The sequence below is a fragment of the Wolbachia endosymbiont (group A) of Ischnus inquisitorius genome (genome assembly GCF_964026985.1).
Lineage (GTDB): Bacteria > Pseudomonadota > Alphaproteobacteria > Rickettsiales > Anaplasmataceae > Wolbachia > Wolbachia pipientis.
The window spans coordinates 1,324,649-1,369,153 of the sequence record NZ_OZ034715.1 but is presented as its reverse complement, the minus strand read 5'-3'; the positions used below and the strand labels follow the sequence as shown (position 1 = coordinate 1,369,153).

At 35.7% G+C, this 44,505-nt stretch carries 40 protein-coding genes, 2 tRNA genes and 2 pseudogenes (1 of these 44 running past the window's edge); 29 read left to right on the top strand and 15 right to left on the bottom strand.

The features are described from left to right. Positions 1-403 precede the first annotated feature (403 nt). Entirely contained in the window at positions 404-1,222 is an 819-nt protein-coding gene (locus tag AAGD90_RS07115; RefSeq protein WP_341821921.1) for a transporter associated domain-containing protein, read from the top strand. A 66-nt stretch (positions 1,223-1,288) separates the two neighbouring features. On the opposite strand, the gene AAGD90_RS07110 is transcribed toward AAGD90_RS07115, so the two are convergent. Beyond that, a complete protein-coding gene (locus AAGD90_RS07110) occupies positions 1,289-1,543 on the bottom strand; it encodes a hypothetical protein (RefSeq protein WP_410529980.1) in 255 nt (84 codons plus the stop codon). A gap of 104 nt (positions 1,544-1,647) precedes the next feature. Further along, a complete protein-coding gene (locus AAGD90_RS07105; RefSeq protein ID WP_341821920.1) occupies positions 1,648-1,947 on the bottom strand; it encodes a hypothetical protein in 300 nt (99 codons plus the stop codon). A 133-nt stretch (positions 1,948-2,080) separates the two neighbouring features. Between AAGD90_RS07105 and purM the strand changes: the two genes are divergently transcribed. After that, on the top strand, positions 2,081-3,118 hold the full coding sequence (gene purM / locus AAGD90_RS07100) for a phosphoribosylformylglycinamidine cyclo-ligase (RefSeq protein WP_007549277.1): 1,038 nt from the start codon (positions 2,081-2,083) through the stop codon (positions 3,116-3,118). Here the strand turns inward: purM and purC are convergent. Then, positions 3,115-3,837 (bottom strand): phosphoribosylaminoimidazolesuccinocarboxamide synthase, encoded by a 723-nt coding sequence (gene purC, locus AAGD90_RS07095; RefSeq protein ID WP_010081959.1) that lies wholly within the window; start codon positions 3,835-3,837, stop codon positions 3,115-3,117. The genes purM and purC overlap by 4 nt on opposite strands. A 74-nt stretch (positions 3,838-3,911) precedes the next feature. Here purC and trmD point away from each other — a divergent pair, with 74 nt between their 5' ends. Together trmD and rplS are read left to right on the top strand one after the other, a co-directional pair. After that, positions 3,912-4,622: a tRNA (guanosine(37)-N1)-methyltransferase TrmD gene (gene trmD / locus AAGD90_RS07090; protein WP_007549279.1), complete on the top strand. Its 711-nt coding sequence runs from the start codon at positions 3,912-3,914 to the stop codon at positions 4,620-4,622. Continuing rightward, positions 4,606-4,983 (top strand): 50S ribosomal protein L19, encoded by a 378-nt coding sequence (rplS, locus tag AAGD90_RS07085; protein ID WP_006279489.1) that lies wholly within the window; start codon positions 4,606-4,608, stop codon positions 4,981-4,983. Before trmD ends, rplS begins: the two co-directional genes overlap by 17 nt. A 48-nt stretch (positions 4,984-5,031) precedes the next feature. On the opposite strand, the gene AAGD90_RS07080 is transcribed toward rplS, so the two are convergent. After that, a complete protein-coding gene (locus tag AAGD90_RS07080) occupies positions 5,032-5,214 on the bottom strand; it encodes a hypothetical protein (RefSeq protein ID WP_341821919.1) in 183 nt (60 codons plus the stop codon). Between the two features lie 48 nt (positions 5,215-5,262). Between AAGD90_RS07080 and pstA the strand changes: the two genes are divergently transcribed. The 3 genes and pseudogenes from pstA to AAGD90_RS07065 all read left to right on the top strand — a co-directional run. Beyond that, positions 5,263-6,513 (top strand): phosphate ABC transporter permease PstA, encoded by a 1,251-nt coding sequence (gene pstA / locus AAGD90_RS07075; RefSeq protein WP_341821918.1) that lies wholly within the window; start codon positions 5,263-5,265, stop codon positions 6,511-6,513. A gap of 6 nt (positions 6,514-6,519) precedes the next feature. Then, complete coding sequence (locus tag AAGD90_RS07070) at positions 6,520-7,317, top strand: phosphoribosylformylglycinamidine synthase subunit PurQ (protein ID WP_264373734.1); 798 nt, start codon at positions 6,520-6,522, stop codon at positions 7,315-7,317. A 758-nt stretch (positions 7,318-8,075) separates the two neighbouring features. Next, a pseudogene (locus AAGD90_RS07065) lies at positions 8,076-8,303 on the top strand (hypothetical protein); the annotation flags it as partial. 28 nt (positions 8,304-8,331) lie between these two features. On the opposite strand, the gene AAGD90_RS07060 reads toward AAGD90_RS07065, so the two are convergent. Further along, a protein-coding gene (locus tag AAGD90_RS07060; RefSeq protein WP_341821861.1) for an IS630 family transposase occupies positions 8,332-9,191 on the bottom strand; the annotation gives its coding sequence in 2 pieces (ribosomal slippage) (positions 8,332-8,867 and positions 8,867-9,191; 861 coding nt in all). A gap of 56 nt (positions 9,192-9,247) precedes the next feature. On the opposite strand from AAGD90_RS07060, the pseudogene terL (AAGD90_RS07055) reads away from it, so the two are divergent. After that, positions 9,248-10,480: pseudogene (terL, locus tag AAGD90_RS07055) on the top strand (phage terminase large subunit); the annotation flags it as partial. Positions 10,481-10,872: 392 nt separating this feature from the next. Here terL (AAGD90_RS07055) and AAGD90_RS07050 read toward each other — a convergent pair. Beyond that, positions 10,873-11,850, bottom strand: a complete 978-nt coding sequence (locus AAGD90_RS07050; RefSeq protein ID WP_341821916.1) for an LD-carboxypeptidase — start codon at positions 11,848-11,850, stop codon at positions 10,873-10,875. Next, positions 11,850-12,467, bottom strand: a complete 618-nt coding sequence (lipB, locus tag AAGD90_RS07045) for a lipoyl(octanoyl) transferase LipB (protein WP_341821915.1) — start codon at positions 12,465-12,467, stop codon at positions 11,850-11,852. The genes AAGD90_RS07050 and lipB overlap by 1 nt, the downstream gene beginning before the upstream one ends. Positions 12,468-12,625: 158 nt before the next feature. Between lipB and AAGD90_RS07040 the strand changes: the two genes are divergently transcribed. Beyond that, positions 12,626-13,819, top strand: a complete 1,194-nt coding sequence (locus AAGD90_RS07040; RefSeq protein WP_341821914.1) for a phage portal protein — start codon at positions 12,626-12,628, stop codon at positions 13,817-13,819. Positions 13,820-13,873: 54 nt separating this feature from the next. On the opposite strand, the gene AAGD90_RS07035 is transcribed toward AAGD90_RS07040, so the two are convergent. Then, positions 13,874-16,417, bottom strand: coding sequence for an AsmA-like C-terminal region-containing protein (locus AAGD90_RS07035; protein WP_341821912.1), 2,544 nt, complete (start codon positions 16,415-16,417; stop codon positions 13,874-13,876). A gap of 3 nt (positions 16,418-16,420) precedes the next feature. After that, positions 16,421-17,908 (bottom strand): murein biosynthesis integral membrane protein MurJ, encoded by a 1,488-nt coding sequence (murJ, locus tag AAGD90_RS07030; RefSeq protein ID WP_341821911.1) that lies wholly within the window; start codon positions 17,906-17,908, stop codon positions 16,421-16,423. A gap of 150 nt (positions 17,909-18,058) precedes the next feature. Between murJ and AAGD90_RS07025 the strand changes: the two genes are divergently transcribed. The 4 genes from AAGD90_RS07025 (at position 18,059) to AAGD90_RS07010 (ending at position 22,407) form a co-directional block, all read left to right on the top strand. Then, positions 18,059-18,134: transfer RNA gene (locus AAGD90_RS07025), tRNA-His, on the top strand. A 187-nt stretch (positions 18,135-18,321) separates the two neighbouring features. Continuing rightward, entirely contained in the window at positions 18,322-20,244 is a 1,923-nt protein-coding gene (gene mnmG, locus AAGD90_RS07020) for a tRNA uridine-5-carboxymethylaminomethyl(34) synthesis enzyme MnmG (RefSeq protein ID WP_264339611.1), read from the top strand. 8 nt (positions 20,245-20,252) lie between these two features. After that, on the top strand, positions 20,253-21,920 hold the full coding sequence (locus AAGD90_RS07015; RefSeq protein ID WP_341821910.1) for an aminopeptidase P family protein: 1,668 nt from the start codon (positions 20,253-20,255) through the stop codon (positions 21,918-21,920). A gap of 121 nt (positions 21,921-22,041) precedes the next feature. Further along, positions 22,042-22,407, top strand: coding sequence for a hypothetical protein (locus AAGD90_RS07010; protein WP_341821909.1), 366 nt, complete (start codon positions 22,042-22,044; stop codon positions 22,405-22,407). A gap of 59 nt (positions 22,408-22,466) precedes the next feature. Here AAGD90_RS07010 and AAGD90_RS07005 read toward each other — a convergent pair whose 3' ends face one another. Then, positions 22,467-22,652: a hypothetical protein gene (locus AAGD90_RS07005; RefSeq protein ID WP_264711441.1), complete on the bottom strand. Its 186-nt coding sequence runs from the start codon at positions 22,650-22,652 to the stop codon at positions 22,467-22,469. A gap of 92 nt (positions 22,653-22,744) precedes the next feature. Between AAGD90_RS07005 and AAGD90_RS07000 the strand changes: the two genes are divergently transcribed. From AAGD90_RS07000 to AAGD90_RS06990, 3 genes are all read left to right on the top strand, one after another. Beyond that, a complete protein-coding gene (locus tag AAGD90_RS07000; RefSeq protein WP_015589325.1) occupies positions 22,745-23,389 on the top strand; it encodes an alpha/beta hydrolase in 645 nt (214 codons plus the stop codon). A gap of 5 nt (positions 23,390-23,394) precedes the next feature. Further along, on the top strand, positions 23,395-24,201 hold the full coding sequence (locus tag AAGD90_RS06995; RefSeq protein ID WP_341821908.1) for an SDR family oxidoreductase: 807 nt from the start codon (positions 23,395-23,397) through the stop codon (positions 24,199-24,201). Positions 24,202-24,407: 206 nt separating this feature from the next. Next, positions 24,408-25,240, top strand: a protein-coding gene (locus AAGD90_RS06990) for an IS5-like element ISWpi1 family transposase (RefSeq protein WP_341821644.1) whose coding sequence is annotated in 2 segments (ribosomal slippage) — positions 24,408-24,777 and positions 24,777-25,240 — 834 coding nt in all. Because the reading frame shifts where the segments join, the coding sequence is not laid out codon by codon here. A gap of 54 nt (positions 25,241-25,294) precedes the next feature. On the opposite strand, the gene AAGD90_RS06985 is transcribed toward AAGD90_RS06990, so the two are convergent. Continuing rightward, a protein-coding gene (locus AAGD90_RS06985; RefSeq protein ID WP_156518142.1) for an IS630 family transposase occupies positions 25,295-26,154 on the bottom strand; the annotation gives its coding sequence in 2 pieces (ribosomal slippage) (positions 25,295-25,830 and positions 25,830-26,154; 861 coding nt in all). Positions 26,155-26,475: 321 nt separating this feature from the next. Here AAGD90_RS06985 and recA point away from each other — a divergent pair. From recA to plsY, 6 genes are all read left to right on the top strand, one after another. Further along, entirely contained in the window at positions 26,476-27,543 is a 1,068-nt protein-coding gene (recA, locus tag AAGD90_RS06980) for a recombinase RecA (protein WP_010963008.1), read from the top strand. Positions 27,544-27,730: 187 nt separating this feature from the next. Then, positions 27,731-28,423 (top strand): phosphatidylserine decarboxylase, encoded by a 693-nt coding sequence (locus AAGD90_RS06975; RefSeq protein WP_007548750.1) that lies wholly within the window; start codon positions 27,731-27,733, stop codon positions 28,421-28,423. Next, positions 28,420-29,190 carry a CDP-alcohol phosphatidyltransferase family protein gene (locus AAGD90_RS06970; RefSeq protein ID WP_015589351.1) on the top strand — a complete coding sequence of 257 codons (771 nt, stop codon included), beginning with the start codon at positions 28,420-28,422 and terminating at the stop codon, positions 29,188-29,190. The genes AAGD90_RS06975 and AAGD90_RS06970 overlap by 4 nt, the downstream gene beginning before the upstream one ends. Before the next feature lie 22 nt (positions 29,191-29,212). Then, complete coding sequence (locus AAGD90_RS06965; RefSeq protein ID WP_341821907.1) at positions 29,213-30,556, top strand: amino acid carrier protein; 1,344 nt, start codon at positions 29,213-29,215, stop codon at positions 30,554-30,556. 1 nt (position 30,557) lies between these two features. Further along, a complete protein-coding gene (locus AAGD90_RS06960) occupies positions 30,558-32,024 on the top strand; it encodes an amino acid carrier protein (protein WP_341821906.1) in 1,467 nt (488 codons plus the stop codon). 12 nt (positions 32,025-32,036) lie between these two features. Beyond that, entirely contained in the window at positions 32,037-32,615 is a 579-nt protein-coding gene (plsY, locus tag AAGD90_RS06955) for a glycerol-3-phosphate 1-O-acyltransferase PlsY (protein ID WP_341821905.1), read from the top strand. Here plsY and AAGD90_RS06950 read toward each other — a convergent pair. From AAGD90_RS06950 to AAGD90_RS06940, 3 genes are all read right to left on the bottom strand, one after another. Next, positions 32,606-34,483 (bottom strand): hypothetical protein, encoded by a 1,878-nt coding sequence (locus tag AAGD90_RS06950; RefSeq protein WP_341821904.1) that lies wholly within the window; start codon positions 34,481-34,483, stop codon positions 32,606-32,608. The genes plsY and AAGD90_RS06950 overlap by 10 nt on opposite strands. A gap of 52 nt (positions 34,484-34,535) precedes the next feature. After that, positions 34,536-35,432, bottom strand: coding sequence for a cation diffusion facilitator family transporter (locus AAGD90_RS06945; protein WP_341821903.1), 897 nt, complete (start codon positions 35,430-35,432; stop codon positions 34,536-34,538). A gap of 26 nt (positions 35,433-35,458) precedes the next feature. Then, positions 35,459-35,531: transfer RNA gene (locus tag AAGD90_RS06940), tRNA-Val, on the bottom strand. 250 nt (positions 35,532-35,781) lie between these two features. On the opposite strand from AAGD90_RS06940, the gene AAGD90_RS06935 reads away from it, so the two are divergent. The 7 genes from AAGD90_RS06935 to AAGD90_RS06905 all read left to right on the top strand — a co-directional run bounded on the left by AAGD90_RS06935 (position 35,782) and on the right by AAGD90_RS06905 (position 44,114). Next, entirely contained in the window at positions 35,782-36,828 is a 1,047-nt protein-coding gene (locus tag AAGD90_RS06935; RefSeq protein WP_341821902.1) for a collagenase, read from the top strand. 60 nt (positions 36,829-36,888) lie between these two features. After that, positions 36,889-37,748 (top strand): IS630 family transposase gene (locus tag AAGD90_RS06930; protein ID WP_341821861.1). Its coding sequence is split into 2 segments (ribosomal slippage): positions 36,889-37,213 and positions 37,213-37,748, totalling 861 coding nucleotides; the frame shifts between segments, so codons are not numbered across the junction. A gap of 90 nt (positions 37,749-37,838) precedes the next feature. Next, positions 37,839-38,671, top strand: a protein-coding gene (locus AAGD90_RS06925; RefSeq protein ID WP_341821642.1) for an IS5-like element ISWpi1 family transposase whose coding sequence is annotated in 2 segments (ribosomal slippage) — positions 37,839-38,208 and positions 38,208-38,671 — 834 coding nt in all. Because the reading frame shifts where the segments join, the coding sequence is not laid out codon by codon here. Positions 38,672-38,757: 86 nt separating this feature from the next. Continuing rightward, positions 38,758-39,590 (top strand): IS5-like element ISWpi1 family transposase gene (locus AAGD90_RS06920; RefSeq protein WP_341821638.1). Its coding sequence is split into 2 segments (ribosomal slippage): positions 38,758-39,127 and positions 39,127-39,590, totalling 834 coding nucleotides; the frame shifts between segments, so codons are not numbered across the junction. A gap of 168 nt (positions 39,591-39,758) precedes the next feature. Next, a complete protein-coding gene (terL, locus tag AAGD90_RS06915; RefSeq protein WP_341821789.1) occupies positions 39,759-41,210 on the top strand; it encodes a phage terminase large subunit in 1,452 nt (483 codons plus the stop codon). A 276-nt stretch (positions 41,211-41,486) separates the two neighbouring features. After that, complete coding sequence (topA, locus tag AAGD90_RS06910; protein ID WP_341821901.1) at positions 41,487-43,937, top strand: type I DNA topoisomerase; 2,451 nt, start codon at positions 41,487-41,489, stop codon at positions 43,935-43,937. 42 nt (positions 43,938-43,979) lie between these two features. Further along, the gene (locus AAGD90_RS06905; RefSeq protein ID WP_255407365.1) at positions 43,980-44,114 is read left to right on the top strand and encodes a hypothetical protein; all 135 of its coding nucleotides are present in this window, start codon (positions 43,980-43,982) and stop codon (positions 44,112-44,114) included. On the opposite strand, the gene AAGD90_RS06900 is transcribed toward AAGD90_RS06905, so the two are convergent. Next, on the bottom strand, positions 44,102-44,505 hold the 3' portion of the coding sequence (locus AAGD90_RS06900; protein WP_341821900.1) for a rhodanese-related sulfurtransferase. 424 nt of this gene lie beyond the right edge of the window; the window shows 404 of its 828 coding nt (coding positions 425-828); the start codon falls outside the window, past its right edge; its stop codon occupies positions 44,102-44,104. The genes AAGD90_RS06905 and AAGD90_RS06900 overlap by 13 nt on opposite strands.

The window sequence follows — 44,505 nt, the reverse complement described above, 5'->3', positions numbered from 1 at the left end:
ATCTATTCTATTTATTCTTTTGTATATTAAAGTATAGTAATAATAATAGTTCTATCAATAACTTGTTACTAACTTAAAGTTCAGTAAAAATTGGCGTTGTTCAACTTGTGGATAAATATGTGAGTAACTTTCGTATATTATTGATTTTCTGTTATGATTTATGTGTATAAGTAAGGTGTTTAGAGTGTTAGTAATTTTCTTTTATGGAAAATACTTTACCATCATGCATTGTTACACAACTATGTATATGTTGTTGAAAAAGTTGTTGATCAATTGTTGGTATTTTATATCAACAAATAATTCACAAATTAATTTGACATTATTCACATGCTTATTAAACATTTAATAACAGTTTTCTTGATAAATCTAATCTGAAAACGTTTTTGCCATTACAGGGAATAAATTGAGTAAAAAAAGAACCTTAGTAGAAAAAATAGCATATAGAATTTTTCTCTTCCTTTTCAAAAAAGCTTCTGTGTTGAAAAAGTGTGCGACTGAGGCATTAATGAAAGATCTGCCAGAACTTAATATATTTAATGGTCTATTAAAATTCCGCGATTGTGGTATAATGGATATAATGACTCCACGTACAGAGATATGCGCAGTAGACATTGAGTCAAGCGAGCGTGAAATAATAAAGAAGATAAAAAACACTTGCCACACTAAAATACCAATTTATAAAAATAACTTTGATAACGTAATAGGCTTTTTTTATGTAAAAGATGTTATTTTTAATAGGGATAAAAATTTTAATCTGAAACATATTATACAAAGCGTAATATTTGTTCCACCCTCGATGAAGACAACTAATCTTTTTGTTAGGATGAACTCTTCTAAATCATGCTTAGCTATCGTATTGGATGAATATGGTGGAACTGATGGTTTAATTTCAATGACTGATCTTATAGAGGAACTAATACCAAACATTGATAGTGAAAACGAAATAAATTCAGAATATACCATTACTGAATTGTCTCAAAATAAGTTTGAAGTATCAGCAAGGGCTCTTATAAAAGATATAGAAGAGGATCTAAAAATAGAATTACGTGACCCTGAAGAAGACTATGTTACACTTGGTGGTTTGATTCTTTCGATTGCTGGTAAAGTGCCTTCTGTAGATGAAGTCATTAAATATAAAAATGGTATGAAGTTTATCATCAAAGATGCAAATGAGCGCTACATTAATAAAATAGTACTAGACTTAAGTGATTACAAAAATTAGATTTGGTACCCCTTGTCGGGGAATGCCTTGACACGAAGAAAAAGTTGTAATAACCAAATATGCAACTCAAGTTATAGTTAAACCTATTTCCAGCAAATTATTTTCGCAAGTATAATGCATTTCAGTGTTATAGTACTCTAATAATAAAGAGGTCATATAGATATTAATATCTTTTGTATTTAAATTAGTGTCATTTTTTTTGATTAATTTGTCTACTAATGATTTGCTTATTGGTTTGTGTTCATTTAGAATTTTTATAGTTAATAGCATTTTATCTTCTGTTTGACTCAGTAAAACAGATACTAGTTCAACTTCCGCCACTGCACTGGCTATAGTTAGCACCATATTAGAAATTATCTTATTTATCTTTTCAATTAAATCTTCCTTATTTTTTGCAGAGTATGCGTCTATTTTCCACGTAAGCTTTACTTTTTTTTTTTTTTTAATAAATAATTTTCGATATTAGATTTGGTCTTATCAAAGCTATAATTATCCATTGAAGAAGAATATGCCTGCTTCATAACTTTATGTTTATATATTAAATCATCGGAGCTTTCTTTAAGAAACAACAACGCTTCCTTCTGCGCATCAGCATCATTCTTATCTATTACTTCAAGCTCTTCTACGCCAAACGTTATTCCATTCATAGAGTTAGCAAAGTCATGAAGCAGCCGTCCTGATAGCAGTTCCGTTATTAACAGTATGTTTTTGGTATTTTCGTTCATTGGATAATTATAAATGATTTAAGTTACCCTATATTGGTAAGTATATAATAGTCAATTAAGAGAAAGTTTCGTTGCACTTTTTATATCAAGGCATTAATATAGTATTAACAATTTTAAAATTTATAAAAGGATTATGAATACTTATACCAGATCAGGAATAGATATTGAACTATATAATAAGTTAATAAAAGAAGTCAAGCCTATTGCTCAAGAAACTACTAGAGAAGAAGTAATCAGCGAAATAGGTTCATTTTCTGCGTTATTTGATTTTGCTGCACTAAGTAAGAAGTATGACCATCCAGTACTCGTTTCCTCAACTGATGGAGTAGGTACGAAACTGTTGATAGCTCAAGAAGTGAATAAACATGATACTATAGGTATAGATTTAGTTGCAATGTGTGTAAATGACTTACTTGCACAAGGAGCAACGCCTTTGTTTTTCCTTGATTACTTTGCAACAGGCGTTTTGACCAAAGATGTTTTATTATCTGTGGTTAAGGGCATTGCAGAGGGGTGCAAGCAAGCTAAAATAGCATTGGTTGGTGGGGAAACTGCAGAAATGCCTGGAATGTATGGTAATAATCACTATGACCTTGCAGGGTTTGTGGTTGGTGTAGTTGATCGAAAGCAAATTCTTCCAAACTGTAGTATGATGAAAGCAGGTGATTATATAGTTGGCTTAGAGTCAAGTGGAATTCACTCAAATGGGTTTTCTTTAGTGCGCCATGTTTTCAAAAGCTTAGGTATAAATTATAACGATACATCTCTATGGAATAATAAATCTTGGAGTGAAATACTACTTGAACCAACAAAAATATATGTTGATTCTTTGCTGCCTATCATGTCACAAGTAAAAGGTATTGCGCACATCACGGGTGGTGGTTTGGTAGACAATATTCCGCGAATTCTTCCAAAAAACTTATTTGCAAACATAGACATTAATTCCTGGAAATGGCCAGATATATTTTTATGGCTAACAAAGGAGGGTAAAATAGAGAAGAAAGAAATGCTAAAAACATTTAATTGTGGTATTGGTATGGTATTGATCGTAAGTTCTGAGAATATGCAAAACGTGAAAAATCATTTCCAAAAACGTGGAGAAAAAATTGAAATTATTGGAAAACTTGATGAGGCATGTAACCCTCCACTTGATAGAGTAGTATTTAGTTAACCTAACTTTACTGACAGTCTTTTTGCAACTTCTAGGTATGCTTCCTTTAAATCTCCTAAATTCAAACGAAAGACATCTTTATCTAGCTTTTTATAAGTATTTTTATCCCATAATCTGCAGTTATCAGGGCTAATTTCATCAGCTAAAACGATTTTAGTACTGTCATTTATTAATCTGCCAAATTCTAACTTGAGATCAACTAAATATATACTTGCATTTGAAAATAGGTGAACTAATATTTCGTTGATTTTTAAAGTTGTAGTTTTAACTTCATCCATTTCTTTGCTAGATAGCCAATCAAAATACAGTATGTGATTTTCACTTACCATTGGGTCGGCTAGGTCATCATTTTTGTAAAAAAAATCGATTATAGGAGATGCAAGCCTCTCACCTTCTTTGATATTAAAACGTTTGCAAAAGCTGCCAGCTGCGACATTTCTAACTACTACCTCAAGAGGTATTATCTTGAGTTTTTTGACTAGCTGTTCTCTTTCGTTTAGAGTTTTTATAAAGTGTGTGCTAATTTCTGCTTTCTCAAGCTTTTCCATGATAAAAGCACTAATATGATTATTAATTATTCCTTTACCATCGATTATTTCATATTTTTCCTTATTGAATGCTGTAACATCATCTTTAAAGTGCTGTATGACAATTGATAAGTCTTCAGTTTCAATAATGGCTTTCGCTTTACCTTCGTATATCGTTTTATTCAGTGACATGTTTAATTTAACTATATATTATATCAATTTACTATTCTTAGAGTATAGCCCCAAATAACTTAAAATAAACCTTAATGGCATTCAATGTTACAATATTAACCATATTCCCAGAAATGTTCCCGGGGTTTTTGAACTATTCTCTTGCCGGAAAAGCGTTAGAAAAAAAAATATGGAACCTTGAAGTAATAAATATTCGTTCTTTTGCGAAAGATAAACATTCAACTGTGGATGATGTTCCATATGGAGGTGGAGCAGGAATGGTTATGCGTTCTGATGTAGTTGGTGATGCAGTAGATAGTATGCTCTCTGTTCATAAAAACACTAAGTTTATTTACATGACTCCATCTGGAACTAAGTTTAATCAGAATATTGCCAGAGAATTATTAGAGTTTCCTCATATAACAATATTGTGTGGTCGATTTGAAGGTATTGACCAAAGGATAATTGATGCGTATACTCCTTATGAGTTAAGTATTGGAGATTATATACTTTCAGGAGGTGAGCCAGCTGCAATGGTGGTTCTTGATGCATGCATTAGACTTCTTCCAGGTGTAGTAAATAATACCGATAGTATTACTGAAGAAAGTTTTAATTATGGTGGTGGTGTACTTGAATATCCTCAATATACTAGACCTGAGCAGTGGAAGGGATATAAAGTACCTGAGGTTTTGTTATCTGGCAATCACAAAAAAATAAGTGATTGGAGGCAGAAGCAGTCTCATGTTATAACAAAAAAGCGTAGGCCTGAATTATTGAGTGGAGAGATAAATGACAAATTTACTTAAAAAATTTAACGAACAGCAAATGCAAGTGTTAGCTAAAGAAATACCAGAATTTCGTCCTGGCGATGATTTGAAGGTCACTTTTAAAGTAGTTGACGGTACAAGTGAACGTATACAGATATTTGAAGGTGTATGTATATCAAAAAGGAACCGCGGGTTACATTCTTCTTTTGCAGTCAGAAAAGTGAGCCATGGAGAAAGTATAGTGTCTCAGTTTTTTGTTTATTCTCCTGCACTGGTTTCAGTGCAAGTGACAAGAAAAGGAAAGGTTCGTAGAGCAAAACTGTATTATCTGTGCAAACTATTTGGAAAAGCTGCAAGGATCAAAGAGCGTACTACTTATGTTAAAAAGAAATCTAAGTAGATACAATAGGGAGTGATGTCAATTGTGTCATCTCAGAACTCTCTCTTGTCATCCCAGTGTGTGACACACAACTGTACGAACATTGTGTTTGCCTCCCGCTGTGGTGTCATCCCAGTGCTCCGACACTGGGATCCAGCATTCATTATTCTCCTTTTGGTTTGTGCTTTCATGGAAAATGTAAAAATTATTTGCAGGCAAAGCCTGCTGGATCCCAGTGTCAGCTACTTGCATGACAAAAAAGGGGAAAGTTTTTTCAAATCCTCGTGTAAAGAAAAGTAAATGAGTATAAAGAAAAAATTCCTTAAATTACTTCAGTCAAGGCGTGTACATGCTCGTATAAAAAGGAAAAATAAAAAGAACAGAGCGCTACGCTTTTGTTCTTTCACGGCACTAGTTATCTCACTTGGCTGTCCTGTGTGTATATTGTTGAGTATATTAGTTAACTCTTACAGTGCCTTAACAGTAACGAAAATTTTATTGCCAGTTGAAATAAATGCTGATCTTGCTTTGGCGAGTAATCCTAGTGATTTGCGGTATAAGTCCATTGGCTTACTCAACGATTCTTTACGTAAGGTGTTTGGAGGAACTGATTTTAAAGACGGTGACGAAATTTTAAGTCGTAATTCTTACAAAGAACTAGAGAAATTTTTTCGTAAGAAAGTAAAAGATAGTGGTGAATATGAGATCTGGTTTACCGCGTCAAGTATAATTAATTCAATAAATAAAGATAAATATTTGAATGATCGTTATGCTAAATTACTTGATTGGCTAAAAGAAAAGAGGAGAGTGAAAAAATTTTTTAATAAGTCTTTATTCCTTAAATCTGACTCTCGTGAACCTGAGAATGCAGGGATTTTAGGGGCATTTATCGGTTCATTAATGACAATTATAGTGTGCCTAGCATTAGCATTACCAATAGGAATTATGTCGGGCATCTGTCTTTACGAATTTATGCCTAAAAATAGGCTAATGACTAATATTGTAGAAATTAGCATGAATAATCTTGCTGCAGTGCCTTCAATAATATTTGGTGTAGTGGGCTTAACTCTCTATCTTGGCATATTTGGGCTACCACGCTCTTCACCACTTGTTGGTGGAATGACTCTTTCATTTATGATGTTACCTAATATTATAATTGCAACAAAAAATGCCTTTGCGAATGTTCCTATTACGATAAAAGATGCAGCGTTTGCGCTCGGTGCACCTCACATCAAGGTGATATTAGATCACTCTTTACCGATTGCGTTACCAAGAATAATACATGGTACTGTGCTTGCAATTGCAAGGATTTTAGGTGAATCTTCTCCTTTACTTATGATGGGTATGGTGGCATTTATTGCTGATACACCTACGTCCTTTTTCGATCCGGCAACTGTTCTACCTGTGCAAATATACATATGGTCAAGCAATCCTGAAATTGCATTTGTTGAACTTGCTGCTATCGCAATTATAGCTTTATTATTGATGTTATTTGCGTTAAATTTAGTAGCAAATTTTGTAAAAAGGAAATTCGAATTTTTTAATTTTTAGCAATTCATGAAAATCACAGTCCTATCTGGTTATGGCTTAAATTGCGAAAAAGAAACTGCATTTGCATTTATGGAATGCAGCAGAAAACTTGGTATTGGTAATATTGAAGTAAAAATCGTTCACATTAACGATATCATAGATAATCCAGGTGAACTGAAATTAAGCAATATACTTGCAATTCCAGGGGGTTTTTCCTATGGTGATGACACTGGTGCTGGTAATGCGTTTGCTTTACGTATTAAAAACAACTTGTTGGATGAGTTTCAAGAGTTTTTATCTCAGGACAAGCTGATTATAGGAATATGTAATGGTTGTCAGATATTAGTAAAATTAATTCCAGAATTCTCTAGTCTAGCTTTAATCCATAATGATATAGGCAATTACCAATGCCGCTGGATTAGAGTGAGAGTTAATCCGCAGAGTAATTCTGTTTGGCTACGGGGTCTGAGTGAACTATATCTCCCTGTTGCTCATGGGGAAGGCAAATTTTTTATGGATCAAGATATTTTGAACCAATTGATTGAGAGCAATTCCACCGCATTACGTTACATTGATAAAAATGGCAACTATGCTAACCTACAATTTCCTTACAATCCGAATGGATCTACATACGACCTAGCAGCTTTATCAGATAAAAGTGGAAGAGTGCTAGCTTTAATGCCCCATCCAGAAAGGGGAATATTTTTTACCCAGCAAGATAATTGGCCCCTTGAAAAAGAAAAGAGCAAGCGTTTAGGTGTTGCTGTGCCAAAATATGGCGATGGAATGCTTATATTTGAAAATGCACTGAAGTATTTTTGTTAAAATTTATTGATAGGGATTTATGGTCGAAATTATCCCCTGATATTGCAAAAAACTTGCTTGACAAGCCTTGCCAGTCCCCTTATCATGAAACTGAGGCTATTTATTTATCTTCGCAATCTGTGCAGGTTAATGACAAAAAACTTAGGGTATTTGGCGTCTCATGTTTAATTTTTCGCACTACGTGCATCGCATGTCTTTAAAAATTTCTGGGTTTTTACCTATATAAGCCGAAACGCGCTTACAAAGCGTTTAAGACAGCGAAAAACGTCAAATTGACAAGGGAGAATTTGAATGCTAGCTACTACGGGGTTTCTTTGCCTTTTTTCCTGCTTAGTAAATTTCTTAAACACTTGCGGTGTAGGTTAGTTGCAAGTTAAAAGCAGCTAAATCGCTCTTAATCAAGCGTTTTAGAATAAAAAAAACGCCGATATTTTAGTACATAGTGAATAGCCAACCACCACGGGGCTTCTTTTGCCTTTTTTTTCGTTTGGTAAATTTCTTAACATTTATAGCTAAACAATAACCGTCATCCCGCTACGTGTTAGCGGGATCTAGAGATACCGTGACGGTATGACGGTCTGCGGCGGTATGACGGTTCGCGGTGGCATGACGATAAGCCTCGTCATCCCGCTACGTGTTAGCGGGATCTGCCGAGATACCGTGGCGGTATGACGTCTCGCTTGCAACCTATAGCCTTGTCATTCCAGTGCTCCTTTTTTTGTCATCCCAGCGTCACGCGCTGGTTTCAACATTATATCATGAACTTTCTAAAATTCATTGAGTTATGCTTTCAAACGGTAGTGCCGGGGTGTGAGTATAATAATTATCGGTACATAAAAGTCATAGCAGATAGGCTGGAAGCAGCGAGCGCTGGTGAAGTGAAACGAATAATATTCAATATGCCTCCGCGCTCGATGAAGTCCATATGTGTAAGTGTTGCGTGGCCCGCATGGATACTGGGAAATCAGCCAACTGCAAGAATAATATAGCATTTCTCATAATAGTCCGAATAGGTCATAGGAAGGCAGAATCAACAGCACGACGAAAGGATTCGAATAGAGGAATGTTTTTCCTGGCTCTGTTTTTTATAGCAAACCAATGATGCTCAATTTTGTTAAAATCTGGAGAATAAGGCGGCAGATACAAAATTTCTGCACCGACTCCTTTAGCGAGCTTGATAAGCTTATCAGACTTATGAAAAGTAGCATTATCAAGAATGACAGTTTGTCCAGGTTCTAAGATCGGTGCCAAAAATTGCTCAAACCATCCATTAAAAATATCCATATTACAGTGGCCTTCAAATGTTAATGGAGCAACTATCTTTCTTCTACTTAAGGCTGCAACCATGCTGATTCGTTGAGTTTTTTTTCCAGATTTTAGGGCATAAAATCGCTGTCCTTTCTGGCAATACCCATATGGATAGTCCTCCGTGTTATCAATCCCAGACTCATCTATATACACTAAGTTTTCTGGTTCTTTTGTTGCTATAATTTTTAAGAATTCAGCACGTTTTTCTTCGTTCCTTTCCTTGTATCCATATGTCTTTTTTTGCGCGTAAATCCAATTTTTCTGAGAGCTCGGTGGATCGTTTGGATACTAACGTTGCCCCAAAGTTTAGCCATTTCCGACAGAGTTTTTCTACCGTGTTTTTTAGCAAATTCGATAAACTTATTCCAGTCGATAATTTTCTGATTGTAACCTCCATTACTGAGTTTTTTTGACTGAAAGTCGCCTGTTTCTTTTTTTCTTTGCTGCCACTCCCACAAAGTAGTTCGTCCAATTTTAAATCTTGCTGCCACTGCTTCTCTGCTTTCCCCTTCGTCTAGTGCTTCCATTGCTTTTTTTCTTAAATCATAACTATATGCTGCCGGCATCCAACCTCCTTATCGCCATCTATCCTTAATCTTATCATATCCGGACTTCTGTGGAAAGAGCTATAGTTGCAAGCTACTCTCGGCTGCTTAGCGAAAAGCACTCGCTCGATACAAGATGCATAATGCAGTCTAGTTGGTATAGAGAGCTGTTTCCAGAGGTAGAACTATCCAAAGATCAGAATACCAAATACAAATTTCAAACAGTGCAGAGAGGATACAGAATCGCAACGTCAGTTGGAGGGACGTTAACGGGTGAAGGTGGTGATTTCATCATCGTGGATGATCCACTGAGTCCCGCCCAAGCTTTGAGTGAAACGTTTAGAAAGCGTGCTACAAATTGGTTTGACCAGACTTTAGTAGCCAGGCTCAACAATAGAAAAAAAGGAGTAATTGTTCTTGTGATGCATAGGCTCCACCTGGAAGATTTGACCGGACACCTTCTCTCCAAACCGAAAAGCATATGGCATCATATTTGTTTACCAATAATAGCTGAAAATAAGGAGATTACTTATTCAATCAAAAAGCCAGCGCCTCCTGTTCCTGTCACCAGAATAGCTTGGTCAACTATAAATGAGTACACCAGAAATAAAACAGCATTACCTGCAAAAATACTATACTTAAGAGAAGAAGGTCAGTTGCTATACCACCTAGATGGAGGAAAAGAAGAAGTTGAGATGATAAAGGTTGAACTTGGAAGTTACGCTTTTGCTGCACAATATCAACAAAACCCTCTGCCACTTTCAAGTGGTATAATTAAACGAGAGTGGCTGAAGCGCTATAGAAATTTTTCTGATAGTCTCTCATATGTCACTCAGAGCTGGGACACTGCAGTTTCAACAAGCAGCATGAGCAACTTTAGCGTCTGCACCACCTGGACAAAAGTGGGCAATAAATTCTATTTACTCGATGTATATCGCGCAAAGCTTGAGTATCCAAAGCTTAAAGAGCAAGTTCTGTCACTAGCTGCAAGATGGACACCGCACGCAATTTTAATCGAAGCAAAAACAAGTGGTCAGCAATTGGTGCAAGAGCTAAAAACAAACAGTGATTTACCAATTATCGAAATAGTACCACATGATGACAAACTCACTCGATTTTATCAAATTGTTCCGATTATAGAGTCTGGCAAGGTTTTTCTGCCGCACCAAGCAGTATGGCTGAACGATTTTGAGTATGAGATTTTAATGTTTCCTGAAACTCGACACGATGATCAAGTGGATAGTACCGTGCAATATTTGCAGTGGGTGAGAGATAGTAGCTCTAGGGTCGCAGCTTTACGGGCATTGTGATTTAAGCCTACCAGATCCAAGTAGTCAGCTACTTGCATGACACCCTGACAACCGTCATCCCGCTACGTGTTAGCGGGATCTAGAGATACCGCGAATGAATCGCGGTATGACGGTTCGTGGTGGTATGACAGTTCGTGGCGGTATGACGGTTCGCGGTGGCATGACGATAACTTCGTCATTCCGCTATGTGTTAGCGGCTAAGAGATACCGCGGCGGTATGACGGTCTGCGGCGGTATGACGGTTAAGCAATTCGTCATCCCGCTACATGTTAGCGGGATCTCTTGTTAGCGGATGAGATACCGCGAATGAATCGCGGTATGACGGTTAAGTACGTGTTAGCGGCTAAGAGATACTGCGGCGGTATGACGTAGAGCTCGCGTTAGCTATAAGATTAGCTAACATTTTGCACGTCCATAAAAAACAAACCTTCTTTTTCGTCTTGAACGCTAATAATAGCGTGAGTGTTAAAAGGTAAAGGATCATTTGTATGTCCATGGCCTACCCCTTTCATAGTAAATACAGGAAAGTTAACACTTTTTGCAAACCTTTCTTTTACAACTTCAACAAGGTTATCGTTATAGCAGTTAACGAAATCCCCAAAGATTACTGCATGTACTCCATCAAAGATGTGAGCTTGTTTTAGGTGATCTAAACTGCGCTCTATTGCGTATGGGTAGACTCTTATGTCCTCTAAAAATAGAATTTTACCTTTCGCATTTATTTGCCAAACAGTTCCTATACTGTTTTCAACTAAAGTCATATTACCACCGATGATTTTAGACTCTAATCTGCCATCTTTTAGTCTAATGCCATTATTTATCGTCTTTAGGTTATCAAATCTGATAGAATCCCGCTTGTTAAGAATTAACTCTTTCAATTTTTCAACAGAGCTTTCAGAAACGGAGTTATTTACTATCATTTCCAACATGGTGCCGTGAAGAGTTTGCCAATCATATTTAGCTTGTAGATGGATGTGCAAGGCAGTTATATCGCTATAGCCTATGAGGATCTTTTTGTTTTGAGCAATCCTTTCTTTTTTATCATTGGGTAACTTTTCTAGATAGGGAATTAACCGAGAAGCCCCTTCTCCTCCTCTGATACACCAGATTATTTTACTATCACCGGTTAGTGCACTAATCAAATCATTTGCTCTGAATTCATCAGAGTTGGAATAAAATGGATTATCATTACTATATATTTTCTCCGAAATATGGGGATTAAAATCCAAAGCTTCTACATATTCTTTTATAGTAGTCAGATCTGATTCTTTTCCCTTCGAAGAAGGAGCAATAATATCAACTTGGTCGATTGCATGAATACCTGTGTTAGCACATAAAGTGAGAATGAAATATAAAAGGTAAACAATCATTAAAATATCTTATAAAACTCTTTTTTTAGTATATCATCCAATTCAGAGAGTGGAACTTTCACTCCTAGTTCTTCCATTGACGTGACGCCATAACCTTGCAACCCACAAGGAATAATACCCTTATAGTGAGAGAGGTCTGGAAAGACGTTAAGCGCTATGCCATGATAAGTTACCCATTTTCTTAAGCGAATACCAAAAGCTGCAATTTTTTTTTCTACTCCGTTATGGTTTACCCAAATGCCTATTCTATCTTCTCTAAACTCTCCAAGTATATTAAATTGCTTTAAAACATTTATGATCCACTTACTTAGATCTCTAATATATAGCTTTATATCGCATTTGTTTCTTTTTTTAAGGTTTAACATTAAATATATAATGCGCTGTCCTGGACCATGATATGTGTGTTTACCACCCCTTCCTGTTTTATATATGGGAAATAGTTTTTCAACAATATCATCAGCTGTTGCACTGATTCCTGCAGTGTAAAGTGGAGGGTGCTGGAGTAGCCATACCAATTCGTCTGCTGAATTATTGTGAATTTGTTGAATTTTCTCTTCCATAGATTTTACAGCGCAGTTATAATCAATAAGCTGATTAGATATTAGCCATTCTATCATGTTCTATTTCTTTTTTTTTAGTATAGCAGTGCGTTCTTTTCCTGTCACCCAAGTGCTTTCCTTCCGTCATCCCAGTGCGTGACACTGGGATCTATGTCTTAGTTTAACTACAGAATCTAAAACACTTTTAACTTTTAAACATCTTTCATGAGGCATATATGAATCTCAATATTTTTCAAAGAAAAAAAAGCGCAGTATTTACTAAATATTCTGCTTTGCAGCTAATGATGGAGCCAAGTTGGAGTAAGCGTGATTATGTAAGTTTTGCTGAGGAAGGTTACATAAAAAATGTTATTGCCTTTCGAGCAATCAATATGATTGCAAGTGCTGCATCTTCGGTACCTTTTACTCTCTGCCAGCTTACTGATCAGGGAAAATCACAATTAAAAGCCCATCCATTACTGAAATTACTTTATTCTCCTAATCCAATGACATCAAAATCGGAATTTATTGAGGGGATTGTAACTTATCGGTTAGTTAACGGCAATTCTTATATATTGATGGTTGAGTCGCAGAACAATAGAAAACCACCAACAGAGCTTTATCTTCTGCGCCCCGATAGGGTTGAAATTGTTCCAGGGAGAAATAACGTTCCTTATAACTATCGTTATGCCATAAATAACAACAGTTATGACTTTAAAGTTGATAAACTAACCGGACGTTCAGCAGTGTTGCACCTAAAGACCTTTAACCCTTTGAATGATTGGTATGGGCTATCACCAATTGAGGCAGCTGCGTATAGCATAGATCAGCATAATCAGGCGGGTGCTTGGAATCAAGCGATGTTGCAAAATGGGGCAAGACCAAGTGGTGCAATAGTTGTGAAATCAGCGAAAGATGGAAGTGGTGGAAGTTTAAGTCAAGAGCAGTACCAACGCTTAAAAGCGCAGATAAATGATCATTATTCAGGTTCTATAAACGCTGGAAGACCGATATTGCTTGAAGGAGGCTTGGAGTGGAAGGAGATGAGTCTTTCGCCGAGGGATATGGATTTTATTGAGTCCAAACACAGCTCAGCTCGTGATATTGCGCTAGCTTTTGGCGTTCCACCGCAATTGCTTGGCATACCGGGTGATAACACTTATAGCAATTTAGTCGAAGCACGCTTATCCCTCTGGGAGCAGACGGTTTTACCAACGCTAGAAAATATTATCTGTCACCTGAATTCTTGGCTAACACCAAAATTTGGTGAAGATCTGTGCTTGTCGTATGACAAAGATGCAATAGAAATTCTCATGGAAAAAAGACAAAAGTTGTGGAAATACGTAGAAAACGCAAGCTTCATGACGCTCAACGAAAAGAGAGAAGCATTTGGCTTGCCACCATTGCCGGGTGGTGATGAGTTAGGTTAAGTTTGTATCCGTTCAGATGAGTTCATTGTCCCCTAAACCGTACGCCTAAGTAAATCAACCATTTCTCTTGCTGACTAAAGCGGTGAAGATTTGGTCTACATCAAAACTCATCTTAGGACGCCAAATAGGGCCATCCAAATGCATATCGATATAGATTGGATTACTATAATTTGGTGGTATGAAAAAGAACCTGAATATAGAAGCTAAAGCGAAGTTAGATAAGGTTAAATTAGAAGAGATCGATCCTGATGCTTGATCAATCCCGAACTGTAAACTAGTTGAACATATACCACTCTTAATACTTGCTTTTCCGCTAATATTTTCAAAAAATGTCTTGCCATTATATATATCAACATAAGCAAGTGTGGAAATTTCAGATTTATTCTTACTGCTTAACAAATTAGTGATAAATGAATTGAAATCTACATTAGTAACTTCTATTCCTTGCGCTTGTAAGTTTACATCTCCTGATAAGTTACTAGCCCAATCATGAAAACTTTTTCCTTGAGTTTTGATTTCACTATTTAAGCTTACCTGACCATTTACATTGTCAATTCCTATAACCTTACCAATCTTTTTAGTGTCCAAATTTACAATAGAAAACCTTGTATTTATTGAGTCTGATCTTAAATAACCCTGAAAAAACACTTGCCCGCGTTCTAATACGTAACTTGCCTGCCTGATAGTGATAGTGTTGTTTCTCATTACCGCATCCAAATTAAAATCTTTCAAAACATTATGCTCGGTTTTAAATTCTGCAGTATTGATTTGCACATTTGCATCAAAGCCTTCTTTGTCATCCAAAAAATCAAGCTGCTTTGTTGACCATTGAATTTGATCTATCTCATTTCTTGAATTTCTTTTCGTCTCTACTAAATTTGGTAATGTAATAATTTTTCCATTAAATTTACTGCCCGTAAGGTTAACATCTAATAAAGGTTTGGCGTATTTTTGATCTGCTAATATTTTTGCATTACCGGTAATATCGAAATCTTCTCCAGATAGTTTTATTTTATCTGCAACTAGCTTACCTTTTTCCATTTTCAGCAAAAAATCCAAATTTTTAATTTTCGTATCATTCAATGTAAGGTTATTAACACGGGCCTTTATATTTGTATCATACTGAAAATTTTTCAGCCATTGCATTTTAGGTAAACTGCTAAATAATGAATGATCATATTTATCTGCATCAAGATTATGCATGCTAAATTCACCATCGATCACACTGCGTTTTTTTGTGTGGCTTACTCTAATTGATCCTTGCAAGGATTCCTTATTATTTAGCAGTCTAATGTCTGAGATAGATAATATTCTTGGTGCAAGGTGCAGTTTAGAACTTAGTGTAAATTGATTTTTCTGGTTTTCTTTCATCTTTATAGAAGGGAAAAAACATGAAATGAATGACTCAAAATCATTTCCTTCGACTAATAAATCACCGTTGAATTCAGATAGGACATTATTGTTTGAGATCTCTCCTGATAAGTAAGATATATTATTGATTCCAGGAAATTTAAGAAGCGTATTAACTTTTACTTTGCCATCAGTGGATTTTAGTACAGCACGGAAATTGTCCAATATTTTGTTTTGATATTGAATGTTAGAAGCTTCCATATTAAAATTTAAGCTCAAGTTCTTTGGCACAACTGCTCTAAAACATTCCAGAAGATCCTTCATATTCATTGTTCTTTGTGAATCATTTTGTATGGAATCTAAATCAACTTTACTGAAGCTAATATTGAAATTAGTGTGATTGCCTTTTCTATCATTTTGTATTGTACCGCTGGCTTGCATGCTTTTGGAATCAATTTTTAAGTCAGTTGCCGTAAACTCACTTTCATTAAGACTTATATTGGATGATATCTTGATATTTTCGCTAGGAATAACACAAGAGAGAAAGCTAAGATTAATGATTTTTGCTAAATCACTCACAGAACCGGAACTGTTATTAATTGTTAATGTTAAATTACCCTGGAGTTCTTCTTGATTTCTATTACCTGTAAATAGCAAATTTACAAAATTTGATTCAACACTAATGTGTACATTCCTTTTTGTGATATTAACCTTTCCTGAAAAATCGTAATTATTATCACCTACCTTTACTTTACCAAAAAACTGCTTATTTTTTTTTACAGCAACTTCCTTTATGTTAACAATATCAGCGAAATCATTCTTGAAACTTACTTGGCTGTCTTTTATTACTATATTGACTGTGTTACCACTGGCGTTTGTATTTATAATATTAAGTAAATTTTCTTTGTTGCTTTTCATGCCAAACAATGTGATTGACTTTGGTTGCAACGAAAATAAAAACAACGATAGGAACGATGGCCTTATTTCAATTTTTCTTACACTAATTAAATCTGACAACTTTTGCTCTTTATTTTCGTTGTATTGTACGTATACATTATAAATAGTGAGCTTTGGGGTAATCAACGAAACTTTAATTTTTCCCCCAATATGCACTTTAGCATCATACGTCTTCTCTAACTCTTTTATGATATATTTCCTGTAGCCACTCCAATCCTTAAAAGTTGCAGCAACATGCATGAGAATTAATAGCAGTGAGATTGATAATATAGCATATAAAGAAAGTCTCATAATTTACACATGCTTAAAGTTTCCCTTAAATATTAAATAGAGAATACCAAAATAAACAATAACACTCAAAGCTATTAAAGTCGTTAAATAAACAATACGAGCCAACATTTTATCAAAAAATAATCCTGCCAACAAAGAATTAAAAATATAAAGGGCTATTGACATGACTGCCGTTGCTACAAAAATTTTCATGACATTTAACAATAACGCTTGGCTAACCTTATACATTTTATTTATTGTTAAATAACTAATTAATAGAATAGAGTTTATCCAAGTGGAAACGGAAGTAGCAATAGCAATCCCCGTATGCTGATACTCGTTCATTAACAAAAGGTTTAGCACTACATTAATTCCAAGACACATTAGCGAAAATATGGTTGGTATTTTCAGATTGCCTTTAGCAAAAAATGTAGGTAGCAATACTTTATTTATAATAAATGCAGGTAAAGAAAGAGAAAATGCTATTAAAGTGGGAACAGTTTGCTGCACTGCATAATGATCAAACCGGCCGTAAGAAAAAAGCGTAAGTAAAATTATGTCGGGAATAATGATAAAGGCAGCAGTTGTTGGCATAATTAACATTAATCCTATGTTGAGAGCCTTGTTCTGTATTTTGACTATATTTTCAGTATTATCCACCTGTTTTGAAATTAAAGGAAGAAGCACTGTACCAATTGCAGTACCGATTATTCCCTGCGGTAGTTGATTTAGTCTATCGGCATAATATATATAGGACACCGCATTTGGTATAAAACTCGCCATGATTGTATCAATCCATAAGCTTATTTGAGTTACACAATTGTTGATAATTGCAGGTATCACACGCTTAAAAAATAACCTTACTTCATTGCTTAATTCAAGGCTAAAAGAAAAAGCTGCCTTTAACTTGTATGCACTAAATAGTATCAAAAGTAGCTGGAAAATTCCTCCTATAAGGACAGCTATAGAAAGGTTGTGCGCTGGAGTTTTTACGTAAGGCACAAACAAACTGATGATTAAACAGAGATTCAAAACGATTGGTGCAATAGCTGTTGAAGCAAAATGCTGCTTTACTTGCAGCATTCCACCAATAAGTGATGCAATTGAAACAAAGATTATGTAGGGCATCATAATTCTTGATAAAGTAACAGTAAGGGTAAACTTACTTTGGTCAAATCCAGGAGCAAAAATTTGAATCATATAAGGGGAGAAAGTTTGCATGATAAGGCAAAAAATTACTAAGGTAATAAACGTAATGGATATTACACTACTTGCAAAATTAAATGCCTTTTTATTATCATATGATTCTGTCGAATATAATGGTATGAATGAGGTAGTGAACGCTCCTTCTGCAAAAAATGCTCGAAATAGATTGGCAAAACGAAACGAAGAAAAAAATATGTCTGCAAGAGAGTTCGCACCAATAACCGTAGCAATCAATACATCTCTTATTAACCCTGAGATCCTTGAAATAGCCGTAAAAAAACTAAATGTGAAAATACTTTTAAACATACCACTACTTCATTAGTGTCAATACAATTAACTATAATGGTAAAAGTATCAATGAAAATATTTATTGGCTAAACTTAAAACCCTCTGCAAAAGGAGAGTTAAATAATCAATTGACTATTTGCGCTCTTATGTTAGAAATTTTATATCTTGGCGGGCGTAGCTCAGTTGGTAGAGCGTCAGTTTGTGGTACTGAATGTCGCCAGTTCGATCCTGGTCGCTCGCCCCACTAAAACCCGATAATTTGAAAAACCGTCATCCCGCTGCTTGTTAGCGGGATCTAGAGATACCGTGACGGTATGACGTGAGTTAGCCATACATTGGCCACTGATGATTGAAATAGTTAATTACTGTAAAATTTGACATTAACCGCTAATAGTTAGAATATTAGTAGAGTAAGAATTACTCAAGAAGGCATGCATAAATATGATGTAGTAGTAGTAGGTGGTGGTCATGCAGGGTGCGAAGCTGCTGCTGCTGCAGCTCGCCTTGGTGCAAACACGCTGCTTATAACTCATAAAATTTCAACTATAGGGGAAATGTCCTGCAATCCAGCAATCGGAGGAGTTGCAAAGGGCGTTGTAGTCAGGGAAGTTGACGCTCTTGATGGAATAATGGGAAGAGCAATCGATCAAGCAAGTATACACTCAGTCATTTTAAATAGCAGCAGAGGTGCGGCGGTGTGGGGACCACGTGCACAGGCAGACCGAAAATTGTACAAGCAAGCAATACAGGAAATTATTCTAAATTATAACAATTTGACGGTAAAAGAAGAGTCGGTTGACGATTTCCTTATAGAGAGTAATAACAATGGAGAATTGTGCATTAAAGCTGTAATAACAAGCTCAGGGGAACATATACTAACAGGTAAAGTTGTTTTAACTACGGGAACTTTCCTGCAAGGTGTAATTCATATAGGAGAGCAGGTAACTCCTTCAGGGAGAATGGGAGATAAGCCTGCAGTAGAACTTGCAAATACGTTGAAGAAATATAATTTTAAATTAGGTAGATTGCGCACCGGAACTCCGCCAAGGCTTGATCGTGGCACTATAAACTGGTCAATATTGCAAGAACAAGTGGGTGATAATCCACCTGTGCCGTTTTCTTATCTCACAGAAAAAATTAACCAACCTCAGGTATCATGCTTTATTACCCATACTAATGAAAACACGCATAAAATAATTAGAGAGAATCTGCACAGGTCAGCTTCTTCTTATTTGGATGATATTATAGCACCAAGATACTGCCCATCCATTGAAACTAAGGTTAAAAAATTTGCAGAAAAAAGTAGTCATCAAATATTTTTAGAACCAGAGGGCTTGAATGATGATACTATATACCCGAACGGAATTTCAAATTCATTGCCTATTGAAGTGCAGTGTGAAATGATAAAGAGTATCAAGGGACTTGAAAATGCAGAAATACTAAGACCTGGATATGCAGTTGAGTATGACTATATTGATCCACGAGAACTAAGCCATACTCTTGAAACTAAGAAAATTAAAGGCCTATATTTTGCTGGCCAAATTAATGGCACTACTGGATATGAAGAAGCAGCAGGGCAAGGAATTATTGCCGGAATTAATGCAGCACTCTCTGCATCTGAAAAAAAAGAAAGCTTTGTTCTTCATCGCACAGACTCATATATCGGCGTAATGATAGATGATCTAGTCACCAAAGGGGTGATCGAACCTTATAGATTATTTACCTCACGTGCAGAATATAGGCTAGCTATCAGGTCAGACAATGCAGATAGAAGATTAACACAAAAAGGTTATGATATTTCCCTTGTTTCGCATGAGAGATACTCTGTTTTACAGAATAAACTTGAATCCATTAAGCAGCTTGAAGAGAAGTTAGGGAGTCTGACGATTACTCCTGAGCAGCTTAGGTCTTATGGTATCAAAATATCTTATGATGGGATAAGAAAAACGGCACTAGATTTACTTAGCTATCCAAACATCGACTGGAATAAATTACAAGAAATATGGCCGGAGTTAAGCAGCATCACACGCTGGGATGGCACCGCAATGGGTAGCATAACTAAGAATGAAATATGCGAAGCGGTTGAAATTGAAGCAAAATACAAACCTTATCTAATAAGACAAGAAGCGGATATGAAGTTTTTACGAGAGGAAATTAACACTCAAATTCCAATTGATTTTAACTATTCACAAGTTAAAGGCCTGTCAAGTGAAGTAATAGAAAAGTTGCAGACGATAAAACCAGCGACGATTGGCATTGCAAAGCAAATACAAGGCATCACTCCTGCAGCGATAGTGAGCATATTAGTGTATTTGAGAAACAGGAAAACGAAAGTGGCTGCTAATTTTGTATGAGGTGTTCTATGTCAAAAATCGAAGAATTTCGTTCTTTTATGCACGAGATAAACGTTGATGCATTTATGTTGCATACTAAAGATGAATATTTAAATGAGTATTCAGAGGAGCTAACAAAGCTGTGTGGCTTTACAGGAACAAATGGGCTACTTATCGTTACAAAAGACAACAAGTGCCCATTTTTTACGGATGGACGCTATATCACACAAGCTCGCAATCAGCTCGATCGGGGCAATTTTCAAGTATATAATATACAAGAAGAGGATCCACGCGAATGGATAAAAGCAAACTTAACATCGACTGCCTCACTAGGTTATTATTTGCAATATTTTACCATAGAAGATATAAGAAAGTATGAGAATATCTGTAAATTAATACCCTGTTTAGCTGGAAAAAAAAGTGACTGTCGAAAACAAGCAGTGGTTTTACATTCTATTGAATATGCTGGTGAAAGTAGTAAGGACAAATGTGAAAAAATAGCTAAAAGCATAGATAAAGAAGCTGAAGTAGTGCTTTTAACTGATCCAAATTCAATTTCGTGGTTATTAAATTTAAGAAATGAAAATGCTAAATATACTCCATGTATATTGGGCCGTGCTATATTGTATAAAAGCGGTAATGTTGGTTTGTTTATTCAAGATAAAGAACATTCAACTATAGAAGCAAATTTAGGCAATCATATAAATATTTTTGATATTAGTGAGCTAGAAAATTCGCTGCACAAGCTAAATTCAATAGTCATGGATCCAAGCACAACTCCAATGAGTATCATGGCTGTAATAAAAGATAAACAGGTAGCTGAGAGAGAAGATCCTTGTCTAATTTATAAAGCAGCAAAAAACCAAACTGAAATAGCTGGGGCTATAAATGCGCATATCAGAGATGGAGTGGCAGTTACAAATTTTCTATATTGGCTTGAAAATAATGTTGGTACAGAACTTGAAGCTGAAGAAAAGATTTTAGAATACAGAAAAGAGCAGAATTTGTTTAAGCAACTAAGTTTTCCAATAATTTCAGCATTTAATGAGAATGGGGCAATAATTCACTATCGTGCAAGCAGTAAGACGAATAAAGTAATTCAGAAAGATGGACTGTATTTGATTGATTCTGGTGGCCAGTACCTTGACGGCACAACTGATGTGACAAGAACTGTAGCAATTGGCAATCCAACTGATGAACAAATAACCCACTATACAATAGTACTCAAAGCTCACATTGCTATAGCAAGTGTCATCTTTCCTCCTGGCACTACTGGTGGAGAATTGGATATATTAGCACGTACGCATTTATGGAAATTTGGAATGGACTATATGCATGGTACAGGGCATGGAGTAGGAAGTTACCTATCAGTACACGAAGGACCACAAGCAATATCAAAAAGTAATAAAGTGAAACTCACGCCAGGGATGATACTTTCCAACGAACCTGGCTATTACATTCCGGGAGAGTATGGAATAAGGATTGAAAATCTGATGTATGTCAACAGACAAGAAAACGGCTTCTTAAACTTTAAACAACTGACCTCTATTCCATATGATAGAAGACTAATAAATGTGCAAATGCTTACTAAGGATGAAATTGAATGGATAAATGGCTACCATCAATTTGTCTATAAAAACTTAGAAAATAGCGTAAAAGATAAGGAATGGTTAAAGAAGGTATGTGACCCTTTATAAGCAAAGGAGCATTTTTTATTATTTAAAAAGTATTAATGCAATTGTGACAGGTATTTTGTATTGTTTTTAATTTTAAAATAATATATAATAAAGAACACGTATTTTTAGGTAGGTTATAATTATGATAGACAAAGGGCAAGAAGATGAATTTATGAAGCAGTATATGGATACTTGCAAAGAGCAAATAGAAAAATTAGCCAAGGATCCTGAATTGCTTAATCAGACTTTAAAACCACTTATGCAAATGTCTCAGCAGCTTATGGCTGGTGGTATGTTAGAAGGGGCTATGCCTGGCATGATACCTGATTTGGGCAGTATGGATGTTAACAAGATGATTGCTCAGATGAAGAAAATGATTGACTACATAAGAGGTAACTATAAGGAACTAATGAAAGAGCACAGCTCGCAGATTCAAGAGCTTGATGAATCCAGTAAAAAGCTAAGAGGCTTAGTTAAAAAATTGATAGAAAAGATCGAAAGTAAGTAAATAACATCTGGATTTCTGTCATTCTATATACAACTTTCTAGTTGGACGGTAAGTCGAGGTCAATTATTGATGCCATGAAAGTAGCTGACACTGGTTCCTTTATGACGGCAGTGCCCAGAGGTGTCATCCCAGTGCTTGACACTGGAATCCAGGAAACTTAACTTTACACCAGGTAATAAGAACTGGATTCCAGTGTCAGCTACTTTCATCTGCCACGCGAATTGCCTGCAAATTGCAATGTTCATACAGTTATGAGCTAGTGTACATAATTGCACATGGGTTTTTACAAATTTGAAAATTAGTGTTAAATAAAAATATAAATGCAAAAGGAAAAGAAATGATTGAACTTAAAGGCCCAGAAATTTGTGCAGGCGGAAATAAGAAAAATTTGATTATTTTTTTACATGGTTGGGGCTCAAGTGGCGATAATTTCATTCACCTTGCTAAAGTTATGAGCAAGTTTTTACTGGGTTCATATTTTGCAGTACCCAATGCTCCGTTTGAAAGAGAAATAGGTGATGGTTATCAGTGGTTCAGCTTGGAAGATCGTAGTGAGGAAGCGCTATATAATGGAGTAAAAAATGCTACATCAATTGTAAATCATTTCATTGATACAAAATTAAAGGAGCTTAATTTAAAAGATACGCAACTTTCTTTAGTTGGATTTTCTCAAGGAGCAATGCTTGCAATACATACAGCTCTCACCCGCTCTCAATCCTGTGCATCAGTTGTTGCATACTCTGGTAGATTTCTTTCACCTTCAAAAACTGCACCAGAGATCAAGTCAAAACCTAACATATGTGTTATCCATGGTGATGCTGACGACGTGGTACCTTTTTCGTCCCTCGACTTAGCGGTTAAAGCTCTGAAAGAAAATGGAGTAAATGTTGAAGGACACCCAATTCATGCATTAGGGCATATTATTAATGAAGAGGGAATAAAATTAGGAGTAGAATTTATCAAGAAGAATTTTAAAAATTAATTTTCATGCACTTGTTTTGCTTTGGTTATGGATATGTAGCTAAATTTTTATCGAAAAAATTACTGAACTTAGGTTGGAAAGTCAGTGGCACATCAAGAAGTAAAGATATACAAAATGTAATCCTCTTTAATTATGAGAAGGTTAGCCAAGATCTGCTTAAAAGCGCAACGCACGTTTTAATTTCTATTCCTCCAGATGGTGATGATGTTGTGGAGAGATACGGTGATTGCCTGCAAAATGTTAAATGGTTTGGTTATTTGTCTGCAACTAGCGTCTATGGTGATCACTCTGGTAATTGGGTGAATGAGGAATCTGAAACAAAACCTATAGAAATCAGAGGAGAAAAGCGCCTTAGATCTGAAAGGAAGTGGCTGAATAGCAGATTGCCTGTACATATTTTTCGTTTAGCTGGAATATACGGTCCTGGTAGGAACGTGTTAATTGACTTGCAGCTTAGCAAAGCAAGAAATGTGAAAAAAGAAGGGCATTTTTTTTCTCGTATTCACGTTGAAGATATATCGAATATTTTATTTTCTTCCATGCAAAACATAAAACCTGGTGAAATATACAATTGTTCAGACGATTTACCCACTACACAATCTGAAGTGATAATGTATGCAGCCAAACTTCTCAATGTTAGCCCTCCAGAGCCAATTGAGTTACCAGATTATGCACAGAGTTTTTATTTAGGATCAAAAAGAGTAAGTAATGTTAAAATTAAAAAAGATCTTAATGTCTCTCTAATTTATCCTAACTACAAGGTGGGATTAGAGAGTTTGCATGTAAAAAAAACTGAAATCACATCAGAATGATAGATAGGCTTATTGTCACTGCCATTAAGTTAAGGAAAGAATGGTTAAAAACTGAACTAAAAAGTCAGAAATAATTAAGGATTTATGACAAATGCTGAAACAGAATAGAGTAAACTTTAAAGCAGATAAACTCTGAAGTGTAAATTAGAGGTTGTCCGGAAACAAGTAAAAGGCTATAATATCTGAAATTTTAGTACGGGGTAAAGATGAGAAAAAAGTATCCAACAGATCTAAGCGAAAGGGAATGGGCAAGAATAGAAAAACACTTCAGAGTATCATACAAGAAAGGAGGAAGGCCGCAAAAGTATAGCAAAAAAGAAATATTAGAAGCAATTTTCTATGTATTGCGTACAGGGTGTCAATGGCGGTATTTACCAAATGATTTTCCGCTATGGAAGACTGTGTATGAGCAGTTCAGGCAATGGAAGAAGCAGGGAATTTTTGAGAAAATGAATTATGAAATTACAAAATATAGTAGAAGAAAAATAGGAAGGAATGAGCAGCCGAGTGCCTGTATAGTAGATAGTCAATCTGTAAAGACTACAGAAAAGGGGGGATCAAAGGCTATGATGGAAGTAAAAAAGTAAAGGGTAGAAAAAGGCATATAATTACAGACACTCAGGGTTTTATACTAGGTTGTTACGTAGGCGCTGCTAACGAAAATGATAGAGATGGTATTAAAATAGCATTAAACAATATGAGAACAAAATATACTAAAGTTAAAAAAATGTGGGCTGACATGGGATACCAAGGAAGAAATTTAAAGAATCACATAAAGGAAGAATATGACATAGATATTGAAATTGTTAAAAGGCCTCCATGTAGATTTTGGGTGCACAAAGATACGCCACCTGAGCTACTACCAACAAGAGAACAAGGGTTTAAAGTACAGCCAAGAAGATGGGTTGTAGAAAGGACTTTTGCTTGGGTTAATAGGAATAGAAGGCTATCGAAGGAGTATGATTTACTCACAACATCCACTGAGAATTTCATATACCTAGCTATGAGTAGGGTTATGTTAAAGAGGGAATATGCTTGAATTTACTAGTTTCCGGACAACCTCTATAGCATTTCTCATAATAGTCCGAATAGGTCATAGGAAGGCAGAATCAACAGCACGACGAAAGGATTCGAATAGAGGAATGTTTTTCCTGGCTCTGTTTTTTATAGCAAACCAATGATGCTCAATTTTGTTAAAATCTGGAGAATAAGGCGGCAGATACAAAATTTCTGCACCGACTCCTTTAGCGAGCTTGATAAGCTTATCAGACTTATGAAAAGTAGCATTATCAAGAATGACAGTTTGTCCAGGTTCTAAGATCGGTGCCAAAAATTGCTCAAACCATCCATTAAAAATATCCATATTACAGTGGCCTTCAAATGTTAATGGAGCAACTATCTTTCTTCTACTTAAGGCTGCAACCATGCTGATTCGTTGAGTTTTTTTTCCAGATTTTAGGGCATAAAATCGCTGTCCTTTCTGGCAATACCCATATGGATAGTCCTCCGTGTTATCAATCCCAGACTCATCTATATACACTAAGTTTTCTGGTTCTTTTGTTGCTATAATTTTTAAGAATTCAGCACGTTTTTCTTCGTTCCTTTCCTTGTATCCATATGTCTTTTTTTGCGCGTAAATCCAATTTTTCTGAGAGCTCGGTGGATCGTTTGGATACTAACGTTGCCCCAAAGTTTAGCCATTTCCGACAGAGTTTTTCTACCGTGTTTTTTAGCAAATTCGATAAACTTATTCCAGTCGATAATTTTCTGATTGTAACCTCCATTACCGAGTTTTTTTGACTGAAAGTCGCCTGTTTCTTTTTTTCTTTGCTGCCACTCCCACAAAGTAGTTCGTCCAATTTTAAATCTTGCTGCCACTGCTTCTCTGCTTTCCCCTTCGTCTAGTGCTTCCATTGCTTTTTTTCTTAAATCATAACTATATGCTGCCGGCATCCAACCTCCTTATCGCCATCTATCCTTAATCTTATCATATCCGGACTTCTGTGGAAAGAGCTATAATTTACAATAAATTCATGTAGCCATTTCGAATTTAGTCATTTCAGTGTTGGCTACTTGGATGACACCACCTGCTATGCTGCAAATTGCAACGTTCGTACACTAAAGTATAGTGTGTTACTAACAAAGGCAAACAAATATCTGCTTTATGAAAACGTTAATATTTTTCATTGAAATAATACATAAATACTAGAAAAACCTTGGCAGGTTATTCGCGTTTGATTATCATAGAGAATTATATAAATTAATAAATGATCTATGGCAAGTAACCCAGAAGAAAGAAATAGTGATAAACAAAAAGCGCTAGATAACGCAATAAGCCAGATTGAAAAAGCATTCGGTAAAGGTGCAATAATGAAGTTGAAGCAAAACCCTGTAGAAAAAATAGACACAATATCCACAGGATCAATTGCGCTTGATTCGGCTCTAGGTGTTGGAGGTCTGCCAAAAGGGCGTATAATTGAAATATTTGGCCCCGAGAGTTCTGGTAAAACCACTCTTGCCTTGCACGTGATTGCTGAAGCACAAAAAAAAGGAGGATCATGCGCATTTATCGATGCAGAACATGCATTGGATGTCTTATATGCTCGTAAACTTGGGGTAAGCACTGATGATTTAGTGATTTCACAACCAGACACTGGAGAGCAGGCGTTGCATATTGTTGAGTATTTAGTGTGTTCTGGTGCGGTTGATGTGATAGTTATTGACTCTGTCGCAGCATTAACTCCAAGAGCTGAAATTGAAGGTGATATGGGTGATCAACATATGGGGCTGCAAGCAAGGCTTCTAAGTCATGGGCTACGGAAACTAACCTCTGCCGTTTCAAAAGCGAACTGTATATTGATATTTATTAATCAAATTCGTATGAAAATAGGAGTAGTGTATGGAAATCCTGAAACTACCACGGGTGGAAATGCATTAAAATTCTATACTTCTGTAAGGCTTGATATAAGAAAAGTTGGTGTAATAAAAGACAAAGAAAATATTACAGGTAATGAAACAAGAGTTAAAGTTGTAAAAAATAAAGTTGCTCCTCCATTTAGAGAAGCGAAATTTGATATAATGTACAATGAAGGTATATCAAAACTCGGAGAAATAATAGATATGGGAGCAAAGCTTGGTGTGCTTGAAAAAGCAGGCGCTTACTATTCATATAACAACACACGTCTTGGGCAAGGAAGAGAGAATGTAAAAACTTACCTAAAAACAAACAAAGAAGTCGCAAATGAAATAGAAACGAAAATCAGAGATTTACTCAGAAATCATGATAATTCTATCATAATAGACGAGGATAGTGAGCAACTTTTAGAAGAATCAGTTTTCTGATCTAAACTTAGGCATTAGATTTTGTGTTGGACGGGTTGTTACAGTATGACGGTAATTCTATGTGCTAATATAACAATCTGTAATGTTACCTTGTATCAAAAAGACTTTGCTGAAGCAGTTAAAAAAAGCTTTTCATGAGAAATTATAAATGATAAATTGTTAACAATAGGTTATTGTTAATAAGATTATGTGTTTTGGTTTACCTAATATAAACAGGGAAGGTTATTCATTTATAGTAGTTTCCTTTATAGTAACGTGTATAGCATTCTCTATATCTTGGGGGTTTGGCGTTACGTGCTTGTTTCCGACATTATTGTGTACTTATTTCTTTCGTGATCCAGCAAGAGCTGTGCCAAACAATAAGAATCTTATATTAAGTCCTGCTGATGGTGTGATTTCAAAAATTGAAGAAGTTAATTATCCTTTATCAGCAGAAAACGGAGAGGAGAAGAAGTTTACGCTTGTTAGCATATTTTTAAGTGTTTTGAACGTCCATGTGAACCGTATACCAATATCTGGTACGATAAAGGAAATGAGTTATAAAAAAGGCAAGTTTGTATCCGCAATGAGCAATAGGTCTAGTAATGAAAATGAAAAGCAGGTTATTGTAATTGAATACGAAAAGGGGAAAGAAATTATTGTGGAGCAAATAGCTGGATTAATTGCACGTCGTATCGTTTGTAATTTAGGAATATCCCAGAACGTAAAAGCAGGTGAAAGGTTTGGAATTATAAGGTTTGGCAGTAGAGTGAATATCTATGTTCCTGCTGATACAGAAGTCAGAGTTTCAGAAGGGCAAACTGTTATTGGTGGTGAAACAATTATAGCAAACTTAAATAAGGAAAACGTTCAAGAGAAGCTTACTTTTGACGTTATATGAATAACGATGGAAGTAACAGTAGATTCTTACCTATTACTAAATTATTCCCAAACTTTATAACTTTATTGGGTTTATGTTCTGGTCTCACTTCACTTAAATTTACATTTAATGAACAATGGGAATTCTCAGTAATTTTTATCATCATTGCAGCAATAATAGATGGAATGGATGGCAGAATAGCTAGAATTCTAAAATCAACTAGCGATTTTGGAGCCCAGCTTGATTCTTTTGCAGATTTTCTAAATTTTGGTGCAGCGCCTGCATTTCTTTTGTATTTTTGGAAGCTAAACGAAATCAAAGTCATAGGTTGGATTTTAGTAATGATATACGTAATCTGCATATCAATAAGACTTGCAAGATTTAATGTTTCGCTACACTCAGAACAACCATACTGGGAAAAATTTTTCTTTTCTGGTGTTCCAGCTCCAGTGTGTGCTTTACTTTCTTTGTTACCAATAATTATTACCTTTCAATCTCATGAGAGTGAATACTTACTTCTCATAGAGCGATTTTTTAACACAAGAAACGTAGCTTGTTACTTTCTGGCCATTTCATTTTTTTCGATAAGTCACATTCCAACTTTCTCTGCAAAATATATTTATATTCCCAAAAGCCTATCCTATATATTTGTGTCATTTTTTGGAGTACTTATTGTATTTTTCATCAGTAAGCCCTGGATGACTCTACCAATTTTAGGTATAGTGTATACACTTACTATTCCAATAAGCATCGGGTTTTACATATATTTTACATATAAAACTCGTTAGCTAACAAAAAATAGAAAACTGCATGATTTTGAAGATAAGTGAACTATTAAATTCATTTCTGTATATAAAGATATTCAACATTCCATTTATAATTATTTGGGTAATTGCAACTGGAATCTTTTGTACTGCCCAGTTCAAATTCATTAACTTTAGGTTACTTAAATATGGAATACAGACGCTATTCAATCTAAAGTGTAATAACAGCAACAATGGCATAATCACTCATATTCAAGCGTTTGCAACAGTAATTTCAGGAACAGTTGGTCTTGGAACAATATCAGGAGTTGCAATAGCTATCACAATAGGGGGCCCAAGTGCAGTTTTTTGGATGGTAATTACCGGAATACTTGGTATGTCGATAAAGTTTGCCGAGGTGGTGCTTGCATTTACTTATCGCTCTGAAAATACAACTGGCGGGGCTTTTTATTACATGAAGTACGGGCTTGCAAAAATTGGATTTGCAAAAACTGGTAGATTTCTTGCCTTCACTTATGCGATTATGCTACTTATTGCAATGATTTTGGGCGGTATACCATTTCAAGCAAATCAAATAGCAGCACTATCAAATAACCTCCTAGAATACAACGCATCCATTATTATATCCCTGCTTGTCTTTATTGTAATATTGGGAGGAATAAAGCGCATTGCTTTCGTTTCAACGAGCTTAGCACCAATTATGATAGTGCTATATGTGGGTATGTGTATATATTTAATTTATGTAAACGGAAGTAATTTGCTGAATGCTCTATCCATAATATTCCAAGATATCTTCAATAAATCAGCTATAGGAAGCGGAGTATTGAGCGGATTAATAGCCGGAGTGAGAAGATCAGTGTTTGCTAACGAAGCAGGTACCGGAACAGCAGCTATAGCACATTCAGCTGTAAAAGAAGAAGATCCAATTAAAGTTGGGTGCGTTGCAATGATTGCACCACTTATAGACACAATATTAATCTCATTTTTGACTGGTATTGTGATAATTATCACTGGTATGCATAGCACTGATAACGTGGGTGATATTACACTAATTAGTTCGATATTTTCAACAGCTTTGCCCTTGTTCAGCAAGTTAGTTTTTCCGCTAATGATGTTTTCCTTTGCATTTTCCACAATAATAGCTTATTGTTACTACTGTGAAGTTGCTTTGCTGTATTTATTTGGTAGTAAAAAAATGCTGATACCGTTCCAAATTCTTATAGTGGTTTCAGTGTATATCAGCTGTATGTCAAAGAATATAGAATTTATATCTTATCTAGGTGACAGTTTGTTTATGTGCCTTATGATTCCAAATGCTGTTGCAATATATCTACTAAGAAGGGAAGTTTTGAATACAATAGATTCTTATTACAATTCTAAAGGGTATTAACATGATTTATAGATTGCTTTGTATGGTGTTATTTTGCCTATTGTTTAATGATGTGTACGCTGCTTCAGGTTTTTACGAAAGTTATGACGCTGTGTTGAATGGAATAAATAACTTCATGAATGAAGTACTGTTTTTCAAGATCCTTTACGTGCCATTTATAATCCTTCTACTAGTTTTTGGTTATGTGTTTCTAACATTACGTTTTGGATTTCTCAACATAAGAATGTTTAAGCATGCGTTTGCTATTTTATGTGGAAAATATGACACGAATCACCATGATGGTCATATTACGCATTTTCAGGCATTTATGACTGCACTTTCAAGCACAGTAGGCCTTGGAACTGTTGCTGGAGTCGCAATTGCAGTTTCAATGGGTGGACCAGGAGCGGTGCCTTGGATGATGATTACAGGTTTTTTTGGTATGTCAGCAAAATTTGCTGAGGTAACGTTGGCGTTTAGACATAGAACAGAAGATCAGGACCAATTGTTTAGTGGTCCCTTTCAGTATATAAGGAATGGTCTGGAGGAATTTGGATTTAAAAAACTTGGTATTGTGCTGGCTGCCATGTATGCAGTATTCTTTGTATTATCAGGTCTTGGTGGAAGTGTAGCGTTTCAAACCAACCAAATGGTTTCAATATTATCTGGCTATTCAAGTTGGGTAGATGGTCACTCTTGGTTTCTTTCTTCCATAATTTCTGCGCTGCTTGCTCTAGTGATTATTGGCGGAATTAAAAGGATAGCTAGAGTATCTTCTGCACTAGTGCCTATTATGTCACTTATATATATCTTTAGTTGTATTATTATTATTGCATTTAATATTCATAACCTTGGTTATACGTTGAAAATATTATTTTCCACTATGATAGATTTCAATGCTGTTGGCGGAGGGATGGTAGGAGCATTTGTTGCTGGAATTCAAAGGGCAATCTTTGCCAGCGAAGCAGGTGTTGGTTCTGCTTCAATTACTCATGCAACAACTAAAGATGAAGAACCAGTAAGAACTGGACTAGTCGCTATGATAGAACCATGCTTTGACACAATGTTAATTTGCTGTTTAACAGGAATAACAATAGTAATAACAGGTGCATACCAAACAGGTGTTGGTGAGGGAATATTAATTACTCACAAAGCATTTGAGACAGTTTCTCCATGGTTTCCTATCCTTCTAACAGTAGCTGCTCCTTTGTTTGCATTTTCTTCAGTAATTTCGTTTGTATATTGTTGTGAAATGGGGTGGCTATATTTATTCGGTGCAAAAAGTATAGTGATATACCGCATAGCGGTAATAATTGTGGCGTTTTTCTCTGGTCTTTCTAAAGATATAATGGCTATTGCCAATATCGGTGGAACTTTATTCTCTTGTTCAGCTCTCATCAACATGACAGCGCTTATACTGTTTAGTAATCAGATTAACGATGAAGTTCAGTGCTACCTAAAAAGGCTGAGGAATAATAAAATTAATTAGGTTCTTGGTATAATGGAAAAGTATGTAGTTCTTATACTGTCCTACATACTCGGTTCAATACCGTTTAGCTTAATCATTACAAGAATAAAAGGGATAAACTTAAGAGAAGTAGGTTCAGGAAACATTGGTGCTACAAACGTTGCAAGGACGGGAAATAAATTTCTTGCTGCTTTGGCATTATTTCTGGATTCCTTTAAGGGATTTATTGCCGTTTATATAGCACAACAATTTTGTGATAATAACGATTTTTATATATATGTATCTGCAATTTTAGCAGTTTTAGGACACATGTTTCCTATTTGGCTAAAATTCAGTAGAGGAAAGGGCGTTGCAACCACTCTAGGGATACTGATAGCATTTAACATCGATATTACTTTAGTATTCGTAATAATTTGGATAATAGTCTTTCTTGCCTTTAGATACTCTTCCCTTGCTTCACTCAGTGCTACTTCAACGGCTGTAGCATGGTCCTTTTTTTTTCAGAGGAATTTGTTCTTAACATTACTAATTATAGGAGCACTGGTCTTCCTAAAACACCACAGAAATATTGTGAATCTTCTGCAAGGTAAAGAGTATAAATTTTATAGATAATGTACTGCCAAATTATTGACACTTAAACTATGAGACAAATTGCTTGACGGTATGATTTTGTCCTCTTTGTTTAAGTCTATGATTTTTGCTTTTGTTATATTCTCTACTTCTTGAGGTGTTAAAAGACCATCTTCAATGAATTCCTTTTTTGTTTCTCTTATTTTTTCATAAAGTTGAGTAACGTGATCTTTATTTCCTTCATATACACTTTCAATTTCTAACTCTAGCTTATGTGAAGCTCCTTTTTTTAACATTTCATCCATTGCTGCTTTTGTTACTTTTAACCTTTCTTGCAAAATTTTCTTTATTTTTTCCTTATCATTTTCGTTATTTTTACTGAGTTCTACATATACCCTATAACATCTTTTTTCTCTTGGGAGCATTCTTAACCCATCTAACATGCTAATTATCTGACCTGCAATAGTCTTCTCAGCCTTTAATTTAAATTCTGCTACTTCTTCTTCTATTATCTTATTAGCTATTCTCTTAGCTCCATCCAAAGATGAATCCTTGAGAGAAAAATCTGTCTCGAGTAGATCTCGATTTAATAGCTCTAAGAATACTTTTTTTCCGATGTTTTCGAGTAAACTTTCTTGGTCATCTAAATCATGCTCCTGCAGTTTATTTCTCATGTGCTGAACCAGCTCACAACATTGTAATTTATTTAACTTTATAGAGCTAATATTTTTCATTAACGTCAGCACAATTTGTTCACTATATTGAGAAGTAATACTCAATAATTTTCTCATTAAAGGAATACTTACTTCTGAAATAAAATCATCAACTATTTTTTGACTTTCATCGTCTTCATAACCATTTTGAACGTCATACCAAGCCTTAAGAATTTCTTTATTGTTTTTCTTGTTTTTTAACCTGTCTAACATAAACTCACGTGCTTTATTTTGTGCTTCTGAGAGCAACATTTCCCTTGGGGGAGTAAATCTAATTTCTGGATCAGGATGAATACCCTCTAGCGTGCTTAACATTCTATAGATAATACCGGTGAAGCAAGTGTTAGGAATTCGCTCTTTTCTAGAGAAAGTTTGGCTATCAATTAAATTAGAAATCAATGCATCCTTTTTACTCTTAACGGCTTCTCCGTCTCCATCATTGCAAGCCCTTAAAACTAAAAGCAGAACCTGCCCACCTGTAAAGCCGGAGCTATGCTTTTGATCATCTTTGCAAAAGTCATCTAAAAATGCAATTACTCTTCCTTTATCCTCATCACTAAACTCATATGAATTGTTTATATATCCAATGAATTGAATATATTCATCATTTTTGATTACGTCTTCAGGTACTTGTTCACTATACTTACCTTTTAATTTATCAATATTTTTAATGATATCATCATTTAATTGATGGGGCAGTAAATGTTCAAGCTTAACATCAAAACTATTAACCATACCACGTAAATTCTCTTTTATACCTTCCAAAAAGAAATTTATAGAAGCTTTAAGCAGCGTAAATGGGTTAAAATCTTTTGGCCTTAGTTCACTCTGCAATAAAATTAATAGCATTGTAAGTGGTATAGTTCCCAGTAACGAAATAAGCAAGAAAGTGGTAGTGAAAGTTAGATATGTTATGAAAGCAGAAAACAAGAGGAAGGCTGCTACCTTGATTGTATTGTTTTTAAAAAATATTTCCCAATATTCCCTTTTGCTCATTTTTTGCTGTTTTGCCGTTTTTATTTCTTTGTAGATATAAAGAGTTTTAATTTCAGACCTGAAGAACATAGTACCAAGAGAAAAAAGAACATTAACAGGATTAGTGATAATGCTTAACGAGACAAAAGCTCCAAAGTAGCTAACAAATTTTAGCTTACTAGAATCCTTTGAAGGAAATTGTATTTGAGAAATACCTATCATAGCTTACCTTCAACATCATTACACTCTAGTAATAGCATAATAATTTAAAACGTCAATGTTTAAGTATCTTATTATCCGCACACTCATCGTATTCGATCTCGACTGTAGAGTGTGCTATCTCGAACTTATCTAGCAATATTTTTTTTATTTCATATAAAACATTGGTGTGCTGCACATTTTGCTTTATTTTAGCATGCATGGTAATTATAAAATAATTATCAGACAGCGACCATGTATGTATGTGGTGCACATCTATCACTTCAGGTAATTCTGATGTGATCTTACTTTTTATCTCTTCAGCAGACATACCCTCAGGCGTACCTTCAAGGAGTATATGGCAAGAATTTTTGAGAATTTTATAGCCGCTATTTAGAATTATCACACTAACAAATACTGATAAGATTGGATCTACTATTTGCCATCCAGTAAGCATGATAATTATAGATGCAAGTATAGCAGCTACAGAACCTAAAATATCTCCTATAACGTGTAGTACAGCACTTTTTATGTTTATATTGCTCTCGCATTTACTATGTAATATAAAAAAGACTATTATGTTAGAGACAAGACCGAGTGTAGCAATTATTAACATTACTTTCCACTCAACATTGACTGGAAAAATAAACCTCTTTATTGACTCAATTATAATGATTACTGCAATGAGGAATAGAGTTAAACCATTAACAAATGCTGCAATTATCTGCAACCGATGATATCCGTATGATCTCTGCAAATCGGATTTCTTAGCTGAAAACCTATGTGCTAACCAGCTTAAAACCAAGGCAAAGAGGTCAGTGAGCATATGCCCTGCATCTGATAATAGAGCAAGCGAATGTGAAATTATTCCACCTACTATTTCCATAAACATTGTTATCGCAACTATTATTATGGAATAGATTAAGCGCTTGGACTGCGCTGCTGAGTGTTTACCGTTATGCACTGCTGTCATATAAAATCTTTTCATAAACAAAAACGTGGGTAACACTGGGTTCGAACCAGCGACCGCTTGCACGTCAAGCAAGTGCTCTACCAACTGAGCTAATTACCCATCGTGGTTTTAGTATAGTGCTTTGGTGGAATGAAAGTCAATAAACCACTTTGCTTTTGTCCTTGTCCAATGTGATTCCGGAATATAGCTGTATAGAATTTCAGCCATATTCTAAATTTTACATATTAAGTTAACTATCTATACTTTATTTATTAAGATATAAATTATATTAATACAGGGATTTACGTTTTTTTTAGGGAAATTACTTTATGCTTGATATTGAAAGATCAGCAAATTAGAGGTTAAAATTATGACAATTAGTCAACAAGTAAATAAAAATATAACTAAAGCAGAATATTTCAACAATAACGGCAAAGGGTTTAATTCGCCACATGTTATAGAAGTTGAAGATTTAAATATTAAAGTAGAGGTTTATTCTCACAATTTAAGAGCAAGTAAAGTTGCTAACATTGAAAGTGAGATAAGAGAAACAGCTACTAATTTTAAAAACGCATTCGAGTTAGAACGCGGCAGTTCAGAACAAACATTTAAAATTTACATGTTTGATGACAAGGATGATTACACTCACCTTGGCGGAAGCGAGCGTTTCGGTTCTTACCTTGGAGACGAAGGTGGTAAATGTTACTACAAAGGGAAAGCTGACGTTTTTGCTGAAATGTACGTCTACCAGCAAGGTGGCATTCATAACCTTCAGCATGAATTTGCACATGGTTTAACTTACTTGGCTACAGGAGGCAAATCTTTACCTACAGTATTAATGGAAGGAATTGCAGACTACTTTGAGCATCATTCAGATCATAAATTCAATTCTCAAGGATCAAGTATCGACAAAACTGAAGCTGCAAATTTGGATTTAGATAAAATTTTAAGTTTAGAATACTCAAAGGACAGTGAAGCAAATAGCTTGGTTTATAAAACAGGTCATGCGTTGATAATGTACTTACAGGAAAAAGATCCTAGTTTATTAAGAGACTACCTAGATGCTTTACGTCAAGGTAACTCAGATGAGTCAAAAAGTTTCTTGAAAGACATAAAAGGACACGATACTGACTTCAAAAGTTGGCTTGCTGAGAATGATACAGAAACTGCAATGGAACATCTCAACGCTTTGCAAGTTACAAAAGGAGATTTCATAGCAATTGGTCAAGAAATAGTGGGTGGAGAAATTAAAAACGTATCCTACTATAAAGCAAATATAGAAAAAATGGATGGAGAAAACGTTGGAAGTTTTTCTCCTGTAGAACACGTTGCATTTTATGATGTTGCTCGTGCTATAAATAGGGCAACAAATGATACACTTGATATATCAAAGGAATATCATTTCCTCAAGGTATAGCTCTTTCCACATAAGTCCGGATATGATAAGATTAAGGATAGATGGCGATAAGGAGGTTGGATGCCGGCAGCATATAGTTATGATTTAAGAAAAAAAGCAATGGAAGCACTAGACGAAGGGGAAAGCAGAGAAGCAGTGGCAGCAAGATTTAAAATTGGACGAACTACTTTGTGGGAGTGGCAGCAAAGAAAAAAAGAAACAGGCGACTTTCAGTCAAAAAAACTCAGTAATGGAGGTTACAATCAGAAAATTATCGACTGGAATAAGTTTATCGAATTTGCTAAAAAACACGGTAGAAAAACTCTGTCGGAAATGGCTAAACTTTGGGGCAACGTTAGTATCCAAACGATCCACCGAGCTCTCAGAAAAATTGGATTTACGCGCAAAAAAAGACATATGGATACAAGGAAAGGAACGAAGAAAAACGTGCTGAATTCTTAAAAATTATAGCAACAAAAGAACCAGAAAACTTAGTGTATATAGATGAGTCTGGGATTGATAACACGGAGGACTATCCATATGGGTATTGCCAGAAAGGACAGCGATTTTATGCCCTAAAATCTGGAAAAAAAACTCAACGAATCAGCATGGTTGCAGCCTTAAGTAGAAGAAAGATAGTTGCTCCATTAACATTTGAAGGCCACTGTAATATGGATATTTTTAATGGATGGTTTGAGCAATTTTTGGCACCGATCTTAGAACCTGGACAAACTGTCATTCTTGATAATGCTACTTTTCATAAGTCTGATAAGCTTATCAAGCTCGCTAAAGGAGTCGGTGCAGAAATTTTGTATCTGCCGCCTTATTCTCCAGATTTTAACAAAATTGAGCATCATTGGTTTGCTATAAAAAACAGAGCCAGGAAAAACATTCCTCTATTCGAATCCTTTCGTCGTGCTGTTGATTCTGCCTTCCTATGACCTATTCGGACTATTATGAGAAATGCTATAAGAGGTTGTCCGGAAACAAGTAAAAGGCTATAATATCTGAAATTTTAGTACGGGGTAAAGATGAGAAAAAAGTATCCAACAGATCTAAGCGAAAGGGAATGGGCAAGAATAGAAAAACACTTCAGAGTATCATACAAGAAAGGAGGAAGGCCGCAAAAGTATAGCAAAAAAGAAATATTAGAAGCAATTTTCTGTGTATTGCGTACAGGGTGTCAATGGCGGTATTTACCAAATGATTTTCCGCTATGGAAGACTGTGTATGAGCAGTTCAGGCAATGGAAGAAGCAGGGAATTTTTGAGAAAATGAATTATGAAATTACAAAATATAGTAGAAGAAAAATAGGAAGGAATGAGCAGCCGAGTGCCTGTATAGTAGATAGTCAATCTGTAAAGACTACAGAAAAGGGGGGATCAAAGGCTATGATGGAAGTAAAAAAGTAAAGGGTAGAAAAAGGCATATAATTACAGACACTCAGGGTTTTATACTAGGTTGTTACGTAGGCGCTGCTAACGAAAATGATAGAGATGGTATTAAAATAGCATTAAACAATATGAGAACAAAATATACTAAAGTTAAAAAAATGTGGGCTGACATGGGATACCAAGGAAGAAATTTAAAGAATCACATAAAGGAAGAATATGACATAGATATTGAAATTGTTAAAAGGCCTCCATGTAGATTTTGGGTGCACAAAGATACGCCACCTGAGCTACTACCAACAAGAGAACAAGGGTTTAAAGTACAGCCAAGAAGATGGGTTGTAGAAAGGACTTTTGCTTGGGTTAATAGGAATAGAAGGCTATCGAAGGAGTATGATTTACTCACAACATCCACTGAGAATTTCATATACCTAGCTATGAGTAGGGTTATGTTAAAGAGGGAATATGCTTGAATTTACTAGTTTCCGGACAACCTCTAAGAGGTTGTCCGGAAACAAGTAAAAGGCTATAATATCTGAAATTTTAGTACGGGGTAAAGATGAGAAAAAAGTATCCAACAGATCTAAGCGAAAGGGAATGGGCAAGAATAGAAAAACACTTCAGAGTATCATACAAGAAAGGAGGAAGGCCGCAAAAGTATAGCAAAAAAGAAATATTAGAAGCAATTTTCTATGTATTGCGTACAGGGTGTCAATGGCGGTATTTACCAAATGATTTTCCGCTATGGAAGACTGTGTATGAGCAGTTCAGGCAATGGAAGAAGCAGGGAATTTTTGAGAAAATGAATTATGAAATTACAAAATATAGTAGAAGAAAAATAGGAAGGAATGAGCAGCCGAGTGCCTGTATAGTAGATAGTCAATCTGTAAAGACTACAGAAAAGGGGGGATCAAAGGCTATGATGGAAGTAAAAAAGTAAAGGGTAGAAAAAGGCATATAATTACAGACACTCAGGGTTTTATACTAGGTTGTTACGTAGGCGCTGCTAACGAAAATGATAGAGATGGTATTAAAATAGCATTAAACAATATGAGAACAAAATATACTAAAGTTAAAAAAATGTGGGCTGACATGGGATACCAAGGAAGAAATTTAAAGAATCACATAAAGGAAGAATATGACATAGATATTGAAATTGTTAAAAGGCCTCCATGTAGATTTTGGGTGCACAAAGATACGCCACCTGAGCTACTACCAACAAGAGAACAAGGGTTTAAAGTACAGCCAAGAAGATGGGTTGTAGAAAGGACTTTTGCTTGGGTTAATAGGAATAGAAGGCTATCGAGGGAGTATGATTTACTCACAACATCCACTGAGAATTTCATATACCTAGCTATGAGTAGGGTTATGTTAAAGAGGGAATATGCTTGAATTTACTAGTTTCCCGACAACCTCTAATTCGTCATCCCGCTACGTGTTAGCGGGATCTATGTTAAGAGATACCGCGAATGAATCGCGGTATGACGGTTAAGTAGGGTGTCATTCCAGTGCTCCTTTTTTTGTCATCCCAGCGTCACGCGTTGGTTTCAACATTATATCATGAACTTTCTAAAATTCATTGAACTGTGCTTTCAAACGGTAGTGCCGGGGTGTGAGTATAACGATTATCAGTATATAAAAGTCATAGCAGACAGGCTGGAAGCAGCGAGCGCTGGTGAAGTGAAACGAATAATATTCAATATGCCTCCGCGCTCGATGAAGTCCATGTGCATAAGCGTTGCGTGGCCCGCATGGATACTGGGAAACCAACCAACTGCGAGAATAATAGTTGCAAGTTATTCTCAGCAGCTCAGCGAAAAGCACTCGCTCGACACCAGGTGCGTGATGCAGTCTAGTTGGTATAGAGCGCTATTTCCAGAGATAGAACTATCCAAAGACCAGAATACCAAATATAAATTTCAAACAGTGCAGAGAGGATACAGAATCGCAACATCAGTTGGTGGAACACTAACTGGTGAAGGTGGTGATTTTATCATTGTGGACGATCCGCTCAGTTCTGCTCAAGCTTTGAGTGAAACGCTTAGAAAGCGTGCCACAAACTGGTTTGATCAGACTTTAGTAACCAGGCTGAACGATAGAAAAAAAGGAGTCATCGTTCTTGTAATGCACAGGCTACACCAGGAGGACTTAACTGGACACCTTCTCTCCAAGCCAAAAAACATATGGCATCATATTTGTTTGCCAATGATTTCTGAAAATAAGCAGGTTATTTATTCAATCAAAAAGCCAATGCCTCCCGTTCCTATCATCCGAGTAGCTCAGCACTGTGCGACCAGGCGATTATATAATAAACCAGCGTCACCTGTAAGGATATTATATTCAAGAGAAGAAGGTCAGTTGCTATATCCCCTCGATGGAGGAAAAGAAGAAGTTGAGACGATAAAAGTTGAACTTGGGAGTTATGCTTTTGCTGCGCAATATCAACAAAACCCTCTGCCGCTTTCAAGTGGTATAGTCAAACGAGAGTGGCTAAAGCGCTATAAAAATGTTCCTGATAATCTCTCGCATGTAACACAAAGTTGGGATACTGCGGTTTCAACAAGCGACATGAGCAACTTTAGTGTCTGCACCACCTGGGCAAAAATAGATAATAAATTCTATTTACTTGATGTATATCGCGCAAAGCTTGAGTATCCAAAGCTTAAAGAACAGGTTTTGTCACTAGCTGCAAGATGGACGCCACACGCAATTTTAATCGAAGCAAAAACAAGTGGTCAACAATTGGTGCAAGAGCTAAAGACAAACAGTGATTTACCGATTATTGAAATAGTGCCACATGATGACAAGCTCACTCGATTTCATCAAATTGTTCCGATTATAGAGTCTGGCAAGGTTTTTCTGCCACATCAAGCAGTATGGCTGAACGATTTTGAGTATGAGATTTTAATGTTTCCTGAAACTCGACATGATGATCAAGTAGATAGTACCGTGCAATATCTCCAGTGGGTGAGAAACAGTACCTCCAGGGTTGCAGCTATACGAGCATTGTGATTTGAGAGCAATTTCCACAAGGGAGGATGTCATCCCAGCGCTCCTTTTTTTGTCATGCAAGTAGCTGACACTGGAATCTAGCTTCTCGTTGCTGCTGCGATCATATACTATTGTAATGAGCCTTCAAAGTCACTTAAAAATAGCAACGTCCAAGGGTTTTCTGAAAAGGTCCCACAACCCGGTTCGTAAAATTCACAAGAACCATTAAAATATTTTTTTACTTTTCATTGTATATTTCTCAACATATTATCTTTAAGTACTAAAATAATTAACAATATGGCATTATTAATAGTTGAATCACCTGCGAAAGCAAAGACAATAGGTAAATATTTGAGTAAAGAGTTCAAAGTAGCTGCATCCTTTGGACATGTGAGAGATCTTCCAGCAAAAAACGGTTCTGTCGATCCGGATAATGATTTTGCTATAAAGTATGAAACCATTGAAAAAGCAGAAAAGTATATAAAAGAGTTAGTAAAAGCCGCAAGCAAAACATCAGATATATATCTTGCAACAGACCCAGACAGAGAAGGGGAAGCAATGGCTTGGCATGTGATAGAGACATTAAAAGAAAAGAAAGCAATCAGTAATGAAAACAACATTTATAGAGTAGTCTTTAATGAGATAACAAAAAGAGCAGTACAAGAAGCAATAAAAAATCCACGTGAAATTAATATGGATTTAGTGCGTGCACAACAAGCACGTAGAGCTTTGGATTATCTAGTTGGATTTAGTTTGTCACCACTGCTGTGGACAAAATTGTCGGGAAGCAAGTCTGCAGGGCGAGTGCAGTCTGTTGCATTAAAGATTATATGCGAACGAGAAGATGAAATTAGTAAATTTATAACACAGGAGTATTGGAGCATAAAAGCAGAAATGCAAAATAGCAAAGATGAGGCTTTTTTTGCTATGCTAAGCCACTATGACAATAAAAAGCTAGAAAAATTTGATATTAAGAATGAAGAAGAAGCAAAGAACTTAGTCAGGGAGATTGAATCAAGGCAATATGCTGTAAGCACAGTAGAACGCAAGCAAGTTAAGAGAAACCCGCTTCCTCCGTTTATTACTTCAAGTCTTCAGCAAGATGCAGTGAATAAACTGTATTTTAATGTGAAAAGTGTTATGCGCATAGCGCAAAATTTATATGAAGGTATCGATATTGGTGGTGAAACTGTAGGGTTGATAACTTACATGCGTACAGATGGGTTTCATATTGCAGATGAGGCTATAAACTCAATTAGAGGGTCAATTAAGTCATTATATGGTGATAAATATTTACCGCAGTCTCCTCGTAAATATGTAAAAAAGGTCAAAAATGCTCAAGAAGCACATGAAGCAATTCGTCCAACTGATATCAATAGAACGCCGGGTAGTATTAAGGATTACTTAACGCCAGAGCAATTTAAATTGTATGATTTAATCTGGAAAAGGACCATTGCAAGTCAAATGGAGTCGGCGATTCTTGATCAAGTGGTAGTCGAAATTAGTTCTACTGACCAGAAAGTAATTCTGCGAGCAAGTGGATCAAGTATATTCTTTGATGGTTTTTATAGAGTCTACCAAGATAACATAGAAGCCGAAAATGAAGGCCTGCTACCTGCCATGAAGGAAGGGGAAGCGTGTAAGCTGATTTCAGTTGAGCCAAAACAACATTTCACTCAACCGCCACCTCGTTATAGTGAAGCAAGTATCGTAAAAAAAATGGAAGAAATCGGTATAGGTCGACCATCAACTTATGCAACAATTATTTCGGTATTACAAGATCGTGAGTACGTTTCATTGGATAGCAAAAGGTTTATTCCAAGCAGCCGCGGTAAAATCGTTACTATATTTTTAGAAACTTTTTTTCAGCGTTGTGTAGAGTATGATTTCACAGCACAAATGGAAGAGAAGCTTGATTTAATTTCAAATGGACATGCAGATTGGAAAAAAGAATTAGGCCACTTTTGGGTGCCATTTTTTGGTCATGTAAACTCTGTCAAGCAAATGACGCATGATGAAGTTTTCAGCGGCATTCACGATTTGGTAATCGATTGGTTTTGTTCAGAAGAAGGAAAAAAAGAGGTGAATACAAAATGCCCTGCTTGCTCTGATGGCATATTGAAATTGAACTTTGGAAAAGCCGGGGTGTTCCTTGGATGTTCTAACTATCCTGAATGCAACCATACAAAAGAAATTACGGGCAGTAACGACAATTCAGAATATCCAAAAAGTTTAGGTATAGATGATATAACAAACCAAGAAGTGATGATCAAAAAGGGTCCTTTTGGACTTTATCTGGAGTTTAATAACGAGTTAAAAAAGAAAAAAACGGTTTCCATACCAAAAGATATAAATGTTAATGAGATTGATCTGAGCACCGCTACTCAGTTACTTTCCTTGCCAAAAGTAATCGGAGAACACCCTGAAACCGGAAAGGAAGTAAAAATAGGCCTTGGACGATTTGGGTACTATATTTTCTATGATGGTAAATACTTTTCTCTTAAGAAAAGCTCCAAAGAGGTGCTGAATACAGAATTGAGCGAAGCTGTACAAATTATTGCAAACAGTCCACGCAAAGAGTTAAAATCTCTCGGGGTTAATGAAAAGGGAAAAGAAGTTTTTATCTGCAACGGTAGGTACGGATTCTATATAAAATGCGGTAAAACAAACGTTGCTTTGGGCAAGAGTGCAGATATTGAGAGTATAGATCTGGAGAAGGCTTTAGAGTTGATTAAGGGTAAGAAGTAGACTTCTTGCATAACCATATGCTCTTTATTGTCATTCCAGCGTGTGACGCTGGAATCTAGAAAAAAAGAACCTGGATGCCAGTGTCTGGGCACTGGCATGACACCCTTTCTGGTAGAGGTTGCTCTCAAATCACAACGTGCATACAACTGCAGCAGTATGATGTTTTATTTATTATAGCTATAACACTGAAGTTTACAATCAGAACAAACCACTTGGCCACGTGGAACTGATTTCAGTTTATCAGTTGAAACTTGATTTGAGCAGAGTATGCATTTTATTGTGTTGCTTGGAGTAAGTGAGTTATCAACAGCAATTCTATCATCAAAAACAAAACACTCACCCTCCCAATTATCATTTTTATTATGAGTTTTTTCGAGGTAAGAAAGAATGCCGCCTTTCAGGTGGTACACATCGTTAAATCCAAGATTTTTCATGTAAGCTGTTGATTTTTCGCATCTAATCCCACCAGTGCAGTACATAGCCACTTTCAGGTCTTTACTCTCTGAGAAAGACTTTGCCCACTCAGGAAAATCGCGAAAACATTGTGTGTGTGGATTAATTGCATTTT

Bases quoted from the DNA above. Each gene is read 5' to 3' on its own strand.
- AAGD90_RS07105 (WP_341821920.1), bottom strand. From the start codon at position 1,947: ATGAACGAAAATACCAAAAACATACTGTTAATAACGGAACTGCTATCA.
- purM (WP_007549277.1), top strand. From the start codon at position 2,081: ATGAATACTTATACCAGATCAGGAATAGATATTGAACTATATAATAAG.
- purC (WP_010081959.1), bottom strand. From the start codon at position 3,837: ATGTCACTGAATAAAACGATATACGAAGGTAAAGCGAAAGCCATTATT.
- trmD (WP_007549279.1), top strand. From the start codon at position 3,912: ATGGCATTCAATGTTACAATATTAACCATATTCCCAGAAATGTTCCCG.
- rplS (WP_006279489.1), top strand. From the start codon at position 4,606: ATGACAAATTTACTTAAAAAATTTAACGAACAGCAAATGCAAGTGTTA.
- AAGD90_RS07080 (WP_341821919.1), bottom strand. From the start codon at position 5,214: ATGCAAGTAGCTGACACTGGGATCCAGCAGGCTTTGCCTGCAAATAAT.
- pstA (WP_341821918.1), top strand. From the start codon at position 5,263: ATGAGTATAAAGAAAAAATTCCTTAAATTACTTCAGTCAAGGCGTGTA.
- AAGD90_RS07070 (WP_264373734.1), top strand. From the start codon at position 6,520: ATGAAAATCACAGTCCTATCTGGTTATGGCTTAAATTGCGAAAAAGAA.
- AAGD90_RS07050 (WP_341821916.1), bottom strand. From the start codon at position 11,850: ATGATTGTTTACCTTTTATATTTCATTCTCACTTTATGTGCTAACACA.
- lipB (WP_341821915.1), bottom strand. From the start codon at position 12,467: ATGATAGAATGGCTAATATCTAATCAGCTTATTGATTATAACTGCGCT.
- AAGD90_RS07040 (WP_341821914.1), top strand. From the start codon at position 12,626: ATGAATCTCAATATTTTTCAAAGAAAAAAAAGCGCAGTATTTACTAAA.
- AAGD90_RS07035 (WP_341821912.1), bottom strand. From the start codon at position 16,417: ATGAGACTTTCTTTATATGCTATATTATCAATCTCACTGCTATTAATT.
- murJ (WP_341821911.1), bottom strand. From the start codon at position 17,908: ATGTTTAAAAGTATTTTCACATTTAGTTTTTTTACGGCTATTTCAAGG.
- mnmG (WP_264339611.1), top strand. From the start codon at position 18,322: ATGCATAAATATGATGTAGTAGTAGTAGGTGGTGGTCATGCAGGGTGC.
- AAGD90_RS07015 (WP_341821910.1), top strand. From the start codon at position 20,253: ATGTCAAAAATCGAAGAATTTCGTTCTTTTATGCACGAGATAAACGTT.
- AAGD90_RS07010 (WP_341821909.1), top strand. From the start codon at position 22,042: ATGATAGACAAAGGGCAAGAAGATGAATTTATGAAGCAGTATATGGAT.
- AAGD90_RS07005 (WP_264711441.1), bottom strand. From the start codon at position 22,652: ATGAACATTGCAATTTGCAGGCAATTCGCGTGGCAGATGAAAGTAGCT.
- AAGD90_RS07000 (WP_015589325.1), top strand. From the start codon at position 22,745: ATGATTGAACTTAAAGGCCCAGAAATTTGTGCAGGCGGAAATAAGAAA.
- AAGD90_RS06995 (WP_341821908.1), top strand. From the start codon at position 23,395: ATGCACTTGTTTTGCTTTGGTTATGGATATGTAGCTAAATTTTTATCG.
- recA (WP_010963008.1), top strand. From the start codon at position 26,476: ATGGCAAGTAACCCAGAAGAAAGAAATAGTGATAAACAAAAAGCGCTA.
- AAGD90_RS06975 (WP_007548750.1), top strand. From the start codon at position 27,731: ATGTGTTTTGGTTTACCTAATATAAACAGGGAAGGTTATTCATTTATA.
- AAGD90_RS06970 (WP_015589351.1), top strand. From the start codon at position 28,420: ATGAATAACGATGGAAGTAACAGTAGATTCTTACCTATTACTAAATTA.
- AAGD90_RS06965 (WP_341821907.1), top strand. From the start codon at position 29,213: ATGATTTTGAAGATAAGTGAACTATTAAATTCATTTCTGTATATAAAG.
- AAGD90_RS06960 (WP_341821906.1), top strand. From the start codon at position 30,558: ATGATTTATAGATTGCTTTGTATGGTGTTATTTTGCCTATTGTTTAAT.
- plsY (WP_341821905.1), top strand. From the start codon at position 32,037: ATGGAAAAGTATGTAGTTCTTATACTGTCCTACATACTCGGTTCAATA.
- AAGD90_RS06950 (WP_341821904.1), bottom strand. From the start codon at position 34,483: ATGATAGGTATTTCTCAAATACAATTTCCTTCAAAGGATTCTAGTAAG.
- AAGD90_RS06945 (WP_341821903.1), bottom strand. From the start codon at position 35,432: ATGACAGCAGTGCATAACGGTAAACACTCAGCAGCGCAGTCCAAGCGC.
- AAGD90_RS06935 (WP_341821902.1), top strand. From the start codon at position 35,782: ATGACAATTAGTCAACAAGTAAATAAAAATATAACTAAAGCAGAATAT.
- terL (WP_341821789.1), top strand. From the start codon at position 39,759: ATGAACTTTCTAAAATTCATTGAACTGTGCTTTCAAACGGTAGTGCCG.
- topA (WP_341821901.1), top strand. From the start codon at position 41,487: ATGGCATTATTAATAGTTGAATCACCTGCGAAAGCAAAGACAATAGGT.